The following is a 57,671-nucleotide window of genomic DNA, read 5'->3' as shown; positions in this document are numbered from 1 at the left end:
ACCGCTTCTGGCGCAGCAGCCGCCATCAGAACGTCTCGGGCTCGGGCCTGGGCCTGTCCATCACCCGCGCCCTGCTGGCCGCGGGCGGGGCCACGATCGCCTACGCCCCCAATGAACCGCGCGGGCTGCGCGTCACCATCACCGTTCCGCGCACCGAGCCCCAGGGCCCGGCCGGGCACTGACCGGGGACGGGTGCGAACCACGGATGGACGACGGGCTACGGCGTGGCCGACGGGCCACGGCGTGACCGATACGGGGCCACGGCCTGACCCAGGGACTACGGCTTGACCGAGCGGTAGTAGCGCGCCGCGCCCCGGTGCAGGGCGAGCGGATCGGTGAAGACGGCCGTCCGCAGGTCCACCTTCTGGGCGGCGTGCACCCGCGCCCCGATGCGGTCCCGGTTCTCTATCACCGTGCGGGTGATGCCCTCGGCCAGATCGGGGTCGACCCGGTCCGTGGTGACCAGGAGATTCGGTACCGCGATCGTCTTGACCGGCTCCGGCCGTCGTATGTCCGCGTACGCGTCGGCGGGCACGGTCGCCGCCCGGTAGTAGCGCGTCACCCCGCCCTGCCGGTGCAGCCGGGTGGTGAGGTCGCCGAGCTGGACCAGCCGGATCGGATACGCGCGGGCCAGGGTGCGCACCGCGGTGGTCGGCAGTCCGCCCGACCAGAAGAAGGCGTCCAGCTTCCCCTGCCGCAGCAGCTTCGGCATCGTGTCGATACCGGCCCGGACCGCCGTGATGTCCTTGTCGAAGTCGACCCCGGCGGCCTTCAGCAGCGCCCGGGTGATCAGCTGGACGCCCGAGCCGTCGCCGCCCACGCCGACCCTCAGATGCCGCAGGTCCCGCGCGGAGCGCACCTTCGAGCCGCGGGGCACGACCAGCTGCATGTAATCGTCGTAGAGCCGCGCGCACGCCCGCAGCCGGCCTGCGCCCTTGCCGTGGTAGGCGGCGACGGCGTCGGTGGCGGCGATGGCGAAGGTGGCCCTGCCTGTCGCCAGCCGCTCGACGTTGTCGGGGGAGCCATGGGACTGCATCAGATCGACGTCCACGTCCGGCAGGTCCCGGGCCAGGTCCTGTTTGAGCATCTGGCCATAGGTGTCGTATACCCCGGTGGAGACCCCGGTCGCGAAGGTGACCCGTCCGCCGGGCGAGGTCCCGCCGCCGACCGGCAGCAGCCACCACAGCAGCAGCGCGAGGACGACCAGGCCCGCGCCGGCGGACTGCACGGCGCGGCGCCGGTCGAGACGCGGAAGGGTGACGGCCATGACCGCGATCCTGCCAGGCTTGCTCCCGGGAAGGGAGGGGCGGGGGAGGCGGGTGACCCCGTACCCTGGTCGATTGAGATGAGTGCGAAGACTTACGAGGTGCGCACCTACGGGTGCCAGATGAACGTCCACGACTCCGAGCGGCTCTCCGGCCTCCTGGAGGGCGCGGGCTATGTGCGCGCGCCCGAGGGCACCGGTGAGGGCGAGGCCGACATCGTCGTCTTCAACACCTGCGCGGTGCGGGAGAACGCCGACAACCGGCTCTACGGCAACCTTGGCCGACTGGCGCCGGTCAAGGCGCGGCGGCCGGGCATGCAGATCGCCGTCGGGGGGTGTCTGGCCCAGAAGGACCGCGACACCATTGTGAAGAAGGCGCCCTGGGTGGACGTCGTCTTCGGTACGCACAACATCGGCAGCCTGCCGGTCCTCCTGGAGCGCGCCCGCGTCCAGGAGGAGGCGCAGGTCGAGATCGCCGAGTCGCTGGAGGCCTTCCCCTCCACGCTGCCGACGCGGCGGGAGTCCGCGTACGCCGCGTGGGTCTCCATCTCCGTCGGCTGCAACAACACCTGCACCTTCTGCATCGTCCCGGCGCTGCGCGGCAAGGAGAAGGACCGTCGGCCCGGCGACATCCTCGCCGAGGTCGAGGCGCTGGTCGCCGAGGGCGTCACCGAGATCACCCTGCTCGGCCAGAACGTGAACGCGTACGGGTCGGACATCGGCGACCGCGAGGCGTTCAGCAAGCTGCTGCGGGCCTGCGGCAAGGTCGATGGCCTGGAGCGGGTCCGGTTCACCTCCCCGCACCCCCGGGACTTCACGGACGACGTCATCACCGCCATGGCGGAGACGGAGAACGTGATGCCCCAGCTGCACATGCCGCTCCAGTCCGGCTCGGACACCGTGCTGAAGGCGATGCGCCGCTCCTACCGGCAGGAGCGCTACCTCGGCATCATCGAGAAGGTGCGCGCCGCGCTGCCGCACGCCGCCATCTCGACCGACATCATCGTCGGCTTCCCCGGGGAGACGGACGAGGACTTCGAGCAGACGCTGCACGTGGTGCGCGAGGCGCGGTTCGCGCAGGCGTTCACCTTCCAGTACTCCAAGCGGCCCGGGACCCCGGCCGCCGAGATGGACGGACAGGTGCCCAAGGCCGTCGTCCAGGAGCGCTACGAGCGGCTGGTCGCCCTCCAGGAGGAGATCTCCTGGGAGGAGAACAAGAAGCAGGTCGGCCGGACGCTGGAGGTGCTGGTCGCGGAGGGCGAGGGCCGTAAGGACGACGCCACCCGGCGGCTGTCCGGCCGCGCCCCCGACAACCGCCTGGTCCACTTCGCCCGGCCCGAGGAGCCGGTGCGCCCCGGTGATGTCGTCACGGTCGACATCACCTACGCCGCACCGCACCATCTGCTCGCCGAGGGCCCGGCCCGCGGTGTGCGGCGCACCCGCGCGGGCGACGCCTGGGAGCGGCGGAACGCCGCGGAGCAGAAGAAGCCCGCGGGCGTCATGCTCGGGCTGCCGACCGTCGGCGCCCCGGCACCGGCTCCCGCACCGGCCGCGGGCTGCGGCTGCGACTGACGCGGCTGACGTGGGCTGACTGGGCCTGACGGGGGCCGGCGCGACGGGTACGGACCGAACGGAGGTCCTGGAGGCCGTGACCGGCAACTACTGCTACCGGTTCCGGGTCGCCGAGCTGCCGTGGGACTCGGCGCCTCGGCCCGAACCCGCCGGATAGGCTGCCGATCATGCTGATCGCCGCCGCCGTCTGCCCGTGCCCGCCGCTCCTGGTGCCCGAGGTCGCCGCCGGGGCCGCTCCCGAGCTGGACCCGGTGCGCTCGGCGTGCGCCGAGGCCATCGGGGTGGTCGCGGCGGCACGGCCGGAGCGGCTGATCGTGGTCGGTCCCGCCGACCCGGCCGGCCGGGGGACCTATTCGCAGGGGGCGGGCGGATCGTTCCGCGGCTTCGGTGTGGATCTCCATGTGCGACTGGGCGGACCGGTCGCGGACGCGGGGGGTTCCACCCTCGCCACGGACGGGGCGGGCCCGGCCCCCGCCGGGGAGCGGATGCTGCCGCCGTCCCTCGCGGTCGGCGCCTGGCTGCTGGAGCACGCGGGGTGGGGCGATACCGCGCCGGTCGAGGGGCTGGGTGTGGGGGAACCTCTCACCGCCGAGCGGTGTAAAGAAGTCGGAAGGGAGCTCGCAGCGGGGCCGGATCGGGTAGCGCTGCTGGTGGTGGCCGACGGCAGCGCGTGCCGGACGCTGAAGGCCCCGGGCTATCTCGATGAGCGGGCCGCGGCGTTCGACGCCGCGGTGGCGCGGGCGCTGGGGTCGGCCGACACGGTGGCCCTCGCCGCGCTGGACGAGGAGTTGGCGCGGGAGCTCAAGGCAGCTGGTCGCGCGCCGCTCCAGGTGCTCGCGGGGGCGAGTGAGGGGGCGGCGCTGAAGGGGGAGTTGAGGTATGACGAGGCGCCGTACGGCGTGGGGTATTTCGTGGCCGACTGGTCCTAGGACCGGCCCTGAGGCCGGCCCCGTGCTATGCGCGAGACCGCGCGGGCGCGGCCGCGAGGCGGGGTGCTCCGCGGCCGCGCACCGGCGGGGACTGGACGGGCGAGGATCAGGTTCCTTCGCCGCCGGGGGCCTTGCCCTCGCCCTGGTCGTCGCTTCTGCCCTTTTCCTTGGGCTCGTCCATGTGGGAGAGGCGGTTGAGGGCACCCTTCGCCTTGCCCGTGCCAGTTTCGATCTTGCCGGTGTACTTGCCCTTGGTCTTGGAGTCGACCGTCTTGGCGGCCTTGTCCAGCCCCCGCTCGATCTTCGCCTCGTGCTGCTGCGCGAAGCTGCCGGCCTTGCCCTTCATAAGACCGGCCTTGGCCTTGAGATTGTCCATCAGGCCCATGGGCCACCTTCCCTCGTCGAATGGCTAGGTGCGGGCGCTCTCACCGGCGTCGCTGTCGGCCGACTCCTCGGCCGACAGCTGCTTGGGGATGCCGGCACCTTCGCTCGCCACGGTCTCCTCCTCGCTCCGCACCGCCTCCGCCGTGTCCTGGGCGGCAGCGGTCCCGGACGCAGGCTCCGCCGTCACGGGGTCGGCCGCCGTAGTCTTCTCGGCTGGCGACTCCTCGGACGAACGCCCCGCCTCCTTCGACGCACGACGAAACCTGGAAAACACGCCCATATCTACTCCATACCCTACTCGTGTGGGCGAAATCCCGTGCCGCTCGGAGCGTCCCATTGCGCCACCCGCGGAGACCGGTTTCCCCGATCCGGTCCTAGGAATCTCGCAACAGGCAACGAACCCGGCGGTATCCCGTCACGTCGCTCGTTCGAGGAACCCCACGGGGGTTTGGGAGACTGGTGCGGTGAATACAGCAGGCCACCCGCCGCGAGTCATCGCCGTCGTCGGTCCCACCGCGGCCGGAAAGTCCGATCTGGGCGTCGCCCTCGCCCGCCATCTCGACAGCGAGGTCGTCAATGCCGATTCCATGCAGCTCTACCGGGGCATGGACATCGGCACCGCCAAGCTGACGGAGGACGAGCGGCAGGGCGTGCCGCACCGGCTCCTGGACATCTGGGACGTCACCCAGGCGGCCAGCGTCGCCGAGTACCAGCGGCTGGCCCGTGCGGAGATGGACCGGCTGCTCGCCGAGGGCCGTACCCCCGTCCTGGTCGGCGGCTCCGGCCTGTACGTCCGCGGCGCCATCGACGCGCTCGACTTCCCGGGCACCGACCCCGCCGTCCGGGCCCGGCTCGAGGCCGAGCTGGCCGAGCACGGCCCGGGGGCCCTGCACACCCGGCTCGCGGCCGCCGACCCCGAGGCGGCGCGGGCGATCCTGCCGAGCAACGGCCGCCGGGTTGTGCGGGCGCTGGAGGTCATCGAGATCACCGGCCGCCCCTTCACCGCCAATCTGCCGGGCCACGAGGCCGTCTACGACACCCTCCAGATCGGTGTCGACGTCGAGCGGCCCGAGCTGGACGCGCGGATCGCGCTCCGGGTGGACCGGATGTGGGAGGCCGGGCTGGTGGACGAGGTCCGCCGGCTGGAGGGCATGGGGCTGCGGTCGGGCCGTACCGCCTCCCGGGCGCTCGGGTACCAGCAGGTGCTGGCCGCCCTCGCGGGGGAGTGCACCGAGGACGAGGCGCGGGCCGAGACGGTGCGTGCCACCAAGCGGTTCGCCCGTCGCCAGGACTCCTGGTTCCGCCGTGACCCGCGGGTGCACTGGCTCAGCGGTGCCGCCGAGCGGCGGGCGGAACTTCTGGCGAACGCCCTCGCGTTGGTTGAACGGGCGGTCACAGCCTGATCACGTGATGGCATCGGGACGCTCCGCTCGTCATTCGGCCCCCCGTGGGCATGCCATCATCAAGCTCCGATCGTGACTGTGGTGTCTGGAGTTGGGAGGGCGTGTGGCGATGGAGGCCGGCCCTCGCGACGCATCGCAGCAATCGCCGCACGGCGACCCGGAGCCACTGACCACGGACGGTCCCGACGGCGATGGGCCCATCCACGAGCCCGGCGCACCGGCCCTTGACGACCCCGGTGAGCCGTTCTCCGAGGAGTCCTTCAGCGAGCTGCGCCCGCCCCGCAGGCTGCGGGTCTGGCAGATCGCGCCCATCGTCGGCCTGGCCATCCTCGGCTCGCTCATGTTCGCCTTCCCGCTCGCCTTCGAGTTCGGCGACGGCGGGGCGGTGGTGGCCATGCTCGGCCTGCTGCTGAGCTGCTGCGCCGCGGGGTGGGGGCTGATGGCGGCCCGTCGGGTGGGCTACACCTGGCCCGGACTGCCGCCCCGGGGCTCAGGCCGCCGCCCCGACTGGCGCTTCGTCCTGCTTTACATCGGGATCGTGGTGCTGCTCGCGGCGCTCACCTTCTGGCGGGTGGCACGGCTCCGCTAGGTCCTGTCCTGTCGATCTTCGTGATCAGCCCGCGGCGTCTGGTGCCGTGGATCGCAAGGCGGAGGGTCATCCTTGTACTGGGCGTACTCGGAAGATCCCGACAGCGCGGCGAGGCGCGGGGCCAGGCGTGGCGGGCCCGCGAAGATCGGCAGGACAGGGCCTAGGTCCAGCGGCGTGGTCCCGCCCCTTGTGGATCCGTAGCGCCGTCCGCGCTGATCGTTTCGCGGCGGCGCCCGGCCGCTCGGTGGGCCCGGCCTTTCTGCCGGCTGAGCGTTCTGCGGCCGTCCGCCGGGCACCGGACGACGCCGTGCGGGGGGCACCGTAGGATCGAGGAATGAGCACCAGGCCCCGGCTGCCCTTCCTCAAGGGGCACGGCACCGAGAACGACTTTGTCATCGTCCCCGACCTGGACGGGCACCTCGATCTGTCCGCCGCCGCCGTCGCCCGGATCTGCGACCGCCGCGCCGGTGTCGGCGGCGACGGGCTGATCCGTGTCGTGCGGTCCTCGGCGCACCCCGAGGCGCGGGTGATGGCCGACCGGGCTGAGTGGTTCATGGACTACCGCAACAGCGACGGCAGCATCGCCGAGATGTGCGGCAACGGCGTGCGCGTCTTCGCCCGCTACCTCCAGCGGGCCGGGCTCGCCGAGGAGGGTGACCTCACGATCGCGACCCGGGCCGGGGCACGCCGGATCCACATCGCCAAGGCCGCCGATGGCACGGACGGGGCCGCGGTGGACGGCGAGGGCGCGATCACCGTCGAGATGGGCAAGGCGCTGCTGCCCGAGCCCGGCCCCGAAGGCGGCATCACCGTCTCGGTCGGCGAGCGCAACTGGCCCGCCCGCCATGTGAACATGGGCAATCCGCACGCCGTCGCGTTCGTCGACGACCTCGGCCACGCCGGGAACCTGTTCACCGCCCCCGGCGTGCGCCCCGCGGCGGCGTATCCGCACGGCACCAACGTGGAGTTCGTCGTGGACCGCGGCCCCCGCCATGTCGCGATGCGGGTGCATGAGCGCGGCTCCGGCGAGACTCGCTCCTGCGGCACCGGCGCCTGCGCCGTGATGGTGGCCGCCGCGCGCCGCGACGGGGCCGATCCCGCGGTCACCGGACGCCCCGTCAGCTACACCGTGGACGTACCCGGAGGGCGCCTTGTGATCAGCGAGCGGCCGGACGGTACGGTGGAGATGACCGGCCCTGCCGTGATCGTGGCCGAGGGGGAGTTCGACGCCGCCTGGCTGGACACGGCCCTCGGCTGACACCTCCCTCGAATGGGTGATCCGTTTCACTCTGGGCGAGAGCCGGTCGGCCGTGCGTGATGGGCTCGATAGCATCAAGCACCGGCCCCGGGGGAGTGCCCACGCCGGTTGACGCTCGACGCCGCCGGAGGTGCCCATGAGCGCAGAGGCCACCGACCATGCCGCTCTCGGCCGCAGGCGCGGCCTCCCCCGCATCGACCTGCGCAATCTCCGCAGGTTCAGCCGGGCAGCCCTGCTGGGGCCGACGGCCCGTGGCCGTCTGCCGGACGCGATCGAGCATGTGGCCAAGGTCCATCGCTCCTATCACCCCGGCGCGGATCTGGACGTTCTGCGCCAGGCGTATGTCCTCGCCGAGTCCTCCCACCGCGGCCAGATGCGCAAAAGCGGTGAGCCGTACATCACACATCCGCTGGCCGTCACGCTGATCCTGGCCGAACTGGGGGCCGAGACCACGACCTTGACGGCGTCTCTCCTCCACGACACGGTCGAGGACACCGAGGTGACCCTCGATCAGGTGGGTGAGCAGTTCGGCGAGGAGGTGCGCTATCTCGTCGACGGCGTCACCAAGTTGGAGAAGGTCGACTACGGGGCGGCGGCCGAGCCCGAGACCTTCCGCAAGATGCTCGTCGCCACCGGCAACGACGTCCGGGTGATGTCCATCAAACTCGCCGACCGGCTGCACAACATGCGCACCCTCGGCGTGATGCGCCCTGAGAAACAGGCCCGCATCGCGAAGGTCACCCGCGATGTGCTGATCCCCCTCGCCGAACGACTCGGCGTCCAGGCGCTCAAAACCGAGCTGGAGGACCTGGTTTTCGCCATCCTCCACCCCGAGGAGTACACCCGCACCCGCGAACTGCTTCAGACCCACGCCAACCGCCCCGACCCGCTGGCCCGCGCCGCCGAGGACGTACGGGGTGTGCTGCACGAGGCGGGCATCGCCGCCGAAGTCCTCGTCCGGCCACGGCACTTCGTCTCGGTCCACCGGGTCGGGCGCAAACGCGGCGAGCTGACCGGCGCCGACCTCGGGCGGCTGCTGGTACTCGTCGCCGAGGACGCGGACTGCTACGGGGTCCTCGGCGAGCTGCACACCTGTTTCACCCCGGTCATCTCGGAGTTCAAGGACTTCATCGCGGTCCCCAAGTTCAACCTGTACCAGTCGCTGCACACGGCCGTGGCCGGGCGCGGCGGCGATGTGGCCGAAATCCTCATCCGCACCCACCAGATGCACCGGGTGGCGGAGGCCGGGGTGATCGCCCTCGGCAACCCCTACGCCCCCAGCGAGACCGCCGACGCCCCCGAGGGCGAGCGGGCCGACCCCACCCGCCCCGGCTGGCTGTCCCGGCTGCTCGAATGGCAGAGCGCCACCCCCGATCCGGACATCTTCTGGACCTCGCTCCGCGACGACCTCGCCCAGGACCGGGAGATCACCGTCTTCCGGTCCGACGGCGGCACGCTCGGCCTGCCTGCCGGGGCCAGCTGTGTGGACGCGGCGTACGCCCAGTACGGCGAGGACGCCCACGCCTGTATCGGCGCCCGGGTCAACGGCCGGATCGCGACGCTCAGTACGGTGCTGCGCGACGGTGACACGCTCCAGCTGCTGATGGCTCCTGACGCCCAGGACGCGGCCTCCCACGGGCCGTCGCCGAAGTGGTTGGATCATGCCCGCACCCCGGCCGCGCGTATCGCCATCAACCGCTGGCTGGCCGCCCATCCGGCTCACCCCGAGCAGCAGACCCAGCAGCCCCGGGACCGGGGCGGGGAAGCGCAGACCGAAGACGGCCAGGACACGGCATCCCCGGCGGCCGGAGTGGCCGCCCCGGCGGGCGGCGCGGGACGCGGCGAGGCGGGCGTTGTTGTCGATCTGCCGGGTGCCACCGTGCGGCTCGCCCGCTGCTGCACCCCGGTGCCGCCGGACGCGGTCACCGGCTTCGCGGTGCGCGGCGGCGCCGTCACCGTCCACCGTGAGGGGTGCTCCGGTGTGGGGCGGATGATCGCGGCCGGGCGCACGGCGGTGGGGGTTCGCTGGGCGGACGAGGGCGACAGCGACGGGAGCGGCGACTACCGCGTCACCCTCTTCGCCGAGGCGTTCAGCCGGCCGCATCTGCTCGCCGATCTCACCGAGGCGATCGCCGCCGAGGGCGCCGAGGTGGTCGCCGCCGCCGTCGAGCCTCCGCGCGAGCAGCGGGTCCGGCACACCTACACGCTTCAGTTGCCCGACGCGGGCCGACTGTCGGCGCTGATGCGGGCGATGCGCAATGTCCCGGGGGTCTACGACGTCACGCGGGAGAGCCGGAGTATGGCGGGCGCACGTTCCTGAAACCGCGTTCCTGAAACCGCGTTCCTGAAACCGCGTTCCTGAAACCGCGTTCCTGGAACCGTGCTGAGACCGCGTTCCTGAGACCGTGCTCCTGCATCCATGCTCCGGAATCCGCGCTCCCACTGCTGAACCGTTCCGAGCCCGCGCCTTCGCCGTCCGGGCCCCGTTTCGCGGGCCGGACCGGGCTCCGTGGCTTTCCGCAACTCCTTCGGGTGGATCCGGGCCTGGCCGGACTGCGCCCGCACCGGGGCGCTGATAGCCGTAGGGCATGAGCCATTCCCCGGGGCGCCGCCCCTGGCCCCCGCCGCGTACCGGGCGGCACAGGGCCGCCCTCGCGGCCGTCTCCATGGCGGCCGCCCTGACCGCGGTCGGCCCGTCCTCCGCCGCGGGCCGGATCTCGGCGTCGGCCCGAGAGGGGACGCACACCGGGCCGCGGGCCCTGGGCATCGGCGACCCGCTGTACCCGAACCTCGGCAACCCCGGGTACGACGTCTCCGCGTACGACGTCGCCTTCGACTACCGGCGAGCCGACCGGCCGCTGGGCGCCGTCACCACGATCGCCGCCCGCGCCACCGCCCCGCTGCGCACTGTCAATCTCGACTTCGCCGACGGCAGCGTGCGCTCCGTACGGGTCAACGGCGTACCCGCGCGGTTCACTGCCGCAGACGAGGACCTGGTGATCACCCCGACCGCACGGATCGCGACGGGCGACAACTTCGAGATCACCGTCCGGCACACCAGCGATCCGCGCGACGCGGCGAACGGCGGCTGGATCCGCACCCGCGACGGGCTCGCCATGGCCAACCAGGCCGACGCCGCCCACCGGGTCTTCCCCTGCAATGACCATCCGTCCGACAAGGCCCGCTTCACCTTCCGGATCACCGCCCCGCGTGACCTCACGGTCGTGGCGGGCGGCCTGCCGCTGGAGCGGGAGCGCAAAGGGGCGCGCACCACCTGGGCGTACCGTCTTGCCCACCCCATGGCCACCGAGCTGGCCCAGGTCTCCATCGGGCGTTCCGCCGTATCGCGCCGTACCGGGCCGCACGGGCTGCCGGTGCGCGATGTTGTGCCCGCCGCGGACCGGAAGCGGCTGGAGCCCTGGCTGTCGCGCACTCCCGGCCAGCTGGCCTGGATGGAGAAGAAGATCGGGCCGTATCCCTTCGAGACCTACGGTCTGCTGATCGCGGGCGCCAGCACCGGCTTCGAGCTGGAGACACAGACGCTCTCCCTCTTCGAGCGCGGTCTGTTCACCGGCCAGGGCCTGCCCCGCTGGTATCTCGAGTCGATCATGGTGCATGAGCTGGCGCACCAGTGGTTCGGCGACAGCGTCGCCCCACAGCGCTGGTCGGACCTGTGGCTCAACGAAGGCCATGCCACCTGGTACGAGGCGCTCTACGCGGACGAACGGGGCAAGGCGAGCCTGGAGCGGCGGATGCGCGAGGCGTACCGGCAGTCCGACGGCTGGCGCGCCGCCGGAGGGCCGCCCGCCGCGCCCAAGCCCGCCGAACCCGGCCAGCAGATCGGCATCTTCCGCCCGATCGTGTACGACGGCAGCGCCCTGGTCCTGTACGCGCTGCGGCAGCACATCGGGCGGGAGGTGTTCGAACGGCTGGAGCGGCAGTGGGTGCTCCGCCACCGCGACGGCGTCGCCTCCACCACGGACTTCGTCCACCTCGCCTCGGAGGTGGCGGGCCGTGATCTGGCCGGGTTCCTGAACCCCTGGCTCTACGGGGCGAGGACGCCGCCGATGCCCGGTCATCCCACCTGGAAGTCCGCGCCGAAGGAGGACGCGGGGACGGACGCGAAGGCCGGGCGGAAGGTGCGGACAGAGCCGGGTACGCGGGCGGGCGCCGCAGACGGAGCCCGCGCGGGGGCGAAGCCCGGCCAGCTGTCCACGGGGCGCCACACCCCGCATCCGCCCGTGAAACCCGAGTGACGGCCCGGCCGCCGCGTGGGACCATCGAGGGGTCGGCGTCGCGGTCGGCCGCGGGAATCCCGCGGGCCCGTCACGCGTTGTCGGTAAAAGACATGTCCCACGACGTAAGGATTCCTTTGACCCACTCCTCTTCCCTTCCGCAGGACCGGCAGCGCCTCGCCGAGAGCCTTCGGGCCGACGCCCTGATGGAAGAGGACGTCGCCTGGAGTCACGCGATCGACGAGGAGCGTGACGGCGACCAGTACGACCGCTCCGACCGTGCCGCGCTGCGGCGCGTGGTGGGACTCTCCACCGAGCTCGAGGACGTCACCGAGGTCGAGTACCGGCAGCTGCGCCTGGAGCGTGTGGTGCTGGTCGGCGTCTGGACGTCCGGCACGATCCAGGACGCCGAGAACTCCCTGGCCGAGCTGGCCGCCCTCGCGGAGACCGCGGGCGCCCTGGTGCTCGACGGGGTCACCCAGCGCCGTATCAAGCCGGATCCGGCCACCTACATCGGCTCCGGCAAGGCCGAAGAGCTGCGTGACATCGTGATCGAGTCGGGTGCGGACACCGTTGTCTGCGACGGTGAGCTGAGCCCCGGCCAGCTGATCCACCTCGAGGATGTCGTCAAGGTCAAGGTGGTCGACCGTACCGCCCTGATCCTCGACATCTTCGCCCAGCACGCCAAGTCCCGGGAGGGCAAGGCACAGGTCTCGCTCGCGCAGATGCAGTACATGCTGCCGCGGCTGCGCGGCTGGGGTCAGTCGCTGTCCCGGCAGATGGGTGGCGGTGGCTCCGGCTCCTCGGGCGGCGGTATGGCCACCCGTGGTCCCGGTGAGACCAAGATCGAGACGGACCGGCGCCGCATCCGCGAGAAGATGGCGAAGATGCGCCGCGAGATCGCCGAGATGAAGACCGGCCGCGACATCAAGCGGCAGGAGCGTCGGCGGAACAAGGTTCCCTCGGTCGCCATCGCCGGATACACCAACGCGGGCAAGTCCTCGCTGCTCAACCGGCTCACCGGTGCGGGCGTCCTGGTGGAGAACGCGCTGTTCGCCACTCTGGACCCGACCGTGCGGCGGGCCGAGACTCCCAGCGGGCGGTTCTACACCCTGGCGGACACCGTCGGGTTTGTGCGCCATCTGCCGCACCACCTGGTCGAGGCGTTCCGCTCCACCATGGAGGAGGTCGGCGACGCCGATCTGATCCTGCATGTGGTGGACGGCTCGCATCCGGCACCGGAGGAGCAGCTGGCCGCCGTGCGCGAGGTGATCCGCGAGGTGGGCGCCGTCGAGGTGCCCGAGATCGTGGTGATCAACAAGGCGGATATGGCCGACCCGCTGGTCCTCCAGCGGCTGCTGCGCCTGGAGCGGCGCGCGATGGCGGTGTCGGCCCGTACCGGGCGTGGCATCGACGAGCTGCTCGCCGTGATCGACGAGGAGCTGCCGCGGCCGCAGGTCGAGATCGAGGCCCTGGTGCCCTACACCGAGGGCAAGCTGGTCTCGCGTACCCACGCCGACGGTGAAGTGATCTCCGAGGAGCACACCCCGGAGGGCACGCTGCTCAAGGCGCGGGTGCACGAAGAGCTGGCGGCCGAGCTGAAGCGGTACGCACCGACGGCGGCATCGCGGTAGCCTCCGGCCTCCCGCCGCGCGGCCCGTGCCATTGACGGCGCGGTATCTGCTACGACGAGGGCCCGTCCCCGGATCTCCCGGGGGCGGGCCCTCGTCTGTGTGGACGCTCTGGCGCCGATGTGGGCTGCGGCATCCTGCGCCATCGGTGCGGGTGTGCGGCGGGACAGGCCCGCCGCACACCTACCGGCTCATCTCACGGCTCACTGGTTCGCGAACTTCTTGCTCACCGCGTTGTAGACGCCCTTGGCCTCCGGGCCGAGGTGCGGACCGGCCAGCCAGGTCGCGTTGGACGGGCCTATGGAGGTGTTGGACACCAGCGCGGGCTTGCCGTCGGAGCCGTTGGCGACCCAACCGCCGCCGGACGAACCGGCGGTCATGGTGCAGCCGATGCGGTACATGGTCGGCTGCTTGGCGTCCAGCGACAGCCGTCCCGGCTTGTCCGCGCACTGGTTCATCTTCTGGCCGTCGAACGGCGGGGCGGCCGGGTAACCGGTGGCCGTGATGTTGCTGATGGACTTCACCGCCGGGGCGTTGAAGTCGACCGGTAGCGCGCCCCCGACCGTCTCCTCCAGCGACTTGCCACCGCTGTTCTCCGGCTTCACATGGATCACGGCGAAGTCGTAGGGAGCGCCCTTGCCGCCGACTGCCGCCCCGTTGTCGATCCACTGTGAGGACGTCTGCGCCCAGTCGGCCCACCAGACGCCCTTGGGCGCGAGTTCTTCCTTGGTGGCGTTCTTCAGATCGGCCGCCGACTTACCGGCGTCGTTGTAGGAGGGGACGAACATCAGGTTCTTGTACCAGCCGCCGCCCTTGCCCGCGTGGACGCAGTGGCCCGCGGTCCACACCATGTTGGACTTCCCGGGGTGCGCGGGGTCCTTGACCACGGTCGCGGAGCAGACCATCGATCCCTCGGGGCTGTCGAAGAAGACCTTGCCCGCGTAGGGGACCTTGGCGCTGTACGGGCGGGCGACCTCCTTGGCCGTGACCGGCTTCGGATCGGGGTCGGTCACACCCTGGTCGTCCGCGATGTCGCCGTCGTCGACCGGCTTGTCGGGCTCCTGCGCATCCCGCATCCGATCCGGCTTCCACAGACCCTTGATGATCGGGTTGATGAAGTCACCGGCCTCGCGCAGCCAGTCGTCCTTGTTCCACTTGTTCCAGGCGCCGTTCTTCCAATCGTCGAGATCGACGCCGAGGTTCTTCAACCTGTCATTGAGGTCGTCGGGCAGCTTGATGTCACCCGTGCCCTGCTGGCCCGATGACGCGGGCGCCTTGGACTCTGTCGTGTCGTCCGACGAGCCGCACGCGGTGGCGGTGAGCGCCAGCACGGCGGTGACGGCGGCCACGGCCAGCGCGGGTCGGCGTGTGGATGGCATCGGCGGAACTCCCCCTGGTGTTCTGAGCTGCTCAGCGTCCTGTGTGGATTTGTCATGCACCGCCCCGGCGACGGGGCGGTATCCCACTATGCCCGTGCCGCCTACGACGGCTGAAGGCGGGTCCCCGGTTCCCGGCACGGCAAGGATCTTCGGTCAGCCCGTGATCCCGCGGCTGACCCGTCGTTGGTACGTACGGGGGACTGTCGGAGGGCGTTCAGCAGCAGGAGGACCGTGAGCGATGGCCGTGACCCAGCTCCCGCTGATGCCCCTGCCCGGTGCGCCCGACGGTGGCGGGAACGGCGCCCAGGGCATTCTGCGGCGCCAGGCGCTGCGTGAGTCCGCCGCCCGCACCTATGCGCGGGCCCTGCATCGTGCCGGTGCGCGCGCGAGGGCTGACGATCGAGGGGGCCGACGGCCGCCGCTATCTCGACTGCCGCTCCGGGGCAGGGACGCTGGCGCTGGGGCACAACCACCCGGTGGTGCTGGAGGCCATCCGCGGCGTCCTGGACTTGGGAGCACCGCTCCAGGTCCTGGATCTGGCCACCCCGGTCAAAGACGCCTTCACCGAGGAGCTGTTCACCACGCTGCCGCCCGAACTCGCCCGACACGCACGGGTGCAGTTCTGCGGAACGGCGGGCACGGACGCGGTCGAGGCCGCACTCAAGCTGGTGCGGACGGCCACCGGGCGGAACGGACTGCTGGCCTTCTCCGGCGGCTACCACGGGATGACGGCCGGGGCGTCGGCCGCGTCCGGCGGTGGTCCCTCGGGGACCACGACCCGGCTGCCCTTCCCCTACGACTACCGCTGCCCCTTCGGCGTGGGCGGGGAGCGCGGCGCGGAACTCTCGGCGCGCTGGACCGAGCGGCTCCTCGACGATCCCAGGAGCGGGGTGGGCGCCCCCGCCGGAATGATCCTGGAACCGGTCCAGGGCGAGGGAGGTGTGATCCCCGCTCCCGACGCCTGGCTGCGGCGGATGCGGGAGATCACCGCGGCCCGCTCCCTCCCGCTCATCGTGGACGAGGTCCAGACCGGCGTCGGGCGCACCGGCACCTTCTGGGCGGTGCAGCACAGCGGTGTGGTGCCGGATGTGATGGTGCTGTCGAAGGCCATCGGCGGCAGCATCCCGCTGGCCGCCATCGTCTACCACGAGGAGCTGGACGCCTGGCGTCCGGGCGGCCGCACGGGCACCTTCCGGGGCAACCAACTGGCCATGGCCGCGGGCGCGGCGACCCTCGCGTACGTACGGGAGAACCACCTCGCGGAGCGCGCCGCCGCCCTCGGCGAGCGCATGCTGCACCGCCTGCGCCAACTCGCCGATCGTCACCCCCACATCGGAGACGTACGCGGCCGCGGCCTCATGCTCGGCCTCGAACTGGTCGACCCCGAAGCCGAGCGGATGGGGGCAGAGCAGATCAGGCCCGACCTGACGGTTACCGGTCTGACGGTCGCCGAGCCGTGGGCCGTGGGCCCGTGCGCGGAGGCCCGTGCCAAGCGTCCGGACGCCGTGGGTCCGGATGCCGTGGGTCCGGGAAGGGAGGGCCGTGGCGCTGGATCTCCGGGGTGCGGTGCCCCGGGGGCTCGGCCCGCCGCGCCGATGCTCGCGGCAGCCGTCCAGCAGGAATGTCTGCATCGTGGCCTGATCGTCGAACTGGGCGACCGCCACGCCGCGGTCATTCGCCTCCTTCCACCGCTGACCATTACCGACGCACAGGCCGAAGCGGTGCTGGACCGCCTCGCCGACGCCCTCGATGCCGCGATCAGCACCGCCGGAGTCCCTGGCCCCGAACATCCGCCGAGTGCACCGCCGTTCGCCGGAGACCACCGGTGACGCGTCCCGCACCCGCATCACCGCACCCCCACCGCACCAGCGAAGGAGGCAGGCACCGGGCCCACGGACCGACCGACGTGACGCCCACGCCGCACCCACCATGCCGCACTCCCCCGGGGGAGCTCCCCTTTCTCCTCAGCCGGAACCAGAGGCCGGTGCCATGACCGACCGCAGCACCCCGGAGGGCCACCCCGCCCAGCCCGTCCCACCGGTGCGGCCGTCAACAGCGGGGTCGGCGCCCCCACCGCCCACCGGTGGCGCGCCCGGAGAAGGACCGTCCTCAGGGAGGCTTCCCTCAGGAGGACCGACCTCCGGAGGACCGGCCGTCGGGGGGCCGAGCACGGGGGGACCGGCCGTGGTGGTGCCTCCGGTGGTTCTGCCGTTCACCGTCACGAGAGCGGCGGGGGAGGGCCCTGCGGCTCCCTTCCCGCCACAGATGCCCACACCTGCCGTGCCGTCCGCGACACCGCCCACCGTGGTGCCTCCCGCAGCCGGGGCACCACCTCCCGTGGACCCGCGGGTGGTTGCGACGACCCTGCCGCGCCAGGACCGGAACATCCCGGACCCGAGCGCTCAACCCCGGAGCGTCGAGGACCCAACGGCCTTGGTCCCCAGTGCCCCGGCTCCCAGTGCCCCGTGCTCGAGCGCTTCCGCCCCGAGCGCCCTGGGCTGCGGTGGCCGGACCGTGCCCGCTTCCGGAGGCCTCCCGGCAGTGGCCCCCGACCCCCTCGACGACCCCGACCCACAGGTCGCGGCCGACACGGCGGCCGTCGAGAATCTGCTGCGCTGCTGGGTGCGTGAGAACCGTGCCCCGCGCCCCGACGGCGACACGCTCCGCATCCCGCTCGCCGCAAGCGGAACCGTCCTCCTCGTCCCCGTGCGGTACTGGTCACCCACCGGATGGCACCGCTTCGGGCCGCCCGTGCTGGAGCACGGCCCCCATGACGCACCCTCCGTCGGCGCGGTCGCCCTCGCTGCCTTGCTGACCCGCGAAGCGGCCTACGGCGCTCGCCGTGATGACCCCGACGCGGACGGCACCGAACTCGTCGGCCGGGTGGCGGATTCGGTGCGACGCACCGCCGCATTCCTCGCTCACCGTCGAGCCGTGCCCGCAGATCCCGGCGTGAGCACCCCCTTTCTCAGCGCTGAGCAGTCCCTCGTTCTCGGTCACCCCCTTCATCCCACGCCGAAGAGCCGTGAGGGTCTCTCCGACAACGAATCGTCCGTCTGCTCACCGGAGTCGTATGGCTCCTTCCCCCTTCACTGGGTCGCCGTCGATCGGTCCGTACTGGTCTGTGAGTCGGCCTGGACCGAGCGCGGCCGGACCGTGCCCGCCGAGCGGCTCGCCCTCTCACTCGCCGGCAGCGGTCTTCAACTGCCCGGCGGGACCGTCCCGCTGCCCCTCCACCCCTGGCAGGCCCGCGAGATCAGGCACCGTCCGGCCGTCGCCGCACTCTTCGACGCGGGTGTGCTGCACGATCTCGGCCCGTCGGGAGGTCACTGGAGCCCCACGTCCTCGGTCCGTACCGTGTACCGGCCCGGTGCACCCGCGATGCTCAAACTCTCTCTGGGTCTGCGGATCACCAACTCTCGTCGTGAGAATCTGCGTAAGGAGCTCCACCGGGGTGTTGAGGTCCACCGGCTGCTCCGCAGCGGACTGGCCGAGCAGTGGAGGGCGGCCTTCCCCGGGTTTCCCGGTTTCGACATCGTCCGGGACCCTGCCTGGCTCGCGGTCGACGGGCAGGACGGGGAAGCGCTGACCGGGCTGGACGTTGTCATCCGGCACAACCCGTTCGGGCCGGGTGACGACGCGGTGTGCGTCGCGGGCCTCATCGCGCTCCGCCCCTGGCCGGGGCAGCCCGTGATGCGCTCCCGGCTCGCCCACCTTGTCGCCCGTCTCACCGCCCGAACCGGGCGCTCCGCAACGGCTGTCGCCGCCGAGTGGTTCCTGCGCTATCTGCACACGGTCGTACGCCCCGTGCTGTGGCTGGACGGAGAGGCTGGTATCGCGCTGGAGGCCCACCAGCAGAACACTCTGGTGCTGCTCGACCCCGACGGCTGGCCCATCGGCGGCCGCTACCGGGACAACCAGGGCTACTACTTCCGCGCGTCCCGGAACGCCGAACTCCAGCGGCGGCTGCCCGGAATCGGCACCCGCAGCGACACCTTCGTATCCGATGAGGTCACCGACGAACGGTTCGCCTACTACCTCGGAATCAACAACGTCCTTGGTCTGATCGGTGCGTTCGGATCCCAGCGGCTTGTCGACGAGCGCGTCCTGCTGGCCGCTTTCCGTCGTTTCCTCACCGCCGCCGCGTCCGCCCCCGGCAGAACCCGCTCGCCGCTGCCCGCGCGGCTCCTCGACTCACCCACCCTCCGCTGCAAGGCCAATCTGCATACACGGCTGCACGGCCTGGATGAACTCGTGGGCCCGGTGGACACCCAGTCGGTCTACGTCACCATCGCCAACCCCCTTGCCACATCTGCTGCCACCGCTGTCATCCCTTCACCATGACGCCCCGCCCGTCAGCCCTCGCCGCCAACAGACCTCCATCACACGTGCTTACCGCCCTGTCCCACACCAACACCCCCGCACATCACGCTCCCCACGCCGTGCCGGAGAACCACCACGAGCCTGAGAACCATGAGAGGAGAGCGTCGCCGTGCCGCACACCGACTCCACCACGAGCTCCGAGACCGACGACACCATCGACCTGCGGCTGCGCCAGGAAGAGGACGCCGCACACCTCAATGACGAGCACCTCGACACGGCGGAGACCGACAGCCGGCCGGACCTGCTCGACCAGATCGCCGAATGGGGCCCCACCAGCACCTCGGCAGGTGCCTTCCAACTGGTCCCGGTTCGCATCGGGCGTGATCTCCGGCTGATCGCCCAATGGATGAACGACCCGGCCGTCGCGGCCTTCTGGGAGCTGGACGGTCCTGACGAGGCCACCGCGAGCCACTTGGGCGGCCAGCTCGACGGTGACGGCAGGAGCGTGCCCTGCCTCGGCGCCCTGGACGGAGTGCCCATGAGCTACTGGGAGCTGTACCGCGCCGATCTCGACCCGCTCGCCCGGTACTACCCGGCCCGGCCGCATGACACTGGTATCCATCTCCTCATCGGCCGGGTCAGTGACCGCGGTCAGGGTCTGGGCACCACACTGCTGCGCGCCGCCGCTGATCTTGTCCTTGACCATCGCCCCTCCTGTGCCCGGGTCGTGGCCGAGCCGGATCTGCGCAACACCCCCTCCATCGCCGCCTTTCTCGGAGCCGGCTTCCGCTTCTCCGCCGAAGTCGAACTCCCCAGTAAGCGCGCGGCTCTGATGCTCCGCGACCGCGCGCTACGCCACCTTCTGTGATCCGTCCTCTGATCCGTCATCCGTGATCCGCCTTCACCGTGTCGCCTTTCACCATGCGCGTTCGACTCGCACTCGTAGCCCTCTGTGATGCACTGGCTCCGCTGCGCATCTCTGCTTCTGATACACCGCCCACGCCGATCCGGTTCCCCTTCGGCGAGAAGCACGTCCGGATCCGTCGGTCAGCCGGTGAACTGAGGAGAGCGATGTCGGTGCCGCCCCGTAGGCTGGCAGCCCTATGACTGAATCGTCCTCGCCTCCCCTCGCCGATCTGCTCCACGCCGCCGTCACCGCCGTCGGCGGCACCGAACGCCCTGGCCAGACCGCTATGGCCGAAGCCGTGGCGGAGGCGATCGACGACAGCTCCCATCTGCTGGTGCAGGCGGGCACCGGCACCGGCAAGTCCCTCGGCTATCTGGTCCCCGCGCTGGCCCAGGGCGAGCGCGTGGTGGTCGCCACGGCGACCCTCGCCCTCCAGCGCCAGCTCGTCGAGCGCGATCTGCCCCGCACCGTGGAGGCGCTGCATCCGCTGCTGCGCCGGCGCCCCGAGTTCGCCATGCTCAAGGGCCGTTCCAACTACCTGTGCCTGCACCGTCTCCACGAGGGCGTACCGCAGGAGGACGCCGACGAAGCGGGGCTGTTCGACCCCTTCGAGGCCGCGGCGCCCACCAGCAAGCTGGGCAAGGATCTGCTGCGACTGCGTGACTGGGCCGATGAGACCGAGACCGGCGACCGCGACGACCTCACCCCCGGCGTCTCCGACCGTGCCTGGTCCCAGGTCTCCGTGACCTCCCGGGAGTGCCTCGGCGCGTCCAAGTGCGCCTACGGCGCGGAGTGCTTCGCCGAGGCTGCCCGTGAGCGGGCCAAGCTGGCCGAGGTCGTCGTCACCAACCACGCCCTGCTCGCCATCGATGCCATCGAGGGCGCCCCCGTGCTGCCCGGCCATGAGGTGCTGATCGTCGACGAGGCGCATGAACTGGTTCCCCGCGTCACCGGTGTCGCCACCGGCGAGCTCACCCCGGGCCAGGTCAACCGCGCGGTGCGGCGCGCCGCCAAGCTGGTCAACGAGAAGGCGGCGGATGCCCTTCAGACCGCTGCCGAGACCTTCGAGCGGCTCATGGAGCTGGCCCTGCCCGGCCGTCTCGAGGTGATCCCCGAGGACCTCGGCTACGCCCTGATGGCGCTGCGCGACGCGTCCCGCACGGTCATCTCGGCGCTCGGCACCACACGGGACTCCTCTGTCCAGGACGAGGACGCCGTGCGGAAGCAGGCTCTCGGCTCGGTGGAGAACATCCTCCAGGTGGCCGAGCGGATCGTGCAGGGCTCCGAGTACGACGTCGTCTGGTACGAGCGCCATGACCGCTTCGGTGCCTCGCTGCGCGTCGCCCCGCTCTCCGTCTCCGGGCTGCTCCGCGAGAAGCTCTTCGAGGATCGTTCGGTGATCCTCACCTCCGCCACCCTCAAGCTGGGCGGGGACTTCAACGGTGTGGCTGCTTCCCTCGGCCTCAACCCCGACAGCCCACAGGATCCCGAGGGTGACGGGGACACCGCCCCGCGCTGGCAGGGCCTCGACGTCGGCTCGCCGTTCGACTACTCGAAGCAGGGGATCCTCTACGTCGCCAAGCATCTGGCGCAGCCCGGCCGCGAGGGCAGCCGCTCCGACATGCTCGATGAACTCACCGAGCTGGTCGATGCCGCCGGGGGCCGCACCCTCGGGCTGTTCTCGTCGATGCGGGCCGCGCAGGCGGCCGCGGAGGAGCTGCGGGGCCGTCTTGACATGCCCATCCTGCTCCAGGGTGAGGAGACCCTCGGCGAGCTGATCCGCGCCTTCGCCGCCGATGCCAGGACCTGCCTGTTCGGCACGCTCTCCCTCTGGCAGGGCGTCGATGTGCCGGGGCCGAGCTGTCAGTTGGTGGTCATGGACCGGGTGCCCTTCCCCCGTCCGGACGACCCCCTGATGAGCGCCCGCCAGAAGGCTGTGGAGGAGGCCGGGGGCAATGGTTTCATGGCCGTCGCCGCGACCCATGCCGCCCTGCTGATGGCGCAGGGCGCGGGGCGGCTGGTCCGGGCGTCCGGAGACCGGGGAATCGTCGCCGTCCTGGATCCCCGTGTCGAGCGGGCGCGCTATGGCTCATTCCTGCGGAAGTCCATGCCGGACTTCTGGTACACCACCGACCGCAATCAGGTGCGCCGCTCGCTGGCCGCCATCGATGCCGCGGCCAAGGCCGACGGGGCATAGCGAGGGCCTGGCGCGGAGCACAGCTGGGCCCCGGAACCGGCGCAGTGGTCCCGGGGCCCGGTCGTTGGGCACGCTAAGGGCGCACCTCGATCCGTCGCGTCAGACGCGCCGTAGCACCGCGACCACCTTGCCCAGGATGGTCGCCTCATCGCCCGGGATCGGCTGGTACGCGGCGTTGTGCGGGAGGAGCCAGACATGGCCGTCCTCGCGCTTGAAGCGCTTCACCGTGGCCTCGCCGTCGAGCATCGCGGCGACGATGTCCCCGTTCTCCGCGACGGGCTGACGCCGTACCGTCACCCAGTCGCCGTCGCAGATGGCGGCCTCGATCATGGAGTCACCGACCACCTTGAGCACGAACAGCTCACCGTCGCCGACCAGCTGCCGGGGGAGCGGGAAGACGTCCTCGACCGACTCCTCGGCGAGGATCGGGCCACCGGCCGCGATCCGGCCGACCAGCGGCACATAGGAGGCGGCGGGCTTGCCGGTGGTGTCCGTCGGCTGAGTGCTGGGCTGGTCGGAGCCACGGACCTCGTAGGCACGGGGCCGGTGGGGGTCCCGCCGCAGAAAGCCCTTGCGCTCCAGAGCCATCAGCTGATGGGCCACGGACGAGGTGCTGGAGAGCCCCACCGCCTGACCGATCTCCCGCATGGACGGCGGGTAGCCGCGGCGCTGCACAGAGTCGCGAATGACCTCGATGACGCGGCGCTGCCGGTCGGTCAGCCCCGAACTGTCAGCCCGGATGCCTGGAGGTCGTCCGGGTAGGGCGCGCGAGGGCTTCTGGTCCTCGGAGTTCGTGGCGTCGTTCATGGAATGGGTCTGGTTCATCGCGTGCGTCTGTTCGAGCCTGCTCTGGGAGCGCTCCTGGGCGGTGATGGTGCTGCTCTCTGCGGTGGTGGTCACGACGGCCCCTCTCGAGATGTTCTCCCTAGCTGGACAACGGTAGTTGCTTTCGAAAGGTTGCGCCAAACACACGTTCGAGTGAAATTTCGTAGATCGGCTGACGTGATCACAGGGTTGGGTGTATAGGCCGGATTGTGGTGGCCCCTTCCGGCTGGTCTCCAGTCTCCCACTCCGACCCCCACGAATCCGTGACCCAAGGGGCTCGCGTAGTCTCGTGCCTGCTCCCGGCCCGTGACACGCCATCCGGTCCGGTTGAGTGCCAGACACCAGATCTAGTGGTTTGATGGATGTCAGCCACCTACAGGTTGTGGTTCCTGGTGATTCATCGCCAAGGTTTTCGCCTATGCTTGTGGCCGCTTCACCGGGTCTTCGCGGCCCGGTCGAGGCTATGCAGCCATGCGCCGTTCGTAAGGGTGAGGGAGGGTACGGAGTCATGCACTGCCCCTTCTGCAGGCACCCCGACAGTCGCGTGGTGGACAGCCGGACCACGGATGACGGCTGTTCGATCCGCAGGCGCCGCCAGTGCCCCGACTGCTCACGTCGCTTCACCACCGTGGAGACGGCGTCGCTGATGGTGATCAAGCGGAGCGGGGTCACCGAGCCCTTCAGCCGCGACAAGGTCATCTCGGGGGTGCGCAAGGCATGCCAGGGCCGTCCGGTCACCGAGGACGCCCTCGCCAAACTCGGCCAGCAGGTGGAGGAAGCCGTACGCGCCACCGGCAGCGCCGAGCTGTCCACTCATGACGTGGGGCTCGCCATACTCGGCCCGCTCCAAGAGCTCGACCTCGTCGCCTACCTCCGCTTCGCCTCCGTCTACCGCGCCTTCGACTCGCTCGAGGACTTCGAGGCCGCGGTCGCGGAGCTGCGTGACCAGCAACGGCCTCCCGCGCACGACCGCGGGTCCGGCGCCGACGGGGTCGCGGAGGCCCACGCGCCGGCCATCGCCGCCGACTGACCGGCGGCCCATACGTACCCGGGGCGCGGCGCGCACCCGGGTGGAAGACAGACACACCGTGCCTCGGGAAGAAATGGGCACATCAGGGCGTTTTCGCCCGTACAGGGAGGCGGAATGACAGAGACGGCGAGCGGCCCGGCACGAGGCTCCCGCTCCAAGGGAAGCAAGGCGAACAAGGGTCTGCGTATCGAGCGCATCCACACCACTCCGGGCGTGCATCCGTACGACGAGGTGGTCTGGGAGCGTCGTGACGTCGTCATGACCAACTGGCGCGACGGTTCGGTCAACTTCGAGCAGCGCGGCGTCGAGTTCCCCGACACCTGGTCGGTGAACGCGGTCAACATCGTCACGAGCAAGTACTTCCGCGGCGCGGTGGGTTCCCCGGACCGCGAGGCGAGCCTGAAGCAGCTCATCGACCGCGTGGTGCGCACCTACCGCGCGGCCGGTGAGGAGCATGGCTACTTCGCCTCGCCCGCCGACGCCGAGATCTTCGACCACGAGCTGACGTACGCCCTGCTGCACCAGGTCTTCAGCTTCAATTCGCCGGTGTGGTTCAACGTCGGCACCAAGCAGCCGCAGCAGGTCAGCGCGTGCTTCATCCTCTCTGTGGACGACTCCATGGAGTCGATCCTGGATTGGTACAAGGAAGAGGGGATGATCTTCAAGGGCGGCTCCGGTGCTGGCCTGAACCTCTCCCGTATCCGCTCCTCCAAGGAGCTCCTCTCCTCCGGAGGTAACGCTTCCGGCCCCGTCTCCTTCATGCGCGGTGCCGACGCCTCCGCCGGAACGATCAAGTCCGGTGGCGCCACCCGCCGCGCCGCCAAGATGGTCGTCCTCGACGTCGACCATCCGGACGTCGAAGCCTTCATCGAGACCAAGGTGAAGGAGGAGGAGAAGATCCGCGCCCTGCGCGACGCGGGCTTCGACATGGACCTGGGCGGCGACGACATCACATCCGTCCAGTACCAGAACGCCAACAACTCCGTCCGCGTGAACGACACGTTCATGAAGGCCGTGGAGTCGGGATCGGCCTTCGGGCTGCGCTCCCGGCTGACCGGCGAGGCCATCGAGGAGGTCGACGCCAAGTCCCTCTTCCGCAAGATGGCGGAGGCGGCCTGGGCCTGTGCCGACCCGGGCATCCAGTACGACGACACCATCAACCACTGGCACACCTCGCCGGAGTCGGGCCGGATCACCGCCTCCAACCCGTGCAGCGAGTACATGCACCTGGACAACTCCTCGTGCAACCTCGCCTCGCTCAACCTGATGAAGTTCCTGCTGGACGACGACACGGGCAACCAGCGCTTCGACGCCGAGCGCTTCGCCAAGGTCGTCGAGCTGGTCATCACCGCGATGGACATCTCCATCTGCTTCGCGGACTTCCCGACCGAGAAGATCGGTGAGACCACCCGCGCCTTCCGCCAGCTGGGCATCGGCTACGCCAATCTGGGCGCTCTCCTGATGGCCACCGGCCATGCCTACGACAGCGACGGCGGCCGGGCCCTGGCCGGAGCCATCACCTCCCTGATGACCGGCACGTCGTACAAGCGCTCCGCCGAGCTGGCGGCCGTCGTCGGCCCCTACGACGGTTACGCCCGCAACGCGGACGCACACAAGCGCGTCATGAAGCAGCACTCGGACGCCAACGCCGCCGCCAAGCGCATGGACGACCTGGACACCCCGGTCTGGGCCGCGGCCACCGAGGCGTGGCAGGACGTCATCCGCCTCGGGGACAAGAGCGGCTTCCGCAACGCCCAGGCGTCGGTGCTCGCGCCGACCGGCACCATCGGCCTGATGATGGACTGTGACACCACGGGCGTCGAGCCGGACCTCGCCCTGGTCAAGTTCAAGAAGCTGGTCGGCGGCGGCTCGATGCAGATCGTGAACAACACGGTCCCCAAGGCGCTCAAGCGGCTCGGCTACCAGCCCGAGCAGGTCGAGGCGATCGTCGCCCACATCGCCGAGCACGGCAACGTGATCGACGCGCCGGGGCTGAAGCCCGAGCACTACGAGGTCTTCGACTGCGCCATGGGTGAGCGTTCCATCTCGCCGATGGGCCATGTGCGGATGATGGCCGCCGCTCAGCCGTTCCTCTCCGGCGCCATCTCCAAGACGGTCAACATGCCGGAGGCGGCCACCGTCGAGGAGATCGAGGAGATCTACTTCGAGGGCTGGAAGCTGGGCCTGAAGGCGCTCGCGATCTACCGCGACAACTGCAAGGTCGGCCAGCCGCTCTCCGCCAAGAAGAAGGAGGAGAAGGCCGCCGAGCAGGCTCAGCCCGAGGCCGAGAAGGTCATCGAGTACCGCCCGGTCCGCAGGCGTCTCCCCAAGGGCCGTCCCGGCATCACCACCTCTTTCACGGTGGGCGGCGCCGAGGGCTACATGACCGCGAACTCCTACCCGGACGACGGGCTGGGCGAGGTCTTCCTGAAGATGTCCAAGCAGGGGTCGACCCTCGCGGGCATGATGGACGCCTTCTCGATCGCCGTCTCGGTCGGCCTCCAGTACGGCGTGCCGCTGGAGACCTACGTCTCGAAGTTCACCAACATGCGCTTCGAGCCGGCGGGCATGACGGACGACCCGGACGTGCGGATGGCGCAGTCGATCGTCGACTACATCTTCCGCCGTCTGGCGCTGGACTTCCTGCCGTTCGAGACCCGCTCGGCACTCGGCATCCACTCCGCCGAGGAGCGCCAGCGGCATCTGGAGACCGGCTCGTACGAGTCGTCCGAGGACGAGGTGGACGTCGAGGGCCTGGCCCAGTCGGCGCCGCGCCAGGTGGACGCCCCGGCGGCCGGCACGTCGTCCACGCCCCGCGCGGTGTCCCCGGCTCCGAAGGAGGCGCACAGCTCGACCGAGCTGGTCGAGATGCAGCTAGGGCTGAACGCCGACGCGCCGCTGTGCTTCTCCTGCGGCACCAAGATGCGCCGCGCGGGCAGCTGCTACCTGTGCGAGGGCTGCGGATCGACGAGCGGGTGCAGCTGACGCGGGACGCCATCCGGAGGTGATCTTCCCGGTCATCTCCTGGCGACCTGATGTGACATGAGGGCGGTGGAGCCGGTGATGCGGCTCCACCGCCCTCGGTCTGTGCGGTCCCGCTGCTTCCGTTCTCCGGTCGTAGCCGGTGTGAGCGGTAAGCGCTTGCGGTGGTCCATCAGACTTGAGGGCCTTCTGCGTCGATGGGGGCACCGCCCGGGGGCTGATGTGCGGGGGCGCAGTGGTGGTGCAAGGGGCTCGCGCGGCGCTCAAGGTCGTGAACCGACGCTGCCTGTGCGGTGCTTGGCCATGGGATGAGGGCCACCGATGGGGCCGTAGGATAGTGCGGTGCTGGTCAAGTGGATTCGCTGCACCGTGGTGGACCGCCCGGGTTTCGAGCGGGGGCAGCGAAAGTGGGCGGGGTTGCCCGGCGAACCGGGTTTCCGGGGGCAGGGCGGTGGCTGGAGCCGGGGGCGTCCGGATGTGGCGCACATCTTCGCGTTCTGGGAGAGCCGCGCGTTCTACGACTCCTTCATGGCGCGGTCGCACGATCGGCTGGCGGCCGCGCAGTCGGGAACCTACCGGGACATGCAGGTCCGGCTGTTCGAGCACCGCTTCGATGTGAAGGTCGGCTTCGAACCGCGGTTCACCGACGTGGACGTGGTGAGGGTCGCCCACTGCCGGGTGCACGCGGAGCGGGTGGAGCACTTCACGCTGGTGCAGGAGAAGGTGTGGAATCCGGCGATGGCCGGGTCGCCCGGGATGCTGCGGGGGCTGTTCGGCGAGGCGCCGGGGAACGAGTTCCTGGTGCTGTCGATGTGGGACTCCGCGGCCGAGCACGGGAAGTACCGGGCCGAGCGGGTGGAGCGGCTCGGCCTGCGTGCGCAGATCGAGGTGGACGTGGCGGCGATCGCGGGTGACGTGGTCGGCGTCGAATCGGCCTGGACGGTCTGACCGCCGGGGGCGTGCGTCGGTTTCGGCCGGACGCCCGGCCCCGTCCGGCCCCAATCCGGTACGGCTCGGGCCGGCCGCCCGACGGCTGACGCCCGCCCCGCCTCTGGCTCGACGCCCCGGCTCCGGTCAGTCGGCCGGCTCCGGTGACGCGGTCGGGAGATACGCCCCGGCCCTGACGGCTGCGGCGACGGCTGTCGCTGCCTGGTCGGCGAGCGGCGCGTCGAGGGGTTCGCGGGTGACCACCGCCCGGAAGAACAGCGGGGCGGACACGGCCCGTACGACCGCCCCCGCGTCGGTGCCGGGCGGGGCCTCACCGCGTTCGACCGCCCGCCGGACAACAGTCTCGCAGCGGGCGAACCGCTCCACATAGAAGCCGCGCAGCGCTTCGGCCGTGCGCTCGGAATGGAACGCGGCCGCGATGAAAGCGGTGGGACCGGCGGCGGCCGACGCGTCGCCGAAGGTGTCGGTGACCTCACGGGCCAGAGCGCGCAGATCGCCGTCGAGGCTTCCGGTGTCGGGGGGCGTCCAGGTGTCCTCGCCCGCGAGGTCGAGCGCGTCCGTCACCAGCCCCTCGACGCCGCCCCAGCGCCGGTAGAGCGTCGTCTTGTGGACGCCGGAGCGCTCGGCGACGTACTCCACGGTCAGCCCGGGGTAGCCGTGCTCGGCGAGGCCGGTCAGCACGGCGTCGCGGACGGCGGCGCGGGTGCGGGCGGTGCGCCCGCCGGGTCGGACGGTGCCTGGTGCGGCGGAGGGATCTTCTGCGGCGCCTTCTGCGGACAACTGCAACTCCCGTTGTGTTAGCTGGTTTACTGTGTCATGCTGAGGGTAACGCAACTGTAGTTGCATTTGATGCGGACCGGCTCCCCGCTCCTGTTGTTGTCCACTCTGCTGCTCGGAGGTTTGTCTTTGCCCACTCAGATCTCGTTGCGCGGTGTCACCCTGTCCCGGGGCGACCGCACGCTGCTCGACGACGTGTCCTTCTCGGTGCGGCCCGGTGAGCGGGTGGGCATCGTGGGGGAGAACGGCGCCGGTAAATCCACACTGCTCAGAGTGCTGGCCGGGAGCGAACCGTCCGACGACGGCGCGGTGGCGACCGTGGCCGACGGCGGCACGGGATATCTCGGCCAGACACCCGAGCTGCCTCCGGATCGCCTGGTGGGGGACGCGATAGATGCCGCCCTGGTCGAGGTGCGCGCCATGGAGCGCGCACTGCGCGAGCTGGAGGCGGAGCTCGGTGGCTGCGCCCCCGGGGTCCTCGCCGAGTACGGCGATCTGCTCACCGCGTACGAGGCGCGTGGTGGCTACGAGGCGGACGCCCGGGTGGACAAGGCTCTCCATGGCCTGGGGCTGGGTGACATCGGGCGGGACCGGCGGCTCGGCAGCCTGTCGGGCGGCGAGCAGGCCCGGCTCGGACTGGCCTGTCTGATCGCGGCTGCCCCCGAGGTGATGCTGCTCGACGAGCCCACGAACCACCTCGACGGTGCGGCCCTCACCTGGCTCGAGGACGCCCTGCGGGCGCACCCCGGCACCGTCCTCGCGGTCTCCCATGACCGGGTGTTGCTGGAGCGGGTGGCGACGGCGATCGTCGAAGTGGACGCCGACCGGCGCGCCCTGGTGCGTTACGGCGGGGGCTACGGCGGATTCGTCGCCGAGCAGACCGCCGCCCGCCGCCGCTGGGAGCAGGCGTACGAGCAGTGGTGCGGCGAGACCGCGGCGCTGACGGAGGCCGCCACGACGGTCGCCCGGCGCGTCGCGCCGGGCCGGGGGATGAAGGACGGCAACAAGGTTGCCTACGACCGGGACAAGGGGCGGGTGCAGTCCTCGGTCTCCAGCCGGGTGCGCAATGCCCAGGAGCGGCTGCGCAGGCTCCTGGAGGACCCCGTGCCCCGGCCGCCGGAGCCGCTGCGGTTCACCGCGCGTCCCGCGGCGGGTGGCGAGACCGGTGTTCTGGTCGGTCTCCACGACGTGCGGGTGGGTGACCGGCTGGCGGTGGACGGGCTCACGGTCTCCGCGGGTGAGAGGCTGCTCGTCCACGGAGCCAATGGAGCGGGCAAGTCCACCCTGCTGCGGGTCATGGCCGGGGTGGAGCAGCCGGACACGGGCCACGTGGTGCGGAGGGGCCGGATCGGCTATCTCGCCCAGGAGATACCGGTCGCCCGGCCCAGCGAGCGGCTGCTGTCGGCCTTCGGCCGCGGGCTGCCGGGGACCCCGGAGGAGCAGTCGGATCTGCTGCTGTCCTACGGGCTCTTCCGGGCGCGCGACCTCCATGTGCCGGTGGGGTCGCTCTCGGCCGGTCAGCGGCGCCGGCTGGCCCTCGCCCGGCTGCTGGCCCGCCCCGCGGATCTGCTGCTGCTCGACGAACCGACCAACCATCTGGCCCTCGGCCTGGTGGAGGAGCTGGAGCAGGCGCTGACCCAGTGGACCGGCGCGCTGGTGGTGGTGTCCCACGACCGTCTGCTGCGCAGTCGGTTCACCGGGCGTCCGTGCGAGATACGCGACGGGCGGCCGAGGGCGGACGAAGGGAGCGAGGCGCGCGCCGCGGGCCCGAACTAGGGTGGCGACATGGCAAGACCCCTGCGCATCGTCCTCATACGGCACGGAGAATCGGAGGGAAATGTCGATGACACGGTGTACGAACGCGAGCCCGACCATGCGCTGAGGCTCACCGAGCGGGGCCGGTGCCAGGCACAGGAGGCGGGCAAGCGGCTGCGCGCGACCATCGGCGAGGAGCGGGTTTCGGTCTATGTGTCGCCGTACCGGCGTACCCACCAGACCCTGACGCTGCTCGGGCTGGACCCTTCCCGCACCCGGGTGCGGGAAGAGCCGAGGCTCCGCGAGCAGGACTGGGGAAACTGGCAGGATCGCGACGATGTGCGGAAACAGAAGGCGTATCGCGACGCCTACGGACACTTCTTCTACCGCTTCGCTCAGGGAGAGTCCGGTGCCGACGTCTACGACCGGGTGGACGCCTTTCTGGAGAGCCTGTGGCGCAGCTTCCAGGACCCGGCCCATCCGCCGAACGTCCTGCTGGTCACCCACGGACTCACCATGCGGCTGTTCTGCATGCGCTGGCTGCACTGGACCGTGGCCGAATTCGAGTCGCTGTCGAACCCCGGGAACGGCGAGACCAGGTCCCTGCTGCTCGGCCCTGACGGGCGCTACCGCCTCGACCGGCCCTTCGAGCGCTGGTGCACCCCGGAGCCGTACGGTCTCACCGGCTAGAGTGCCCAGCGATGACCGCTGACCGTTTCCACCGGGCCCTCGGGAGCCTGCGCGGGCTGTCCGTGGGCGATGCCCTCGGCTCCCAGTTCTTTGTCCCAGCCAACTATCCGTTCCTCAAGAGCCGCAAGCTGCCTCCCGCCCCCTGGCAGTGGACCGACGACACCGAAATGGCGTGCTCCGTGCTGGCCGTCCTGGCCGAGCACGGACGGATCGACCAGGACGACCTCGCCCGGTCGTTCGCCGAGCACCATGACTTCGACCGGGGCTACGGTCCCGCCGTGAACCGGATGCTCCGGCTGGTCAGGGAGGGCGGCGACTGGCGCGACCTGGCCGCCGCTCTGTTCAACGGGCAGGGATCCTGGGGCAATGGCGCCGCCATGCGGATCGCCCCGCTCGGCGCCTGGTACGCGGGCGACGTGGAGCAGGCGACCCACCAGGCGGAGATCTCGGCCTACACCACGCACCAGCACCGTGAGGCAGTGGCGGGCGCGATGGCGGTGGCCGCCGCGGCCGCGCTGGTGGCCGACCCCGAGGGGCACAGCGGGCCGGAGGACCTCCTGGACCGTGTGACCGAGGCCGTGCCTCGCAGCGCCGTGCAGGCGGGGCTGCGCCGCGCCCGCGACATGCTCGACTACGCGGACGCGGGCACCGTCGCCGCGGTGCTCGGCTGCGGCCGCCGCACCAGCGCCCACGACACCGTGCCGTTCGCCCTCTGGGCCGCCGCCCGCCATCTGGGCTCCTTCGAGGAGGCGTTCTGGCGGACCGCGCAGGCGGGCGGCGACGTGGACACCACCTGCGCCATCACCGGAGGAGTGATCGCTGCCGCGGCCTCGGGAGCACCACCCCGTGACTGGCTGGAGCGTACCGAGGCGCTGCCGGGGTGGCTCCCGGCACCGCCCGCCTGACGCACGAAACCGCCGGGCCACCTGACGGCGGCCCGGCACCCGGCTCCGCGGCCGGGGCCGCGTGAACCAGCCGCCCGCGGCGTCGCGTTGGGCCGGAAGGCCACCGAAGGCCCCCATGAGGTGGCGGGTGGCACCGGCCGGACCCGGTGGCCGCCGATCCGGCTTCCGCAGCTCCGTACGGGCGGCGTAATGTTGTCCTCGCCATGGCCTACGAACCGCCCACCCACAGTGTCGAGCGCTCGCTCCGCGCCACCACAGGAGCAAAGATCGTCGTCGGTGTCGACGAGGTCGGGCGCGGGGCATGGGCCGGTCCGGTGACGGTCTGCGCGGCGATCACCGGTCTGCGGCGTCCGCCGACCGGGCTCACCGACTCCAAGCTGCTGAGCCCCAAGAAGCGCACAGCACTGGCGCAGGAGTTGGAGACATGGGTCACCGCACACGCCCTCGGTCACTCCTCTCCCGAGGAGATCGACGATCTGGGGATGACGGCCGCCCTCCGGCTCGCCGCGACACGGGCGCTCGACGGACTTCCGGTCCGTCCGGACGCGGTGATCCTGGACGGAAAGCACAACTACCTCGGCTCTTCCTGGACGGTTCGTACGGTCATCAAGGGCGATCAGTCCTGTGTGGCCGTCGCCGCCGCCTCCGTGATCGCCAAGGTGCGGCGGGATGCGATGATGGCCGAACTGGGAGCCGCCCACGCGGACTTCTGCTTCGGTGACAACGCCGGATATCCGTCCCCCGTGCACCGCGCCGCTCTGCGGGAGCTGGGGCCCACCCCCCACCACCGGCTGTCCTGGGCCTATCTGGACGGGCTGCCCCGGTGGCGGCACCTCAAGCGGGTGCGCCTCGCACCCGAACCGGTCGGGCTGGAGGCCGAAGGCCAACTCGGCTTCGACTTCTGAGCAGACCAAGCGGTGAAAACCGCCACCCGCCGATGCGAATCGCACCGACGTTTGATAGACATCAGCCCATGCCTCTCATCCCCGAGGAGCCTCAGATTCACGAGAGTGTCCCGGGTCCTCGCGCGACACCGGCCGCAGGCCACACCGCGCCGACCCCTCGTCCTGTCCCTGGTCCCGGCCCCCGCCCTGTCCCGAGGCGGCCTGGAAGCCCCGGTCCGAGCCGCGGCACCGCCGGGACCTCGTCGGCTCCGTCGCAGCGCTCCACGAGCGATACGACGAAGCCTGTGCCGACCGCTCCGGCGGCCCCGGCTGCCAAGGCCGCTCCCGCTGCCGCCGCGACGGCCGCGCCCCAGATCCAGCTGATCCCCGCTTCGGTGGACGGCGCTCTGGACGCGGCGGACGAGGCGGTCGACCTGCTGCTGGACTCCGGTCGGGTGCCTGGTGACATCCTGGTGCTGACCACCGGGGACCAGCATCCGTGGGCGGTCCACGAGTTGTCGTTCGGTGAGGCGTCCTACTGGGCGCAGCACGACGCCGGTGACGACGTCTTCTACGCCGCGGCGGGCGCCGACCGCGCCACAGGCCGTCCGGTCGTGGTCGTCGCCGTCAACGGCGGGGCGGACGACGCCGTCGCGCGGGTGCTGCCGGATGCGACGAGCCGTGCCGGTGCGTTGCTGATCGTCTGCGGTGATCCGCAGCGCATCAACTCCCTTATCGGCGCGGGCGTCTGATCTCGCACGTCCTCGTACGCCCGGTGCCCGGCAGCCTCTGTCCCCGGTGACAGAGCTGTCCGGCGTCCGGCCGGACGCCGGCTACACGGCCGCGGAGTGGCTGAGCGCGTCATGCGCTCCGCTACGGGGCTGCGACAGCGGTGCGGCCTCGCCGTCGCCGGTGGCGGTGATGCCGAGCGCGGTCCGGAGCGAGGCGGAGTGTGGCCTGCGGCCGCTCCGCCCTTCGCCGAGGATCTGCCATCCCTCGCGGGTCAGCGTGATGTACGCACCGCAGCGAAGGCCATGCAGGGTGCAGGCGTCCCGCAGCCCCCACATCCAGGCACCGTCCTCCTGCGTCCACTGGCTCTCGCCGTCACGGCAGTAGAGCAGCACGGCCGTGCGCACCGGTGTGCGGCGCCGCAGATCGTGCGGGATGACCCGGCGCAGCTGGGTCAGCAGCGCGTTCCGGAACTCCCAGCCGTCGGCGGCGGCAGCGCCGGTCCGGGAGAACGACGCACTGGCCGTGAGCCGTTCCTCCGGGTCCAGGACCGCTACGACCGCCGTGGACGGTGTGGGCAGATGGCGGCTGTGCAGTCCGGTGACGACCTCGCGCGGATTGCGCAGCAACGGAATACCGGCGGCGGCCCATTCCGAGGGTTCGAGCATCCGCCCCAGTCGGGAAGCGGGATCGGCGGACGGTGGCGGAGTGAAGCCGAAGGTCACGGTCCTCCCTTCGTCAGCGCGCCCAGGGTCCGTGCGGGGTCGGGCACGGGCGCAGGCCACGACACTGCCCCAGCGGGACCACGGACTGGCCGGGGCGGGGAGCAGATGACAATTCTTGCGGCCGGGCCCGCGCGCGGCAATGAGTAGTTGGCGCCACTGACCGATTTACGTTGGTGCGCGTTCTAAATTCCTGGCCCGCCCGCAGACCGGGCGCGGGCGGGCATCGTTCACCCCCGTACCGCGAGGACCAGGGGAAACACCTCTGTCGTCCCGGCCCGCCGGAGCAGCCGGGCGGCGGCGGCCGGCGCTCTCGGGGGCTGTGGACCGTTCGCGAGCAGCCTGTCACGCTGAGTGAGTTGGCCGACTGTCAGTGCCATCCGGTTGCATGGGGGCATGGACGCTCTGGAGCTGCGCACCGAAGCCGACGCCATCCTCGCCGAGCTCGTCGGTGACCCGGGGAATGCGGCGCGATTGCGCGAGGACCAGTGGCAGGCGGTGGCTGCTCTGGTGGAAGAGCGGCGGCGTGCCCTGGTGGTGCAGCGCACCGGCTGGGGCAAGTCGGCGGTGTACTTCGTCGCCACGGCTCTGCTGCGCCGACGCGGCTCCGGCCCGACGGTGATCGTCTCACCGCTGCTGGCGCTGATGCGCAACCAGGTCGAGTCGGCGGCGCGGGCCGGTATCCGGGCGCGCACCATCAACTCGGCCAATCCGGAGGAGTGGGACACCATCCATGAGGAGGTCGAGCGCGGCGAGACCGACGTTCTCCTCGTCAGTCCGGAACGTCTCAACTCCGTGGATTTTCGCGACCAGATGCTGCCCAGGCTCGCGGCCACGACCGGTCTGCTGGTGGTCGACGAAGCGCACTGCATCTCCGACTGGGGGCATGACTTCCGGCCCGACTACCGGCGGCTGCGGGCGATGCTCGCCGAGCTTCCCCCCGGCGTGCCGGTGCTGGCCACCACGGCGACGGCCAACGCGCGGGTCACCGCGGACGTGGCCGAGCAATTGGGTACCGGCGCCGGAGAGGCCCTGGTGCTCCGTGGCCCGCTGGAGCGGGAGAGTCTGAGGCTGGGTGTGGTCCGGCTGCCGGACGCCGCACACCGCCTGGCCTGGCTCGCCGAGCACCTGGACGAGCTGCCGGGCTCCGGAATCATCTACACGCTGACGGTGGCCGCGGCTGAGGAGGCCACCGCCTATCTGCGGCAGCGCGGCTTCCAGGTGGCCTCCTACACCGGGCGCACGGAGAACGCCGACCGGCTCCAGGCCGAGGCCGACCTGCTGGATAACCGGGTCAAGGCACTGGTCGCGACGTCGGCGCTGGGCATGGGTTTCGACAAGCCGGACCTGGGCTTCGTGCTCCATCTCGGTTCGCCGTCCTCGCCCATCGCCTACTACCAGCAGGTCGGCCGCGCGGGCCGCGGTGTGGCCCATGCCGATGTGCTGCTGCTGCCGGGCAAGGAGGACGAGGCCATCTGGCGCTACTTCGCCGATACCGCCTTCCCGCCCGAGGCGCAGGTTCGTCAGACCCTCGCGGCCCTCGCCGATGCGGGACGGCCGCTGTCCGTGCCGGCGCTGGAGGCATCGGTGGACCTCCGGCGCAGTCGGCTGGAGACCATGCTCAAGGTGCTCGACGTGGACGGGGCGGTCAAGCGGGTCAAGGGCGGCTGGACCGCCACCGGCGAGCAGTGGGCCTACGACGCCGAGCGGTACGCCTGGGTCGCCCGACAGCGGGCGGCCGAGCAGCAGGCCATGCGCGATTACGCGAGCACGTCCCAGTGCCGGATGGAGTTCCTGCGCCGGCAGTTGGACGACGAGGGAGCCGCCCCGTGTGGGCGTTGCGACAACTGCGCGGGCGCCTGGGCCGATTCCGCTGTTTCGGCGGAGACGCTGACGGCGGCCGCGAAGGAGCTGGACCGCCCGGGCGTCGAGGTCGAGCCGCGTCGCATGTGGCCGACGGGGATGCCCGCACTGGGCATCGAGCTCAAGGGGCGTATCCCGGCGAAGGAGCAGTGCTCCACCGGGCGCGCCCTGGGGCGGCTCTCGGACATCGGCTGGGGCAACCGGCTGCGCCCGCTGCTGGCCGAGAACACGCCCGATGGGCCGGTCCCCGACGATGTCCTGCGGGCCGCGGTGGCAGTCCTCGCCGATTGGGCGCGTTCTCCGGGCGGCTGGGCCTCGCATTCCCCGGACGCCGCTGCCCGGCCGGTGGGAGTCGTCGCTGTGCCATCCCTGGCCCGTCCGCAACTGGTCGGTTCACTCGCCCAGGGAATCGCGACCATCGGCCGCCTCCCCTATCTGGGCCCCCTGACATACACCGGGCCGGGCGATGTGCACGCGGCACGCCGCAGCAACTCCGCCCAACGCCTCAGGTCGTTGTCAGGCGCCTTCACCGTCTCCGAGGAGCTGGCCGGTGCGTTGGCGGGCCATCCCGGTCCCGTCCTGCTCGTGGACGACTACACCGACTCCGGCTGGACCCTCGCAGTGGCTGCCCGCCTGCTCCGCCGTGCGGGCAGCGAAGGGGTGCTTCCGCTGGTTCTCGCCGCGGCGGGCTGAGCTTTCCCCTTCCGCGGGTGCGACGAACTCGTCGCCTCTGCCGTGGTGAGCCGTGCCTCACCGTTTATGGGATCAACTTTCCCGACGCCGGGGGAGGTAAAAGTCCCGTCGAAACAGGAGAACACATCGGGTGTTCATTCCCCGTCTCCTGATCCATCCCATTACTCAATTCGCCGGCCCGCACTTTTATGACCTTGATTGGGTGATGCCGGTCCGATTCTCCTGAGACGGTGCTGCCGATCCGGCTGGAGTCCGTCGTCCATTTCGGGTGCGGGAAGGGGTCGGGAGATCGCTGCCGCGCCCGGATAGCGTTCGGTGGAACGTCGGCTTTGTCCGTGGCAGGACTGCCGGCCGGCGGAGGGCCGGGCGAAGGTTCACCGGGGCGTCCACGGCTGAGCGATGGCCAAATGACCATATATAAGCAGGGTTTGGGGGGGGAGTGGGCCGCCGACTCATGCGCGGGCGGACCAGGTTGACGCTCGCGGGGCGGTTGAGTCGTGGAAGCGGGAGGCGCGGCCGCCTTCGCTACGTGCTGCGATACCCTGATAACGCGGTGCACTCTATCTGGGTGTGATTAATTCCGGTTGCCCTCCTGGGCGTGCAACTTCCTGACACTTTGTGGTCGGCAGTTCCTGCCCGGTCTGGAATGGGAGGGGTTGGCTTTGCCGGGTACGTCCGGCTGTCAGGCATCTCGTTGACTGGGGCGGGAAGGGCCGATTAATATCTTTGATCGACTAAGCTCCAGGTATGTTTCGCAGGTGACGGGCTCGCCTGTGGGTCTAATTGCCGCGCGGCGCATTAGCTGCATGGGCAACGAAGTTCGATTAACGGGGGTACGGGGGCGTGGTACGGGACGATCATGATCATCGCGTGGAGCAGGCGCTTTTACAGGCCGACGCTTTGGTTGAATACACAATATCTTTGCGTCGGCAAGCCGAGGGGTCAGAACTGATCTCGCGGGTCGACGGTCGGGCCCTCGAGGAGACGGTGGACCAACTCCTCTTTGGCGTACGGCACTCGGTGGAACTGGCCGTGATGAGCGGCGGCGTACTCGCGGACCGGGTCACGAAGGTGCTCGCCGAGCGTGCGAGCCTCGCTCCCCGACTCGTGGTCCGAGGGCTCTGGTCCGCGGAGGCCGTGCCCGACCTGCTGGATCTGGGCGAGCGACTGCGCCAGCTACGTATGGAGATCCGGGTCGCTGAAGGCGAACTGCGTGAACTGCTCGTGGTTGACGGGGAGGTGGCGCTGGTGCGCTCGGACTCCCCGGAACTCCCGCTGGGGTACGCGGTGACCGTGCGGGACCCCGCCGCTGTCAGAGTCCTGCAACTGCTGTTCGCCGGGGCCTGGTCGGGCGCCCGTCGACTGTCCGCTCACCTCGGTATGGGGGAGCGGCTGCGCACGGACCAGTCACGTGCGATTCTCGCCAAGCTCTGCGCCGGGTACACCGACGAGGAAGCGGCGGGGCAGATGGGTGTCTCGCTGCGCACGTATCGGCGCCGCGTAGCGGAGATCATGGGTGAACTTGGGGCGACCTCGCGTTTTCAGGCCGGTTTGCGTGCCGGGGAACTGGGACTGCTGCGGGACAAGGCCGTATAGGCGGCGAGTGACGGGCGCCAGGGCGCGCGCATGCCGGGGCCTCGGTGCCGGAGGTCCCGGCACGACGGCCCGGCAAGACATGCAACAGACCATGCAAGAGGAACGAGGAACGGATGCACTGGGTTCCGTGTGGCCGCTATCGATGGAAAGACCCCGGCCGCCGGGTGTCTGCGGCGGGTGAGTCAGGGCCATGAGCGCCAGGGGAGGAGCCGACGGAGGCGTCGAGGACGTGCTCCGTCAGGTCCGCGAGTTGATCGACGCCGCGGTCATCCAGCACCGGGGGCAGCTGGCCGGCAGCCGACTCATCAACACGGTGGACGGCGGGTACGAGGAAGTCCTCCGAACGGCCAAGGAGTTGATCGACGGGGCAGAGGAAACCATCGACATCATTCACGGCCGCGACGTGAGGCTGGACGGTTATCCACCGGACGCGCTGCGCAGAGTCCTGCGCAGCGACCTCGACACGGTCCGGGTGCGGCTCCTGAGCGCCCCCGCACTGCTGGACGAGGGGTTCGCACAGGAGTACCGCGAGCGGCAGGTGGCGATCAAGGTCGCCCGAATCCCCCCGATCCAGGCGCTGTTGGTGGACGGAGCCCGGGCACTGGTGGTGGCGGAGTCCGCGCTCGGGCGCCGGGCCTCGGTCGTCGAGGCGCCGGAGGTCCTGCTGGCGCTGCGCACCCTGATGGAGGGGGTGTGGCGCGGAGCTGTGCCGGCGCACGAACGCATCTCGTTCGGGGACCAGGCCCGGGCCGCCCAGGCACGGCAGATCCTGGGGTTCCTCCGCGAGGGCGTCACCGACGAGGTGGCCGCCCGCGAGCTGACCGTATCCGTGCGTACCTACCGGCGCTATGTCGCCGAGATCATGACGCTGCTCGGCGCCCGCTCGCGCTTCCAGGCCGGGGTACGAGCGGCGGAACTCCGGTTGCTCGCCACGTCCTGGACCTCTGGCGCGACAGGGTATGAGCCGCGCTGGCAGACGTCGGGAAGGCGAGTGGCAACTTCCTGAAAGTTTCGTTGCCAACCGACGATCGCACACAGTTGTATGGCATGCCAGGAGGGCGCATTCGGCCCCGAAGGAAGTTCCCTCCTGTCCGGCGGCTTCATCCCCCGTAAGTCGCTGGAGCACGGCACGGGCCCGGAATCGCTGGAACGGCATTCCGGGCGCCGTGCCTCTTCTTCCCTGTCGTGCAGTGAAGTCTGTTTGCCAGGTGATTCGATGAAGGGTTATTCGATGGTGGCGAACCGGTCGCCTTGATGTTTCGCGGACGGGGCACACATCGCCGGGGATGGGTAAGCCGTGGCGGTTCGGCGACGACATCACCGACATCCTCCTGCCACTCCCGATGAGGAAATGCACCACATCGGCTCGGCTCAACTCACCTTTGTTTTCGAATTCATGATGGAACCATCGCCAATGACGCGGCGCCCGGCCGCGCTGGGCCCAACGAGCGATGGGCGAGCGAGGAGACCGAAGCACCATGCCAGCAGGTACCCCAAGCGACTGGCTTCGGCGGTACGCCACCCAGGGGCCGTGCAGGATGCGTCTGCTCTGCCTCCCGCACGCCGGAGGGTCGACCGACTTCTTCCGCTCCTGGGGACATGCCTTCGGGGACGACGTGGAGGTGCTGGTGGCTCGCTACCCGGGACGGGAGGAGCGGATCCGCGCCCCCTTCGTCACCACGTTGGAGGCCACGGCCGACACGCTCGCCGACGAACTCGCCCCGTATCTGGACACGCCCGACGACATCCGCACGCGATGGGCGCCGGTCCGGTGAGCACCGTAAGCCCGCATCGGCCGGCGAGCGGAGTCGGTGTGCTCGACAAGGCGTCCATGCTGCTCAGCGTCGTGGAGCGGGACCCGGCCACCCTCGCGGAACTGGTCGCCTGCACCGGACTCAGCCGACCGACCGTGTACCGGCTTGCGTTGGCCCTGGAGCGGCTGGAGCTGTTCGCCCGGGACGTGAGAGGCAAGTTTGTCCTCGGGCCACGTCTGGCCACCCTCTCGGTCGAGACACACCGTGACCGCATGGTGCGGATCGCGGGTCCGGTGCTCACTGAACTCAGCGATTCCACCGGCCTCGACGCCCGGCTCTTCAGGCGACGGGGGGACATCCAGGTCTGTGTGGCCGTCGCGGACCGCGGCGACACCTGTGATCACCTGATTCCCGTCGGCACCGCGCGGCCCGCCAAGGCCGGACCGGTCGCCCAGGTGCTGCTCGCCTGGGAGGATCCCGATGCGCTCTACGAAGGGTTGCGCGGCGCCCGCTTCAGCGCCGTCCACCTGGCCCGGGTGCGCAGCCGGGGCTGGGCGCACGGGCCGAATGTCTTTGTGCCCAGCGCGGTGTCCCTCGCGGTACCCGTGTGGAGCAGGGAGGGAGGTCAGGTCTTGGCCGCGGTCGTGGTGTCGGGCAGGCCGTCCCAGGTGCCGTCGCGCCCGGGGCGTCTGCTGACCGGGGCGCTGGTCGACACCGCCGCACGGATCAGCGATGGTCTGCTGCGCTCCGCCGGGGGAGCGGGTGACGGCACGGGCCCGGACGCACCCTTCGCATAGAGCCGGGAGCACCCGGCCGCGGCAGCTCCCCGTTCATGGGAAGCTGCCGCCGATCAGTGGGTGGCCACGGGCCGGGCGAACGCGGTGAGGCAGTCGCGGACGACCTCGGCGACCGCGTCCCACTGATCGCTGAGGTAGAAGTGGCCGCCGGGGAAGAGCCTCAGCTCGAAGGCGGCGTGGGTGTGGTTCTCCCAGGCCCGGACCTGATCCTCGGTGGCGGCTACGTCCTCCCGGCCGGTCAACGCCGTGATGGGGCAGGTGAGTTCGGGCCCCTCCTGGTGGCGGTAGCTCTCGATCGCGCGGTAGTCGCCGCGCAGCGAGGGCAGGATCATCTCCACGACCTCCTGGTTCTCCAGGAGACCGGCCGCGGTTCCGTTCTGCCGCCGCAGCTCGTCGATCAGGGCGGCGTCGCCCCGTTCGTGCAGGTTCCGCGGCGGGCAGGACACGCACGGCGCACGGCGGCCGGAAACGATCAAACCGAGCGGGCTGTGTTCGCCCTGCCGCTGCATACGGCGGATGACCTCGTAGCCGACGACCGCACCCATGCTGTGCCCGAAGAACACCAGGGGCCGGTCCACCCAAGCCTGGATCTCGTCGTGGACGCGATCGGCGAGTTCGGCGATGGTCACGCACGCCGGTTCATGGCGACGGTCCTGACGCCCCGGGTACTGCACGGCCAGCACTTCGGCTGCCTCGCCCATCTCGGTCGCCAGGGGGTGGTAGAACGATGCCGCACCGCCCGCGTGCGGAAAGCACACCAGGCGAACAGGCGCGTCCTCCTGCGCCGCGGGACCAACGTCCTGTATCCACACGCTGTTTCGGTCACCGATGTGCGCCATGGAATCTGGTTCCTCTCGTTCGGGTGGCCCGGGTGGCCCGGGTGGCTCACTCCGTCTCGGTCGTGTCGGGCCCGTGCGATGGAGCGCCGCAGGGGGCGACCCCTGGCGGCGCTCCGGTGGGAGAGGGCGCACAGTCTTCCGGCCGTCTGCCCTCACCGGTCAACCAGTTCAGTCGGACGTCGCCTCGTCGTCCGGCGCCGCGGGCAGTGGCTCGTCCTCGCCGAAGATTCCGATCCAGCAGGTGAACCGCCAACGCCGCCGGTGTCGGGTAGATGAAAATGATCGTCGCCCCAACGCTTCCCCTTGCAGCAGATATGCCCCTGGTCGGCGCATGTACATGGCGATCGGTCGACTCATGGCGGATGCGTTCCGGGGTAACCACGACTTCTGGCCCGGCGAAATGTGCGCCGTTGGCAACAAGACCTCATAACCCTGTAGAACCCTAGTAAACCTGCCCTGCGACACGGTCTCCCGCTGTCCAGAAGCTGCCAGGCGCAATCTTCCTGTGCCCTAAACCTGTCAGGTAAAGGGGGCGGATGAACTCCTCCGTGATAGGGCTACAAGCCATAGCAACTCGGCTATACCCCGCCGGGGCAGACCTTCACATGTCCGGAACCTGCCAGACGCAGATCTTCCCATGCTAATCGTAGAAACGATGCGTTCCACCATTGGTTGGCCCGAGTTCGGCCGCGCGGTGCGATACGTGCGCGCCGAGGGCAACACTCTGTATCACCTCGCCGACGCGGCCCGGCCGGATACGGGCACATGGGGAGCCCCTGTCAGAACGGGGCCGCGAGGCTGACGCCATCGATCCAGCGGCGGAGGCGGTGACGTGAGGTGGCTCCCGTGGTGTGGACACTTCCGACAAGGTATCTGCTGCCCTGGCGCGCTCATGCCCCCATGAGACCCGATCCCCCGACAACACACGAGTGGGTCGCGCGGCCTGTGGATAACGTTATCCACAGGCATGGCGGGGGCGGCTCGACTGAGGGACCGTCGGGCTATGACTCGACACGACGAAGCGGCCGGGCTCTCCGGCCAGGACCAGGTCACGCTGCGCAGCCCGGCGGAACTCGCCGACGCCCTGCCATATGTTCTGGGCTTTCATCCGGACGACAGCATCGTGATGATCGCGCTGCACGGCCCTCGCGGTCGGTTCGGCGGACGGCTGCGGCTCGGTATTCCCGGCACGCCCGAGGAGTGGCCGGAGGTCTGCGACCAGCTCGCCGAATGCCTGATCACCAGCAGTCGGCGGCGCGGTGAGCGCCCGGACGGGATCGTCCTGTTCCTGTGCCAGGATCCGGCCGAGGGCGAGGCCGGGCTGGACACGATGGAGCGGCTGCGGCCCCTCGCCCAGCGTCTGCGCATCGCGTGCGGGGCGATGGAGGTGCCCGTCTACGAGGCGCTGTGCCTCTCCGGCGGCAGGTTCTGGTCCTATGTCTGTCCCGACCAGCGATGCTGTCCGCCGGAAGGAGTGCCGCTCGCCCTGCCCGGCACCTCGGTGATGGCCGCCGCCGCGACCTTCGCGGGTGTCCATGTCCGTGGTTCGCTGCGGGAGATGGAGGCCCGGCTGTCACCGCTCGTCGGGCCCCGGGCCGAGGCACAGGAGCGTGCGCTGGACGTGGCCGCGGGTGAGCTGGTGCCGCGGATCCTGGAGCGCACCGACTGCGCCACGGTGCGGGCGGAGACCCTCGTCCTTGTGGGGCAGATGCTCGACCGGCTCAGCGCGGCTCCACCGGCCGCCGACCTCTCCGCCGCTGATCTCCACGACGACGGTCTGCTCGGAGACGAGGAGAGCGCAGCGGTGATCATCGGCCTCCAGGACCGGGTGACACGGGACTGGGCCGCGCGATGGATGGAAGGGCCCGACACCGAGGCGGCCCTGCGGCTGTGGCATGCGCTGGCCCGCCGCTGCGTCGGCTCCTATGAGGAACATGCCGCGGCGCCGCTCACCCTCGCGGGCTGGGTCGCATGGTCGGGAGGTGATGAGCCCGCCGCCCGGGTGGCGCTCAGTCGGGCGCTGAAGGCCGATCCCGAGTATCTCTTCGCCAGGCTGCTGCACCAGGCGTGCAACGAAGGGCTCAACCCGGAGCTGCTGCGCCGGTGCCTTCGCCAGGGCGGAGTGGACCGCGCCGTGCACGCCGCGGTCCAGGAGGAGTTGGTGCGGGCCCGCGCTGCCGAGCCGATCGGTCCCGGCGATGGGGGGGAGGCCGTGGAAGCGGCGGAGCCCGTGGGGACAGAGTCACCGGAAGCACCGGAGGCACCGGAGGCACCGGAGGCACCGGAGGCACCGGAGGCACCGGAGGCACCGGAGGAAGCGGAGGAAGCGGAGCAGGACGAGAAGCAGTTCGGGGAACGGAGGGACCGGGCGGACGAGGGGGTGCGACCGGAGCGGCGGGCGGCCGGCGGCGGGACCGGACCTGGCGGCCCGGCCGCGGCGAGCGGGCCGGGAGGCAGGCGCCGCCCGGAGGGCAGGCCGCGTACCCGGCGCCGTACCGGAGGGCGTGGGACGCGCAGCGGGCGCTGACCACAGCCGCGTCCGGGGAGCGGTATTCGCCGACAGAAACGGGAATCGCGCAGGGATACGGGGGGGGAGAGCGATCTCACGAACATCCACGAGCATGCTGAAGAGCCTGTTTATCGTCAGGCAGACGACTATGATCGCTATATGCCCTACGACCCGTCGGCCTTTCCGGCATTCGCCGTCACCGTGGATCTGGTCGTGCTCACCGTGCGGCGGCACGCGCTGTGTGCGCTGGCCGTCCGTCGCGGAGAGCCGCCCTTCAAGGGGCGATGGGCGCTCCCGGGGGGATTCGTCCGGGCTGACGAGGACTTGGCCGCGGCAGCGGCCAGGGAGTTGGCCGAGGAGACCGGGCTGCTCGCCCATGACCCGGCTCTCCCGGCTCCGCCGAACGCCGCCCATCTCGAGCAACTCGCCACCTACGGCGATCCGAAACGTGATCCCCGGATGCGTGTGGTCAGCGTCGCGCATCTCGCCCTCGCCCCCGACCTGCCCGCGCCCCGGCCCGGAGGGGACGCGCACAGCGTGCGCTGGGCCCCGGTCGAGTCCCTGCTGGCCCAGGAGGGAGCGTTCGGTCGCGACGGCGAGCTGGCGGCCCCGCTCGCCTTCGACCACGCCCGGATCCTCGCGGACGGGGTCGAGCGCGCCCGCTCCAAGATCGAGTACTCCTCGCTGGCCACGGCCTTCTGCCCCCAGGAGTTCACGGTCGGCGAGTTGCGCCGGGTCTACGAGGCGGTGTGGGGTGTCGCCCTGGACCCGCGCAATTTCCACCGCAAGGTCACCGGCACTCCCGGATTCCTGGTGCCCACCGGAGGAACGACCACCCGTCAGGGCGGCCGTCCCGCACAGCTGTTCCGGGCCGGAGGCGCCACGCTCCTCAATCCGCCCATGCTCCGTCCCGAGGTGTGACGGCCCATGACACGACGACTCGTCAGAGGGTGAGGTTCCGACGAAATAGGACATAGCGGGTTACCGTGCTCCGGTACGTCACCAGTCCCCACGTGCCACCGAGCGGTTCCACGCCCCGCGGGAGAAGGAATGATCCAGGCCACCGGACTGACCAGCACCCCCCGCCGCAACCATCCGCCCGTCATCGACGATCTCACCTTCGAGGCCCCACCGGGCCGTGTCACCGTCCTGCTCGGTGGCACCGGCGCGGGGAAGACCAGTGCGCTGCGACTGCTGCTGCAACTCGACCGAGGTCATGGCTCCGCCTTCTTCCGGGGGCGGCCCCTGCACCGCATCCGGCGCCCGGCCCGCGAGATCGGCGTTCTGCTCGAGGACGTCCCCGGCCACCCCAGCCGCACCGTGCGCAGCCATCTGAGGATGCTCGGAGCCGCTGTCGGGGTGCCCGCTTCCCGCGCCGATGTGGTGCTCGATGTTGTCGGTCTCACCGACCTGGCCGATGAGCGCATCGGGAATCTCGCCGCCGGGATGGAGCGTCGTCTCGGTATCGCCACCGCGCTTCTCGGGGACCCGCACACCCTCATCCTCGACAACCCCGCGCGGGGACTGTCCCCCCGCGAGACCGCCTGGCTCTACCGGCTGCTGCGCGCCTTCGCGGCACAGGGCGGTGCCGTCCTCGTCACCTCCGACGACCCCGAGGGGGTCCTGCGCCTCGCCGACCGGGTGCTGACCCTGGAAGGCGGGCGGCTGGTCGCCGATCAGCCGGTCGAGGAGTTCGCCCGCACCCGGCTGCGTCCTCGTGTGGTGGTTCGGTCCCCGCTCGCCGGCCGGCTCGCCGCCGTCCTCGAGGAGGAGGCCCACACCATTCGGCAGGCCGCCGAGGCGGAGGCGGCCGCCGAGGCCGCGGCCAAGGCAGCGCGCGCGGCCAGGGCCGCCGAAGCCGCCGAGGCCGCCAAAGCGAATGGCTCCGCGACCGGCGACCCGGCGAACGAAGCCGCCAAGGGCGTCGCCAAGGCTGAGAAGAAGGCTGAGTCGAAGTCCCGGTTCAGTTTCCGATTCCGCACCAGAGCGGCCGCGAAGGCAAAGCCCCGGACCGAGTCCGTCGCCGGGGCCGCTGGGTCCGCATCGGCCACGGCCACCGCAGCGACCACCACTTCCACCGCGCCCATGGTCACCCTCGGGGCGACCGCGCCCATGCCCGCCACCGCGGCCATCCGGACCGTCGAGGCCGATGGTGCCCTTACCCAAGACGGCAAGGGGATCTCCGGTGAGACCGGAGCCGCGGCGGCCGAGCCCGACACCGAGCTCGAGGAGATGTCGGCGCTCGCCGACCCGTTCTCCGTGGTGCGGGACGACGAGGTCCATATCTCGGTCTACGGCCTCCCCGCCGCCTCCGTCGGGGAGGCTGCCTACCGCCACGGCATCGTGGTGCACCGGCTGATCGAGGAGACCGCCGACATGGGGCCGACGACCTCCGCGGGCATCCGTGCCCGCGACCCAGAGGCGCCGCCGCCCCGCTTCCTGCCCCGGCTCCGTCTCCCCGGCCCCGCCTGGCCGATGCGTTATGAGCTACGCCGTGCCATCGGCGTACGGACCGGCTGGTTCATCACCGTCGCGGCGATCGTGACCTCGCTCGTCGCCTCCGTACTGCTCGCACGCGCGGGGATCACCGGTGAGCTGCACCGGGTCACCGGCTGGCCGGCCGACCTTCCGCTGCCCCCCGTCGCCATCGCCGCTGGACTGCTCGGTGCGCTCGCGTTCGGAGAGGAGTTCCGCTATCCGGCGCTGGCGCCCGCCCGTGACACTGTGCCGCGCCGACTCGGCCTGCTCTCCGCGAAGTTCATGGTCTGCGCCGCCGGGGCGATCCTGCTGTCGGTCGGCGTTGTGGTTCTGGACAGCGCGGCCCTCCTGCTCCTCGTCGGCGGAGACGCCGTCCCACTGCCCGCCGACTGGCCCGAGCTGACCGCCAGTCTCTTCGGTCTCACCGTCGGTTCGTCATGGGCCGGACTGCTCGCCGCCGGTGTCTTCCGTTCCACGGCGCTCGGGCTGGCCACTCTGCTCGCCGTGCCGGTCCTGGCCGTGCCTGTCGTCCAGCGGGTGATGCAGGAGCCCGAGCTGCGCTCGCTGGCCATGCTGCCGCACCGGCTGCGTGCCTCCGCGCTCGAACGCCCGACCTCCGAATTCGACCGCGTGTTCGCGGTCTTGATGCGGCTCGCGGGTCAGCCCGTGGGTCAGGCGCTGATGCTGTCGGTGGCCGTCCTGCTGTGCGCGTATGCCCTCACCGGGTTGCGCGGCAGGAGTACGCGCCAGTAGTGCGCCGTGGGCCGGGTTGTCCGGCCCACGCTTTGGCGCCCGCTCACCGGCCGTCTCCGTGCGGCGGCGCCCCGCCGGACCAGGTCGGGGGTCGTTTCGCAGGTCCAGCGCATGAAGTGCTCGCAACACCGCGAAGGGTGCTGCTTTCTGTCCGATTGAGCGTCAATTGTGAGGTAATGGGCGATCACCCTTTCGTGTGCTTTTCACCAAAGACCTCAAGGGCCTTCGGAGCGTCGCCGACAAAGGATGCGTGAGTACCCTTGCGCACACCACGATGACCGCGGCTCGTCCCGCCGACTCCGGCCTGGCCGGCTCGGGCGAGCTTGACCGCTACTCCTACGCCGACGCCCCCGGCGCCGACCGCGGCAGCGCTCCCTCATGGGACGGCGCCGACACGGAAATCGGACGGGTGGGCCGACGCGCGGCCGGCAACCGGGGCCGCGGGCTGCACGGCCAACTCGTCCAGCAGCTGGGCCAGATGATCGTTTCCGGCGACCTGGGCGCCGACCGCCCCCTCGTCCCCGAGGAGATCGGCCAGCGCTTCGAGGTCTCCCGCACCGTCGTACGGGAATCGCTGCGTGTCCTCGAGGCCAAGGGCCTGGTCAGCGCCCGCCCCAATGTGGGCACCCGGGTCCGTCCGGTCAGCGACTGGAACCTCCTCGACCCGGACATCATCGAGTGGCGCGCCTTCGGCCCGCAACGCGACGACCAGCGCCGTGAGCTGTGCGAGCTGCGCTGGACCATCGAACCGCTGGCGGCGCGTCTCGCGGCGGGCCACGGACGTGAGGACGTCCAGCAGCGGCTCGCCGACATGGCCGAGATCATGGGTCATGCACTGGCCCAGGGCGACACCCTGACCTTCTCCCGCGCCGACGCCGAGTTCCACGCCCTGCTGCTCCAGGTCGGCGGCAATCGGATGCTGGAGCACCTGGCGGGGATCGTCGGCGCCGCTCTGCACGTCTCCGGCGCGTCCAGTACCGGCTGCGACCGCCTCACCGAGGCGAGTGTCGGCCACCACCGCCGGATCGTCGAGGCGATCGGCGCGGGTGACGCCACGGCGGCCGAGGCGGCGATGCGTCAACTGCTGACCGTCCACCCGGATCTCGACCACGCCGAGGTCGGGGTGCCCGCGCCGCGCGAGCACTGATCCCGCGGCGCGTTCCGCGCGCCCCGGGGCGTCGCGCGTCCGCCGGATACGGTGCCTGCCCCGTACGGCGCCGGGCAGGCGCGGCCGCGGCGGACCGGGTGCACGGGCGGACCTGCGCGGCGTCCGGAAGCCGCAGGGCGGGCAGCGGGCGCGGATGCGCGGTGGACGTACGGCGTACGGCGTTGAATGCCGGGCGGGCCGCGAGTCGCGGTCCGGCGGGCGGGCGAGGGTCCGGCGGACGCTGTGCGGCGTACGAGAGCGGCGTCGCCGGATCCCGTGACGCGGGTTCGGCGGCGCGGCGGCGCGGCGGCGAGGCCGCGGCGTCCCGGAGATCCTGCGGCGCTGTGCGGAATCCGTATGTGATCAACTCGGAGTTATCTGTCCGGTTAGGTGGGTATTAATACCGTTATGGGGTGTGACTCGGGCCACGACGATTGGGCGTAACGCTCTTTGGGGGAGCGCGATGATTAAAGAGGTGGCAGCCGCGGAGGGAATACGGATGTCGCTCATAACGCTGTACTCCTCCGCACTCCGCCCGCGCCGTCGGTTCATCCCTGCCGGCGGTCGTCGGCTCCGGTCCTCATAGGGCCGAGCCGGAAGCCGTTTCCAACGTTCCGAGAGGTTGTTCGTGTCGGCCAGCACATCCCGTACGCTCCCGCCGGAGATCGCCGAGTCCGAGTCTGTGATGGCGCTCATCGAGCGGGGAAAGGCTGAGGGGCAGATCGCCGGCGATGACGTGCGTCGGGCCTTCGAGGCTGACCAGATTCCGCCAACCCAGTGGAAGAACGTACTGCGCAGCCTCAACCAGGTCCTCGACGAGGAGGGTGTGACGCTGATGGTCAGTGCCGCAGAAGCGCCCAAGCGCACCCGCAAGAGCGTCGCAGCGAAGAGCCCGGCAAAGCGCACCGCCACTAAATCCGTCGCGGCCAAGCCGGTCACGACCAAGAAGAGCCCCGTCGCTCCGGCCGCTTCCGCGGCCGACGCGGGCGCCACCGCCGACGAGCCCGCCGCGGCTCAGGCGAAGAAGGCTGCCGCGAAGAAGACCACGGCGAAGAAGGCCGCGGCCAAGAAGACCACCGTGGCCAAGAAGGCCGCCGCGAAGAAGACCACCGCCAAGAAGGACGCCACCGACGAGCTCCTCGAGGGCGAGGACGTGATGGAGGAGGCGCCGACGGGCAAGCCCGGCGGCCCCGAGGGCGCCGAGGGCGAGCCCGAGAACCAGGGCTTCGTGCTGTCCGACGAGGACGAGGACGACGCCCCCGCGCAGCAGGTCGCGGCGGCCGGTGCCACCGCCGACCCGGTCAAGGACTACCTCAAGCAGATCGGCAAGGTCCCGCTGCTCAACGCCGAGCAGGAGGTCGAGCTCGCCAAGCGCATCGAGGCGGGTCTGTTCGCCGAGGACAAGCTGGCCAACTCCGACAAGCTCGCCCCCAAGCTCAAGCGTGAGCTGGAGATCATCGCCGAGGACGGCCGCCGCGCCAAGAACCACCTCCTGGAGGCCAACCTCCGACTGGTGGTCTCGCTGGCCAAGCGCTACACCGGGCGCGGGATGCTCTTCCTGGACCTGATCCAGGAGGGCAATCTCGGTCTGATCCGCGCCGTCGAGAAGTTCGACTACACCAAGGGCTACAAGTTCTCCACGTACGCCACCTGGTGGATCCGTCAGGCGATCACCCGCGCCATGGCCGACCAGGCCCGCACCATCCGTATCCCGGTGCACATGGTCGAGGTCATCAACAAGCTCGCGCGCGTGCAGCGCCAGATGCTCCAGGACCTGGGCCGTGAGCCCACCCCGGAGGAGCTGGCCAAGGAGCTCGACATGACCCCCGAGAAGGTCATCGAGGTCCAGAAGTACGGCCGTGAGCCGATCTCCCTGCACACCCCGCTGGGCGAGGACGGCGACAGCGAGTTCGGTGACCTCATCGAGGACTCCGAGGCCGTGGTCCCGGCCGACGCCGTCAGCTTCACGCTGTTGCAGGAGCAGCTCCACTCGGTGCTCGACACCCTCAGCGAGCGCGAGGCGGGCGTGGTCTCCATGCGCTTTGGCCTCACCGACGGCCAGCCGAAGACGCTCGACGAGATCGGCAAGGTCTACGGCGTGACGCGTGAGCGCATCCGCCAGATCGAGTCCAAGACGATGTCGAAGCTGCGTCACCCGTCCCGTTCCCAGGTGCTCCGCGACTACCTGGACTGATCCCTCCGCGGCTGGAAGCGGCCGCGGCGGATGAAACGACACAGCGCGAAGGCCGGACCCCGAGAAGGGGTCCGGCCTTCGCGCTGTGTCGGCCGGATCGCCTCGACCCCCGCATGGACCATCACCGGATGCGCTCCCGACCACCCCGGGTGACGCTGAGTGTGTGCCACGCTCCGTACGGTCAGGAGGCTGCATGCGTAGGTCGCTCCGCTCACTCCTCGGCGTTCTCGCGGTCCCGCTGGCCGCTGCCCTCGCCCTGGTGCTGGTCGCACCGGCTCCGGCGACGGCGGACCGCGGGGTGGTGGGCGGCCAGCCGGTCCGTACCGTCGAGGCACCGTGGGTGGTGGCCCTGTCCAGTCGTGCGGTGTTCGGTGCCGCCCGCTCGGGCCAGTTCTGCGGGGGCGCGGTGGTGGGTCCCACGACGGTCCTCACGGCGGCTCACTGCATGAGCCGGGCGGTGCTCGGGCGGAGCTGGTGGGAGGTGCCGGATCTGCGCGTGATCGTCGGGCGCAACGATCTGCGGGGGACCGCCGGTGTGGAGTACCCGGCCGCACGAGTGTGGGTGAATCCCGCGTACGAGGGCGATGAGCGGGCCGGTGATCTCGCGGTGATCACTCTGAGCCGCCCGCTGCCGCCCGCGTATGTCGTTCCCATGGCCCGGCAGGGCGACCCGGCCTACCGGCCCGGCACGCATGCGGCGGTGTACGGGTGGGGTGATACGAAGGGCGACGGCAGCTATGCGTCGACGCTGCACATGGCCACCGTCCGGGTGCTGGACGACGCGACCTGTGAGACCGCCTATCCGGGCAGCACGGAGGGTGACTACCAGGCGGACTCCATGGTCTGCGCGGGGCTGCCGAAGGGCGGGCACGACGCCTGCCAGGGGGACAGTGGAGGGCCGCTGGTGGCCGGGGGGCGGCTGGTGGGACTGGTGTCCTGGGGGAGCGGCTGTGCGGTGGCGGGGCAGCCCGGGGTCTACACGAGGATCTCGGCGGTGGCGCCGCTGGTGGCCGCCCATGGCTGAGCCGTTGATCGGGCCGCCCAGGGTGGGCGAGTTCGTGACACGAGCGAGGGCGGCCACCCCCTCTGCGGGGGCGAACCGCCCAAGATCCGGCCCTGGGCCGGCGTCGCTCGTCGTCGTGGTGGGGCGGAGGCGTCAGCGTTCGTCGTCGGACGCGGACGCCGGAGCGGCGGTCAGCCGCTCGGTCTCGTCCTGTATCTCAGCGGCGATCTTCTTGAGTTCCGGCTCGAACTTGCGCCCGTGGTGGGCACAGAAGAGCAGTTCACCACCACTCATCAGTACGACGCGCAGGTAAGCCTGGGCGCCGCACCGGTCGCAGCGGTCAGCGGCCGTCAGCGGGCTCGCGGGGGTCAGAACAGTAGTCACGTCGCCTCTTCTCTAGCTCGACGAGCTGTCGTACCAGGGTCAACATCCAACCAGCCCGAAATCGTTCCCGCTCGTGGCTTTTTCCCAAAAATTGCTTCTGAGTAGGCCGGATGGTGACGGTTGGCGGCGAATGAGCCGTATTGCGATGGTTTACAGATTCACGTCGTTTGGTCGGGTGTGTCCAGCCCGGCTGGGTTGCCGGTTGTTCATGAGGACGTGCCCGGAGCCTAAATGGTTCATGCCTGAAAGGGAACGTGATGTGTGTGTCACTCCAACGGGCGATCGAACGTACGAGCGAAACACGCGTTGCCTGGACTAGCATGGACGTTTCACGGGTGGCGACACAAAGGCTCTATCAGGCCTCGGTACGCTCTGACGGGCGACCCAGCCACCACTGTGCCCTCAGCCGGGCCAACCAGAAATTCAGCGAGGAGCGAACCGCGTGACCGCCGACACGTCCGTGCCGTCCACTGCGCTGCTGACCGGAGCAGACCGGGGCGGCTCCAACTACACCGCGCGGCACCTCCTCGTCCTCGAGGGCCTCGAGGCCGTGCGCAAGCGCCCCGGTATGTACATCGGGTCCACCGACAGCCGGGGCCTGATGCACTGCCTCTGGGAGATCATTGACAACTCGGTGGACGAGGCCCTCGGCGGTTACTGCGACCGCATCGAGGTGATCCTCCACGACGACGGCTCCGTGGAGGTCCGGGACAACGGCCGCGGCATCCCGGTCGACATCGAGCCGAAGACCGGGCTGTCCGGCGTCGAGGTCGTGATGACCAAGCTGCACGCGGGCGGCAAGTTCGGGGGCGGCGCCTACGCGGCCTCCGGCGGTCTGCACGGCGTCGGTGCCTCCGTGGTCAACGCGCTCTCCGGCCGTCTCGACGTCGAGGTGGACCTCAACGCCAAGACCCACTCGATCAGCTTCCGGCGCGGTGTCCCCGGGATCTTCACCGAATCCGGCCCCGACGCCCCCTTCGACCCCTCCAGTGGCCTCCTCAAGGGCAAGCGGGTCCCCAAGACGCGCACCGGCACCCGCATCCGTTACTGGGCGGACCGGCAGATCTTCCTCAAGGACGCCAAGCTCTCCCTGGACCACCTGCACGCCCGCGCCCGCCAGACCGCCTTCCTGGTGCCCGGCCTCACCCTGATCGTCCGGGACGAGCGCGGCCTCGAGGGGGAGACCGGGCCGGTCGAGGAGACCTTCCGCTACGACGGTGGCATTAGCGAGTTCTGTGAGTACCTCGCCCAGGACAAGGCCGTCTGTGATGTGCTGCGCCTCTCGGGCCAGGGGACCTTCAAGGAGACCGTGCCGGTCCTGGACGAGCGCGGCCATATGACGCCCACCGAGGTCACCCGTGAGCTCGGCGTCGATATCGCGCTGCGCTGGGGCACCGGCTACGACTCCACCGTCAAGTCCTTCGTCAACATCATCGCCACCCCCAAGGGCGGCACGCATGTCTCCGGCTTCGAGCGCTCGGTCACCAAGACCGTCAACGAGGCGCTGCGGGTCACCAAGACGCTGCGCGTCGCCGAGGACGACGTCGTCAAGGACGACGCCATGGAGGGCTTGACGGCGGTGGTGACCGTCCGGCTCGCCGAGCCGCAGTTCGAGGGGCAGACCAAGGAGGTGCTGGGCACCTCGGCCGCCTCCCGGATCGTGGCCAATGTCGTCTCCAAGGAGCTCAAGGCGTTCCTGACCTCCTCCAAGCGGGACGCCAAGGCCCAGGCCCGAGCCATCCTGGAGAAGGTCGCCGCCGCCGCCCGCACCCGGATCGCGGCCCGCCAGCACAAGGAGGCACAGCGCCGCAAGACCGCGCTGGAGTCCTCCTCGCTGCCCGCGAAGCTGGCCGACTGCCGCAGCGACGACGTGGACCGCAGCGAACTGTTCATCGTCGAGGGTGACTCGGCGCTGGGCACGGCCAAGCTCGCGCGGAACTCGGAGTTCCAGGCGCTGCTGCCGATCCGCGGCAAGATCCTCAACGTTCAGAAGGCGTCGATCTCCGACATGCTGAAGAACGCCGAGTGCGGTGCCATCATCCAGGTCATAGGGGCCGGTTCGGGCCGTACCTTCGACATCGACCAGGCCCGCTACGGCAAGGTGATCTTCCTCGCGGACGCCGATGTCGACGGCGCCCACATCCGCATCCTGCTGCTCACCCTCTTCCAGCGCTATATGCGGCCGATGGTCGAACAGGGCCGGGTCTTCTCGGCCGTTCCGCCGCTGCACCGGGTCGAGCTGGTCAACCCCAAGCGGGGCCAGTCGAAGTACATCTACACCTACTCCGACAACGAGCTCCGGGAGACCCTGCTGGACCTCCAGCGCCGCGGTGTCCGCTACAAGGACGGCATCCAGCGCTACAAGGGTCTCGGTGAGATGGACGCCGACCAGCTCGCGGAGACCACGATGGATCCGCGCCACCGCACCCTGCGGCGCATCAACATCAGTGACCTGGAGGCGGCGGAGCAGGTATTCGACCTGCTCATGGGCAACGAGGTCGCACCGCGCAAGGAGTTCATCACCAACTCCGCGGCCACCCTGGACCGTTCGCGGATCGACGCCTGATCCGGTGTGAGGCCTCTCCACCCACGGGTGGAGAGGCCTCACACATCGGTGGCCTCGTGGATCCACCCGGGACCCACCCCGGCTCCGATCCGCGCTGGGCCGCTCATCCGTAGCGTCCCGGGGAGTAGTCGTGTCCGCTCCCCGGAGGCTCTGTGTGATGTCGGGAATCCCCCATGCCGTGGTGATCGCCGCGGTGGTCGTCGTCGTGGTCATCCGTCAGTTCCGACCGCAGAAGGTGGTCGAGGACGCCCGGCGATGGTGGGCGCTGCCGGTGGTCCTCGGCTGGCTGGCGGTCCGTGAGCCGGGGCTGATCGACCATCGCCACCAGACGGCCGCCGTGGCTCTGCTGGCGGGGGATCTGCTCGCCGGCGCGCTCACCGGCGCCGCCTGGGCCTGGACCAGCCGGGTGTGGACGGACGGCTCCGGCGCGGTCTGGGCACAGGGCGGGAAGGCCACGGCGGTGGTGTGGGCCGGTGGCCTGGTGCTGCGGCTGTCCCTGGCCGCAGCGGGCGCGCTCGCGGGTGTGCGCCAGGAGAGCGGTTCGGTCATGCTGACCCTGGCCGTGTCGCTGCTGATGAGCAGCGCCGTGGTGGTGCTCCGGGCGCACGGGCCGGAGTTGATGACGCATGGCGTGGGGAAGCTGCTGACGCGTGGCGCGGGGAAGGGCACACTCGGCCGATGAGCGCATGGACACGGTGGCCGTCACGGCAGGCGTTGTCGGGCCAGGGCCTGCCCCGGATGCGGCGGGTGCTCGACATCTGCGGATGGGTGACCGCCGTGTGCTGGCTGGTGCGGGGGCTCTTCCACGACGAGGCCCTCCCGGGGTGGGAACGGGCGGTGCTGATCGGCGCCCTGGCCGGATGCACGGCCGCGATGTTCGCGTTCCGCCGGATCACCGTGGCCCACCGGCTGCTGCCCGCACTGGCGTTGCTGGCTTTGCTGATCGGCGCGGGGTTCGGAATGCGGACGGCCGGGGCCGACCACCCGGCGGAGGTGGTGTGGGGCGCCTCGGTGATCCTCGCGATGGAGCGGCTGCCGCTGCTCGCGGGGGTGGGGTGCGCGGTCACCGCGACGGGATGCTCCATCGCCACCAGCGCCCACCCATCGCTGAGCGGTGTCATCACCAGCGCGGGTCTGCTGCTGATCGGCTATACCCTCCGCCTCGACGCCGAGGCCCGGGGCAGCGGTTACCGGCTGCTCGCCCAGGAACGAGCCGCCCGGCGGGCCGAGGCCGAGTCGGCGGCGCTGGCCGAACGGACCCGGATCGCTCGGGAGATCCACGACGTGCTGGCGCACAGCCTGTCCGCCCAACTGGTCCACCTGGAGGCGGCGCGGCTGCTGATCGAGCGTGGGGAGGACTCCGGGAAGGTCCTGGAACGCGTGGTGGCCGCACGGGGGATGGCCCGCGAGGGCCTCACCGAGACCCGGCAGGCGCTGTCGGCGCTGCGCGGCGAGATGGTGCCGGTCGAGGACTTCCTGCGGGAGTCCGCGGCGGCGGAGGGGGCGGGGTTCGCGACCGAGGGGGAGCGGAGGAGGCTGAGCGCCGAGGCGGGGCTCGCGGTGCGCCGGGTCGCGCAGGAGGCGCTGACGAACGTCCGCAAGCACGCGCCGGGCGCGCGGGTGCGGCTGCGGCTGGTCTACGCGGAGCGCGAGGTGTCGCTCGAGGTAAGCGACGACGGTGCGCGCCGGGCACCGTCGGCCGCCGGTCTGTCCGCGACCGGCTCCGGGTACGGTCTGCTGGGGATGCGTGAACGCGCCGAACTCCTCGGCGGCACCCTGGAGGCGGGGCCGGAGGGGGAGGGGTTCACGGTGAGGCTGAGGGTGCCGCTGGGAGCGACGACATGAGGCCGTCGGGGGCGCGTGGAGTGCGGGAGGTTTGGTGCCGCGTGGGCACAGAAGCCGACAGGCGCGGGCGGGCGTGGCTCCGGGACCCGCGGCCGCGGCAAGGAACGGGATGGTGGGGGCGTGACGGAGGACGGTAAGGGCGGAGCACCACCGGTGACCGCACGCGTGGTGGTGGCTGACGACCAGACCGTGGTGCGCGAGGGGATCGTGATGCTGCTCGGGCTCCTCCCCGGCATCGAGGTCGTCGGAGCGGCCGGTGACGGCGAGGAGGCGCTGCGGCTCGTCGCCGAACTCGCCCCGGACGTCGTCCTGATGGATCTGCGGATGCCGCGCTGCGACGGTGTCGAGGCCACCCGCCGGGTGCGTGCCGCCCACCCGGACACCCAGGTCGTCGTACTGACCACCTACGCCGACGACGACTCGCTCTTCCCCGCGCTGCGCGCCGGTGCCCGCGGCTATCTCACCAAGGACGCCGACGCGGACGAGATCCTGCGGGCCGTCCAGGACGTGATGTCCGGGGACGCCGGGCTGTCCCCGAAGGTGCAGCGGCTGCTGCTGGAGCGGCTCACCGAACGGGACGGGCTCGCCCTCGCAGCGCCCCGGCCGCCCGGCGCCGTACCGCCTCCCGGCGGCCCCGGCGCACTGCCCGACGGGCTCACCCCCCGGGAGGCGGAGGTCCTGGCGCTGGTCGCGGAGGGGTTCTCCAACGCGGAGATCGCGCGCGGTCTGCATGTCGCCCCCGCGACCGTGAAGACCCACATCAACAACCTCTTCTCCAAGACCGGAGTGCGCGATCGGGCCCAGGCCGTCCGCTACGCCTACCGCCACGGCATCGCCCGGCCACCCGGGGACACTTCCGAGGCGTTCGTCACCTGAGTCACCTGATGGGGTGAACGTCCGGTATTGAAGGGTCCGGGATCTTCCGGATCTGT

General features: G+C 70.8%; 45 protein-coding genes (1 of these 45 running past the window's edge). 36 read left to right on the top strand and 9 right to left on the bottom strand.

Annotated features, from left to right (window positions below; translation table 11 throughout):
* On the top strand, positions 1 to 182 hold the end of the coding sequence (locus tag AC4BEG_RS08535; protein ID WP_490705298.1) for a sensor histidine kinase. Its footprint begins 1,246 nt before the window's first position; 182 of the gene's 1,428 nt are visible here — the last part of the coding sequence; its start codon lies off the left edge, out of view; it ends in the stop codon at positions 180 to 182.
* A gap of 95 nt (positions 183 to 277) precedes the next feature.
* On the opposite strand, the gene AC4BEG_RS08530 is transcribed toward AC4BEG_RS08535, so the two are convergent.
* The gene (locus AC4BEG_RS08530) at positions 278 to 1,267 is read right to left on the bottom strand and encodes a TAXI family TRAP transporter solute-binding subunit (protein ID WP_490705297.1); all 990 of its coding nucleotides are present in this window, start codon (positions 1,265 to 1,267) and stop codon (positions 278 to 280) included.
* A gap of 78 nt (positions 1,268 to 1,345) precedes the next feature.
* Between AC4BEG_RS08530 and miaB the strand changes: the two genes are divergently transcribed.
* Positions 1,346 to 2,836, top strand: coding sequence for a tRNA (N6-isopentenyl adenosine(37)-C2)-methylthiotransferase MiaB (gene miaB / locus AC4BEG_RS08525; RefSeq protein WP_490705296.1), 1,491 nt, complete (start codon positions 1,346 to 1,348; stop codon positions 2,834 to 2,836).
* A 167-nt stretch (positions 2,837 to 3,003) separates the two neighbouring features.
* Complete coding sequence (locus tag AC4BEG_RS08520; RefSeq protein ID WP_490705295.1) at positions 3,004 to 3,765, top strand: class III extradiol dioxygenase subunit B-like domain-containing protein; 762 nt, start codon at positions 3,004 to 3,006, stop codon at positions 3,763 to 3,765.
* A 106-nt stretch (positions 3,766 to 3,871) separates the two neighbouring features.
* Here AC4BEG_RS08520 and AC4BEG_RS08515 read toward each other — a convergent pair whose 3' ends face one another.
* Both AC4BEG_RS08515 and AC4BEG_RS08510 read right to left on the bottom strand, forming a co-directional pair.
* Entirely contained in the window at positions 3,872 to 4,150 is a 279-nt protein-coding gene (locus AC4BEG_RS08515) for an antitoxin (RefSeq protein ID WP_490705294.1), read from the bottom strand.
* A gap of 24 nt (positions 4,151 to 4,174) precedes the next feature.
* The gene (locus AC4BEG_RS08510) at positions 4,175 to 4,336 is read right to left on the bottom strand and encodes a hypothetical protein (protein ID WP_490705293.1); all 162 of its coding nucleotides are present in this window, start codon (positions 4,334 to 4,336) and stop codon (positions 4,175 to 4,177) included.
* A 277-nt stretch (positions 4,337 to 4,613) separates the two neighbouring features.
* Between AC4BEG_RS08510 and miaA the strand changes: the two genes are divergently transcribed.
* The 6 genes from miaA (at position 4,614) to hflX (ending at position 13,268) form a co-directional block, all read left to right on the top strand.
* Entirely contained in the window at positions 4,614 to 5,552 is a 939-nt protein-coding gene (gene miaA, locus AC4BEG_RS08505; RefSeq protein WP_490705292.1) for a tRNA (adenosine(37)-N6)-dimethylallyltransferase MiaA, read from the top strand.
* Positions 5,553 to 5,661: 109 nt separating this feature from the next.
* The gene (locus AC4BEG_RS08500) at positions 5,662 to 6,141 is read left to right on the top strand and encodes a hypothetical protein (RefSeq protein ID WP_490707026.1); all 480 of its coding nucleotides are present in this window, start codon (positions 5,662 to 5,664) and stop codon (positions 6,139 to 6,141) included.
* Positions 6,142 to 6,475: 334 nt separating this feature from the next.
* A complete protein-coding gene (gene dapF / locus AC4BEG_RS08495; RefSeq protein WP_490705291.1) occupies positions 6,476 to 7,399 on the top strand; it encodes a diaminopimelate epimerase in 924 nt (307 codons plus the stop codon).
* A gap of 136 nt (positions 7,400 to 7,535) precedes the next feature.
* Positions 7,536 to 9,719, top strand: coding sequence for a RelA/SpoT family protein (locus AC4BEG_RS08490; RefSeq protein ID WP_490705290.1), 2,184 nt, complete (start codon positions 7,536 to 7,538; stop codon positions 9,717 to 9,719).
* Between the two features lie 268 nt (positions 9,720 to 9,987).
* Positions 9,988 to 11,655 carry a M1 family metallopeptidase gene (locus AC4BEG_RS08485; protein WP_490705289.1) on the top strand — a complete coding sequence of 556 codons (1,668 nt, stop codon included), beginning with the start codon at positions 9,988 to 9,990 and terminating at the stop codon, positions 11,653 to 11,655.
* A gap of 116 nt (positions 11,656 to 11,771) precedes the next feature.
* The gene (gene hflX, locus AC4BEG_RS08480; protein WP_490705288.1) at positions 11,772 to 13,268 is read left to right on the top strand and encodes a GTPase HflX; all 1,497 of its coding nucleotides are present in this window, start codon (positions 11,772 to 11,774) and stop codon (positions 13,266 to 13,268) included.
* 200 nt (positions 13,269 to 13,468) lie between these two features.
* On the opposite strand, the gene AC4BEG_RS08475 is transcribed toward hflX, so the two are convergent.
* Positions 13,469 to 14,644 carry a trypsin-like serine peptidase gene (locus tag AC4BEG_RS08475; protein ID WP_490705287.1) on the bottom strand — a complete coding sequence of 392 codons (1,176 nt, stop codon included), beginning with the start codon at positions 14,642 to 14,644 and terminating at the stop codon, positions 13,469 to 13,471.
* A 371-nt stretch (positions 14,645 to 15,015) separates the two neighbouring features.
* On the opposite strand from AC4BEG_RS08475, the gene AC4BEG_RS08470 reads away from it, so the two are divergent.
* From AC4BEG_RS08470 to AC4BEG_RS08455, 4 genes are all read left to right on the top strand, one after another.
* Positions 15,016 to 16,473: an aminotransferase class III-fold pyridoxal phosphate-dependent enzyme gene (locus tag AC4BEG_RS08470; RefSeq protein WP_490705286.1), complete on the top strand. Its 1,458-nt coding sequence runs from the start codon at positions 15,016 to 15,018 to the stop codon at positions 16,471 to 16,473.
* 436 nt (positions 16,474 to 16,909) lie between these two features.
* Positions 16,910 to 18,988 carry an IucA/IucC family protein gene (locus tag AC4BEG_RS08465; protein ID WP_490705285.1) on the top strand — a complete coding sequence of 693 codons (2,079 nt, stop codon included), beginning with the start codon at positions 16,910 to 16,912 and terminating at the stop codon, positions 18,986 to 18,988.
* Positions 18,989 to 19,136: 148 nt separating this feature from the next.
* Positions 19,137 to 19,835: a GNAT family N-acetyltransferase gene (locus AC4BEG_RS08460; RefSeq protein WP_490705284.1), complete on the top strand. Its 699-nt coding sequence runs from the start codon at positions 19,137 to 19,139 to the stop codon at positions 19,833 to 19,835.
* Positions 19,836 to 20,070: 235 nt separating this feature from the next.
* Positions 20,071 to 22,071 carry an ATP-dependent DNA helicase gene (locus AC4BEG_RS08455; protein WP_490705283.1) on the top strand — a complete coding sequence of 667 codons (2,001 nt, stop codon included), beginning with the start codon at positions 20,071 to 20,073 and terminating at the stop codon, positions 22,069 to 22,071.
* A gap of 99 nt (positions 22,072 to 22,170) precedes the next feature.
* On the opposite strand, the gene lexA is transcribed toward AC4BEG_RS08455, so the two are convergent.
* On the bottom strand, positions 22,171 to 22,971 hold the full coding sequence (lexA, locus tag AC4BEG_RS08450; protein ID WP_490705282.1) for a transcriptional repressor LexA: 801 nt from the start codon (positions 22,969 to 22,971) through the stop codon (positions 22,171 to 22,173).
* A gap of 433 nt (positions 22,972 to 23,404) precedes the next feature.
* Between lexA and nrdR the strand changes: the two genes are divergently transcribed.
* From nrdR to AC4BEG_RS08435, 3 genes are all read left to right on the top strand, one after another.
* Positions 23,405 to 23,926, top strand: coding sequence for a transcriptional regulator NrdR (gene nrdR, locus AC4BEG_RS08445; RefSeq protein ID WP_490705281.1), 522 nt, complete (start codon positions 23,405 to 23,407; stop codon positions 23,924 to 23,926).
* Positions 23,927 to 24,040: 114 nt separating this feature from the next.
* Positions 24,041 to 26,911: a vitamin B12-dependent ribonucleotide reductase gene (locus AC4BEG_RS08440; protein WP_490705280.1), complete on the top strand. Its 2,871-nt coding sequence runs from the start codon at positions 24,041 to 24,043 to the stop codon at positions 26,909 to 26,911.
* Between the two features lie 339 nt (positions 26,912 to 27,250).
* Positions 27,251 to 27,856 carry a YdbC family protein gene (locus AC4BEG_RS08435; RefSeq protein WP_490705279.1) on the top strand — a complete coding sequence of 202 codons (606 nt, stop codon included), beginning with the start codon at positions 27,251 to 27,253 and terminating at the stop codon, positions 27,854 to 27,856.
* Positions 27,857 to 27,982: 126 nt separating this feature from the next.
* Here the strand turns inward: AC4BEG_RS08435 and AC4BEG_RS08430 are convergent, their stop codons facing one another.
* Positions 27,983 to 28,636 carry a TetR/AcrR family transcriptional regulator gene (locus AC4BEG_RS08430; RefSeq protein ID WP_490705278.1) on the bottom strand — a complete coding sequence of 218 codons (654 nt, stop codon included), beginning with the start codon at positions 28,634 to 28,636 and terminating at the stop codon, positions 27,983 to 27,985.
* A gap of 126 nt (positions 28,637 to 28,762) precedes the next feature.
* Here AC4BEG_RS08430 and abc-f point away from each other — a divergent pair, with 126 nt between their 5' ends.
* The 5 genes from abc-f to AC4BEG_RS08405 all read left to right on the top strand — a co-directional run bounded on the left by abc-f (position 28,763) and on the right by AC4BEG_RS08405 (position 33,619).
* The gene (gene abc-f, locus AC4BEG_RS08425; RefSeq protein ID WP_490705277.1) at positions 28,763 to 30,409 is read left to right on the top strand and encodes a ribosomal protection-like ABC-F family protein; all 1,647 of its coding nucleotides are present in this window, start codon (positions 28,763 to 28,765) and stop codon (positions 30,407 to 30,409) included.
* Positions 30,410 to 30,418: 9 nt separating this feature from the next.
* The gene (locus AC4BEG_RS08420; protein WP_490705276.1) at positions 30,419 to 31,078 is read left to right on the top strand and encodes a histidine phosphatase family protein; all 660 of its coding nucleotides are present in this window, start codon (positions 30,419 to 30,421) and stop codon (positions 31,076 to 31,078) included.
* A gap of 11 nt (positions 31,079 to 31,089) precedes the next feature.
* On the top strand, positions 31,090 to 31,983 hold the full coding sequence (locus AC4BEG_RS08415; protein WP_490705275.1) for an ADP-ribosylglycohydrolase family protein: 894 nt from the start codon (positions 31,090 to 31,092) through the stop codon (positions 31,981 to 31,983).
* 203 nt (positions 31,984 to 32,186) lie between these two features.
* Positions 32,187 to 32,888 carry a ribonuclease HII gene (rnhB, locus tag AC4BEG_RS08410; RefSeq protein ID WP_490705274.1) on the top strand — a complete coding sequence of 234 codons (702 nt, stop codon included), beginning with the start codon at positions 32,187 to 32,189 and terminating at the stop codon, positions 32,886 to 32,888.
* 68 nt (positions 32,889 to 32,956) lie between these two features.
* Positions 32,957 to 33,619, top strand: a complete 663-nt coding sequence (locus tag AC4BEG_RS08405; protein WP_490705273.1) for a hypothetical protein — start codon at positions 32,957 to 32,959, stop codon at positions 33,617 to 33,619.
* A gap of 81 nt (positions 33,620 to 33,700) precedes the next feature.
* Here the strand turns inward: AC4BEG_RS08405 and AC4BEG_RS08400 are convergent, their stop codons facing one another.
* On the bottom strand, positions 33,701 to 34,321 hold the full coding sequence (locus AC4BEG_RS08400; protein WP_490705272.1) for a hypothetical protein: 621 nt from the start codon (positions 34,319 to 34,321) through the stop codon (positions 33,701 to 33,703).
* Positions 34,322 to 34,714: 393 nt separating this feature from the next.
* Here AC4BEG_RS08400 and AC4BEG_RS08395 point away from each other — a divergent pair, with 393 nt between their 5' ends.
* From AC4BEG_RS08395 to AC4BEG_RS08375, 5 genes are all read left to right on the top strand, one after another.
* On the top strand, positions 34,715 to 36,874 hold the full coding sequence (locus tag AC4BEG_RS08395; RefSeq protein ID WP_490705271.1) for a RecQ family ATP-dependent DNA helicase: 2,160 nt from the start codon (positions 34,715 to 34,717) through the stop codon (positions 36,872 to 36,874).
* 921 nt (positions 36,875 to 37,795) lie between these two features.
* Entirely contained in the window at positions 37,796 to 38,470 is a 675-nt protein-coding gene (locus tag AC4BEG_RS08390) for a helix-turn-helix transcriptional regulator (protein ID WP_490705270.1), read from the top strand.
* Between the two features lie 190 nt (positions 38,471 to 38,660).
* Positions 38,661 to 39,476, top strand: a complete 816-nt coding sequence (locus tag AC4BEG_RS08385) for a LuxR family transcriptional regulator (protein ID WP_490705269.1) — start codon at positions 38,661 to 38,663, stop codon at positions 39,474 to 39,476.
* A 472-nt stretch (positions 39,477 to 39,948) separates the two neighbouring features.
* Positions 39,949 to 40,245, top strand: a complete 297-nt coding sequence (locus AC4BEG_RS08380; protein WP_490705268.1) for a thioesterase II family protein — start codon at positions 39,949 to 39,951, stop codon at positions 40,243 to 40,245.
* A 38-nt stretch (positions 40,246 to 40,283) separates the two neighbouring features.
* The gene (locus AC4BEG_RS08375; protein ID WP_490705267.1) at positions 40,284 to 41,021 is read left to right on the top strand and encodes an IclR family transcriptional regulator; all 738 of its coding nucleotides are present in this window, start codon (positions 40,284 to 40,286) and stop codon (positions 41,019 to 41,021) included.
* Between the two features lie 53 nt (positions 41,022 to 41,074).
* On the opposite strand, the gene AC4BEG_RS08370 is transcribed toward AC4BEG_RS08375, so the two are convergent.
* Complete coding sequence (locus AC4BEG_RS08370; protein WP_490705266.1) at positions 41,075 to 41,860, bottom strand: thioesterase II family protein; 786 nt, start codon at positions 41,858 to 41,860, stop codon at positions 41,075 to 41,077.
* Positions 41,861 to 42,863: 1,003 nt separating this feature from the next.
* On the opposite strand from AC4BEG_RS08370, the gene AC4BEG_RS08365 reads away from it, so the two are divergent.
* The 6 genes from AC4BEG_RS08365 to AC4BEG_RS08340 all read left to right on the top strand — a co-directional run bounded on the left by AC4BEG_RS08365 (position 42,864) and on the right by AC4BEG_RS08340 (position 51,965).
* Positions 42,864 to 44,387, top strand: a complete 1,524-nt coding sequence (locus AC4BEG_RS08365; RefSeq protein WP_490705265.1) for a DUF4192 domain-containing protein — start codon at positions 42,864 to 42,866, stop codon at positions 44,385 to 44,387.
* A gap of 141 nt (positions 44,388 to 44,528) precedes the next feature.
* Positions 44,529 to 45,290: an NUDIX hydrolase gene (locus AC4BEG_RS08360; RefSeq protein ID WP_490705264.1), complete on the top strand. Its 762-nt coding sequence runs from the start codon at positions 44,529 to 44,531 to the stop codon at positions 45,288 to 45,290.
* 129 nt (positions 45,291 to 45,419) lie between these two features.
* Positions 45,420 to 47,600: an ATP-binding cassette domain-containing protein gene (locus AC4BEG_RS08355; RefSeq protein ID WP_490705263.1), complete on the top strand. Its 2,181-nt coding sequence runs from the start codon at positions 45,420 to 45,422 to the stop codon at positions 47,598 to 47,600.
* A 196-nt stretch (positions 47,601 to 47,796) separates the two neighbouring features.
* On the top strand, positions 47,797 to 48,747 hold the full coding sequence (locus AC4BEG_RS08350) for a FadR/GntR family transcriptional regulator (RefSeq protein WP_490705262.1): 951 nt from the start codon (positions 47,797 to 47,799) through the stop codon (positions 48,745 to 48,747).
* A gap of 622 nt (positions 48,748 to 49,369) precedes the next feature.
* Complete coding sequence (locus AC4BEG_RS08345; protein ID WP_490705261.1) at positions 49,370 to 50,941, top strand: RNA polymerase sigma factor; 1,572 nt, start codon at positions 49,370 to 49,372, stop codon at positions 50,939 to 50,941.
* 193 nt (positions 50,942 to 51,134) lie between these two features.
* Positions 51,135 to 51,965, top strand: a complete 831-nt coding sequence (locus AC4BEG_RS08340; protein ID WP_490705260.1) for a S1 family peptidase — start codon at positions 51,135 to 51,137, stop codon at positions 51,963 to 51,965.
* Positions 51,966 to 52,097: 132 nt separating this feature from the next.
* Here AC4BEG_RS08340 and AC4BEG_RS08335 read toward each other — a convergent pair whose 3' ends face one another.
* A complete protein-coding gene (locus tag AC4BEG_RS08335) occupies positions 52,098 to 52,328 on the bottom strand; it encodes a DUF7455 domain-containing protein (RefSeq protein WP_123103422.1) in 231 nt (76 codons plus the stop codon).
* A gap of 442 nt (positions 52,329 to 52,770) precedes the next feature.
* Here AC4BEG_RS08335 and AC4BEG_RS08330 point away from each other — a divergent pair, with 442 nt between their 5' ends.
* The 4 genes from AC4BEG_RS08330 (at position 52,771) to AC4BEG_RS08315 (ending at position 57,615) form a co-directional block, all read left to right on the top strand.
* Complete coding sequence (locus AC4BEG_RS08330) at positions 52,771 to 54,894, top strand: DNA gyrase/topoisomerase IV subunit B (RefSeq protein WP_490705259.1); 2,124 nt, start codon at positions 52,771 to 52,773, stop codon at positions 54,892 to 54,894.
* Between the two features lie 157 nt (positions 54,895 to 55,051).
* Positions 55,052 to 55,576, top strand: coding sequence for a DUF1453 domain-containing protein (locus tag AC4BEG_RS08325; protein WP_490705258.1), 525 nt, complete (start codon positions 55,052 to 55,054; stop codon positions 55,574 to 55,576).
* Positions 55,573 to 56,739, top strand: coding sequence for a sensor histidine kinase (locus tag AC4BEG_RS08320; protein ID WP_490705257.1), 1,167 nt, complete (start codon positions 55,573 to 55,575; stop codon positions 56,737 to 56,739). Before AC4BEG_RS08325 ends, AC4BEG_RS08320 begins: the two co-directional genes overlap by 4 nt.
* A 210-nt stretch (positions 56,740 to 56,949) precedes the next feature.
* Entirely contained in the window at positions 56,950 to 57,615 is a 666-nt protein-coding gene (locus AC4BEG_RS08315) for a response regulator (RefSeq protein ID WP_490707025.1), read from the top strand.
* The last annotated feature ends 56 nt before the right edge of the window (positions 57,616 to 57,671 follow it).

The organism is Streptomyces sp. JLBJ103 (assembly GCF_058215575.1).
The sequence above is the reverse complement of the archived record's forward strand: the minus strand, read 5'-3'. Positions and strand labels throughout refer to the sequence as shown.

Excerpts from the sequence above, each read along its gene's own strand:
- AC4BEG_RS08530 (WP_490705297.1), bottom strand. The coding sequence starts at position 1,267 with ATGGCCGTCACCCTTCCGCGTCTCGACCGGCGCCGCGCCGTGCAGTCC.
- miaB (WP_490705296.1), top strand. The coding sequence starts at position 1,346 with ATGAGTGCGAAGACTTACGAGGTGCGCACCTACGGGTGCCAGATGAAC.
- AC4BEG_RS08520 (WP_490705295.1), top strand. The coding sequence starts at position 3,004 with ATGCTGATCGCCGCCGCCGTCTGCCCGTGCCCGCCGCTCCTGGTGCCC.
- AC4BEG_RS08515 (WP_490705294.1), bottom strand. The coding sequence starts at position 4,150 with ATGGGCCTGATGGACAATCTCAAGGCCAAGGCCGGTCTTATGAAGGGC.
- AC4BEG_RS08500 (WP_490707026.1), top strand. The coding sequence starts at position 5,662 with ATGGAGGCCGGCCCTCGCGACGCATCGCAGCAATCGCCGCACGGCGAC.
- dapF (WP_490705291.1), top strand. The coding sequence starts at position 6,476 with ATGAGCACCAGGCCCCGGCTGCCCTTCCTCAAGGGGCACGGCACCGAG.
- AC4BEG_RS08490 (WP_490705290.1), top strand. The coding sequence starts at position 7,536 with ATGAGCGCAGAGGCCACCGACCATGCCGCTCTCGGCCGCAGGCGCGGC.
- AC4BEG_RS08485 (WP_490705289.1), top strand. The coding sequence starts at position 9,988 with ATGAGCCATTCCCCGGGGCGCCGCCCCTGGCCCCCGCCGCGTACCGGG.
- AC4BEG_RS08475 (WP_490705287.1), bottom strand. The coding sequence starts at position 14,644 with ATGCCATCCACACGCCGACCCGCGCTGGCCGTGGCCGCCGTCACCGCC.
- AC4BEG_RS08465 (WP_490705285.1), top strand. The coding sequence starts at position 16,910 with ATGCCCACACCTGCCGTGCCGTCCGCGACACCGCCCACCGTGGTGCCT.
- AC4BEG_RS08455 (WP_490705283.1), top strand. The coding sequence starts at position 20,071 with ATGACTGAATCGTCCTCGCCTCCCCTCGCCGATCTGCTCCACGCCGCC.
- nrdR (WP_490705281.1), top strand. The coding sequence starts at position 23,405 with ATGCACTGCCCCTTCTGCAGGCACCCCGACAGTCGCGTGGTGGACAGC.
- AC4BEG_RS08440 (WP_490705280.1), top strand. The coding sequence starts at position 24,041 with ATGACAGAGACGGCGAGCGGCCCGGCACGAGGCTCCCGCTCCAAGGGA.
- AC4BEG_RS08420 (WP_490705276.1), top strand. The coding sequence starts at position 30,419 with ATGGCAAGACCCCTGCGCATCGTCCTCATACGGCACGGAGAATCGGAG.
- AC4BEG_RS08415 (WP_490705275.1), top strand. The coding sequence starts at position 31,090 with ATGACCGCTGACCGTTTCCACCGGGCCCTCGGGAGCCTGCGCGGGCTG.
- rnhB (WP_490705274.1), top strand. The coding sequence starts at position 32,187 with ATGGCCTACGAACCGCCCACCCACAGTGTCGAGCGCTCGCTCCGCGCC.
- AC4BEG_RS08405 (WP_490705273.1), top strand. The coding sequence starts at position 32,957 with ATGCCTCTCATCCCCGAGGAGCCTCAGATTCACGAGAGTGTCCCGGGT.
- AC4BEG_RS08395 (WP_490705271.1), top strand. The coding sequence starts at position 34,715 with ATGGACGCTCTGGAGCTGCGCACCGAAGCCGACGCCATCCTCGCCGAG.
- AC4BEG_RS08385 (WP_490705269.1), top strand. The coding sequence starts at position 38,661 with ATGAGCGCCAGGGGAGGAGCCGACGGAGGCGTCGAGGACGTGCTCCGT.
- AC4BEG_RS08380 (WP_490705268.1), top strand. The coding sequence starts at position 39,949 with ATGCCAGCAGGTACCCCAAGCGACTGGCTTCGGCGGTACGCCACCCAG.
- AC4BEG_RS08370 (WP_490705266.1), bottom strand. The coding sequence starts at position 41,860 with ATGGCGCACATCGGTGACCGAAACAGCGTGTGGATACAGGACGTTGGT.
- AC4BEG_RS08365 (WP_490705265.1), top strand. The coding sequence starts at position 42,864 with ATGACTCGACACGACGAAGCGGCCGGGCTCTCCGGCCAGGACCAGGTC.
- AC4BEG_RS08360 (WP_490705264.1), top strand. The coding sequence starts at position 44,529 with ATGCCCTACGACCCGTCGGCCTTTCCGGCATTCGCCGTCACCGTGGAT.
- AC4BEG_RS08355 (WP_490705263.1), top strand. The coding sequence starts at position 45,420 with ATGATCCAGGCCACCGGACTGACCAGCACCCCCCGCCGCAACCATCCG.
- AC4BEG_RS08340 (WP_490705260.1), top strand. The coding sequence starts at position 51,135 with ATGCGTAGGTCGCTCCGCTCACTCCTCGGCGTTCTCGCGGTCCCGCTG.
- AC4BEG_RS08325 (WP_490705258.1), top strand. The coding sequence starts at position 55,052 with ATGTCGGGAATCCCCCATGCCGTGGTGATCGCCGCGGTGGTCGTCGTC.
- AC4BEG_RS08320 (WP_490705257.1), top strand. The coding sequence starts at position 55,573 with ATGAGCGCATGGACACGGTGGCCGTCACGGCAGGCGTTGTCGGGCCAG.
- AC4BEG_RS08315 (WP_490707025.1), top strand. The coding sequence starts at position 56,950 with ATGCTGCTCGGGCTCCTCCCCGGCATCGAGGTCGTCGGAGCGGCCGGT.